Source organism: Fibrella forsythiae (assembly GCF_017353175.1).
GTDB lineage: Bacteria > Bacteroidota > Bacteroidia > Cytophagales > Spirosomataceae > Fibrella > Fibrella forsythiae.
This window is the reverse complement of the sequence record NZ_JAFMYW010000007.1, coordinates 287928-345292: the sequence shown is the minus strand read 5'-3', so window position 1 is coordinate 345292 and position 57365 is coordinate 287928. Positions and strand designations below refer to the sequence as shown.

The 57365-nt window shown below is 51.4% G+C and carries 57 protein-coding genes (1 of these 57 only partly in view); 36 read left to right on the top strand and 21 right to left on the bottom strand.

Annotated features, from left to right (window positions below; all coding sequences use genetic code 11):
* Positions 1 to 135, bottom strand: partial view of an aminotransferase class V-fold PLP-dependent enzyme gene (locus J2I46_RS22510; protein ID WP_207331433.1) — the beginning only. The gene continues 1038 nt to the left of window position 1, outside the view; only the first 135 of its 1173 coding nucleotides appear in the window; the start codon lies at positions 133 to 135; its stop codon lies beyond the left edge, outside the window.
* A gap of 145 nt (positions 136 to 280) precedes the next feature.
* On the opposite strand from J2I46_RS22510, the gene J2I46_RS22505 reads away from it, so the two are divergent.
* Positions 281 to 814 (top strand): DUF8685 domain-containing protein, encoded by a 534-nt coding sequence (locus J2I46_RS22505; protein WP_207331312.1) that lies wholly within the window; start codon positions 281 to 283, stop codon positions 812 to 814.
* Between the two features lie 86 nt (positions 815 to 900).
* On the opposite strand, the gene J2I46_RS22500 is transcribed toward J2I46_RS22505, so the two are convergent.
* Both J2I46_RS22500 and xerD read right to left on the bottom strand, forming a co-directional pair.
* Positions 901 to 2394 (bottom strand): vWA domain-containing protein, encoded by a 1494-nt coding sequence (locus tag J2I46_RS22500; protein ID WP_207331311.1) that lies wholly within the window; start codon positions 2392 to 2394, stop codon positions 901 to 903.
* Between the two features lie 122 nt (positions 2395 to 2516).
* A complete protein-coding gene (gene xerD / locus J2I46_RS22495; RefSeq protein WP_207331432.1) occupies positions 2517 to 3419 on the bottom strand; it encodes a site-specific tyrosine recombinase XerD in 903 nt (300 codons plus the stop codon).
* A 100-nt stretch (positions 3420 to 3519) separates the two neighbouring features.
* Between xerD and aroQ the strand changes: the two genes are divergently transcribed.
* The 6 genes from aroQ to J2I46_RS22465 all read left to right on the top strand — a co-directional run bounded on the left by aroQ (position 3520) and on the right by J2I46_RS22465 (position 8115).
* On the top strand, positions 3520 to 3978 hold the full coding sequence (gene aroQ, locus J2I46_RS22490) for a type II 3-dehydroquinate dehydratase (RefSeq protein ID WP_207331310.1): 459 nt from the start codon (positions 3520 to 3522) through the stop codon (positions 3976 to 3978).
* 46 nt (positions 3979 to 4024) lie between these two features.
* The gene (locus J2I46_RS22485; protein WP_207331309.1) at positions 4025 to 5056 is read left to right on the top strand and encodes an aminotransferase class V-fold PLP-dependent enzyme; all 1032 of its coding nucleotides are present in this window, start codon (positions 4025 to 4027) and stop codon (positions 5054 to 5056) included.
* Between the two features lie 64 nt (positions 5057 to 5120).
* Positions 5121 to 5699: a MarC family protein gene (locus J2I46_RS22480; RefSeq protein ID WP_207331308.1), complete on the top strand. Its 579-nt coding sequence runs from the start codon at positions 5121 to 5123 to the stop codon at positions 5697 to 5699.
* A gap of 38 nt (positions 5700 to 5737) precedes the next feature.
* Positions 5738 to 6205 (top strand): pyrophosphohydrolase domain-containing protein, encoded by a 468-nt coding sequence (locus J2I46_RS22475; RefSeq protein WP_207331307.1) that lies wholly within the window; start codon positions 5738 to 5740, stop codon positions 6203 to 6205.
* 13 nt (positions 6206 to 6218) lie between these two features.
* Positions 6219 to 7475, top strand: coding sequence for a peptidase T (pepT, locus tag J2I46_RS22470; protein WP_207331306.1), 1257 nt, complete (start codon positions 6219 to 6221; stop codon positions 7473 to 7475).
* Positions 7476 to 7500: 25 nt separating this feature from the next.
* On the top strand, positions 7501 to 8115 hold the full coding sequence (locus tag J2I46_RS22465; protein WP_207331305.1) for a trimeric intracellular cation channel family protein: 615 nt from the start codon (positions 7501 to 7503) through the stop codon (positions 8113 to 8115).
* Positions 8116 to 8233: 118 nt separating this feature from the next.
* On the opposite strand, the gene J2I46_RS22460 is transcribed toward J2I46_RS22465, so the two are convergent.
* Entirely contained in the window at positions 8234 to 9598 is a 1365-nt protein-coding gene (locus J2I46_RS22460; RefSeq protein ID WP_207331304.1) for an L-serine ammonia-lyase, read from the bottom strand.
* A gap of 23 nt (positions 9599 to 9621) precedes the next feature.
* Between J2I46_RS22460 and J2I46_RS22455 the strand changes: the two genes are divergently transcribed.
* The 5 genes from J2I46_RS22455 (at position 9622) to J2I46_RS22435 (ending at position 14628) form a co-directional block, all read left to right on the top strand.
* A complete protein-coding gene (locus J2I46_RS22455) occupies positions 9622 to 10692 on the top strand; it encodes a glycoside hydrolase family 113 (RefSeq protein ID WP_207331303.1) in 1071 nt (356 codons plus the stop codon).
* Between the two features lie 134 nt (positions 10693 to 10826).
* Positions 10827 to 12461: a carboxylesterase/lipase family protein gene (locus J2I46_RS22450; protein ID WP_207331302.1), complete on the top strand. Its 1635-nt coding sequence runs from the start codon at positions 10827 to 10829 to the stop codon at positions 12459 to 12461.
* A gap of 211 nt (positions 12462 to 12672) precedes the next feature.
* Positions 12673 to 13170, top strand: coding sequence for a DinB family protein (locus J2I46_RS22445; protein ID WP_207331301.1), 498 nt, complete (start codon positions 12673 to 12675; stop codon positions 13168 to 13170).
* A gap of 140 nt (positions 13171 to 13310) precedes the next feature.
* Positions 13311 to 13466, top strand: coding sequence for a chryseobasin-related MNIO class RiPP peptide (locus J2I46_RS22440; protein ID WP_207331300.1), 156 nt, complete (start codon positions 13311 to 13313; stop codon positions 13464 to 13466).
* A 22-nt stretch (positions 13467 to 13488) separates the two neighbouring features.
* Positions 13489 to 14628, top strand: coding sequence for a multinuclear nonheme iron-dependent oxidase (locus J2I46_RS22435; RefSeq protein WP_207331299.1), 1140 nt, complete (start codon positions 13489 to 13491; stop codon positions 14626 to 14628).
* A gap of 29 nt (positions 14629 to 14657) precedes the next feature.
* Here J2I46_RS22435 and J2I46_RS22430 read toward each other — a convergent pair whose 3' ends face one another.
* Positions 14658 to 15230, bottom strand: coding sequence for a DUF5034 domain-containing protein (locus J2I46_RS22430; protein ID WP_207331298.1), 573 nt, complete (start codon positions 15228 to 15230; stop codon positions 14658 to 14660).
* 80 nt (positions 15231 to 15310) lie between these two features.
* Here J2I46_RS22430 and J2I46_RS22425 point away from each other — a divergent pair, with 80 nt between their 5' ends.
* Positions 15311 to 16009, top strand: a complete 699-nt coding sequence (locus J2I46_RS22425; RefSeq protein WP_207331297.1) for a hypothetical protein — start codon at positions 15311 to 15313, stop codon at positions 16007 to 16009.
* A gap of 146 nt (positions 16010 to 16155) precedes the next feature.
* On the top strand, positions 16156 to 17142 hold the full coding sequence (locus J2I46_RS22420) for a M48 family metallopeptidase (RefSeq protein ID WP_207331296.1): 987 nt from the start codon (positions 16156 to 16158) through the stop codon (positions 17140 to 17142).
* Between the two features lie 245 nt (positions 17143 to 17387).
* Here J2I46_RS22420 and J2I46_RS22415 read toward each other — a convergent pair whose 3' ends face one another.
* The 6 genes from J2I46_RS22415 to guaA form a co-directional block, all read right to left on the bottom strand.
* Positions 17388 to 18299, bottom strand: coding sequence for a sugar phosphate isomerase/epimerase family protein (locus tag J2I46_RS22415; RefSeq protein ID WP_207331295.1), 912 nt, complete (start codon positions 18297 to 18299; stop codon positions 17388 to 17390).
* Positions 18300 to 18393: 94 nt separating this feature from the next.
* Positions 18394 to 19170 (bottom strand): deoxyribose-phosphate aldolase, encoded by a 777-nt coding sequence (gene deoC / locus J2I46_RS22410; RefSeq protein WP_207331294.1) that lies wholly within the window; start codon positions 19168 to 19170, stop codon positions 18394 to 18396.
* A 16-nt stretch (positions 19171 to 19186) separates the two neighbouring features.
* Positions 19187 to 20167 carry a tryptophan--tRNA ligase gene (gene trpS / locus J2I46_RS22405; RefSeq protein ID WP_207331293.1) on the bottom strand — a complete coding sequence of 327 codons (981 nt, stop codon included), beginning with the start codon at positions 20165 to 20167 and terminating at the stop codon, positions 19187 to 19189.
* Positions 20168 to 20360: 193 nt separating this feature from the next.
* Positions 20361 to 22631: an NADP-dependent malic enzyme gene (locus J2I46_RS22400; protein WP_207331292.1), complete on the bottom strand. Its 2271-nt coding sequence runs from the start codon at positions 22629 to 22631 to the stop codon at positions 20361 to 20363.
* Between the two features lie 154 nt (positions 22632 to 22785).
* Complete coding sequence (locus J2I46_RS22395; protein ID WP_207331291.1) at positions 22786 to 23241, bottom strand: nuclear transport factor 2 family protein; 456 nt, start codon at positions 23239 to 23241, stop codon at positions 22786 to 22788.
* Positions 23242 to 23349: 108 nt separating this feature from the next.
* Positions 23350 to 24882, bottom strand: coding sequence for a glutamine-hydrolyzing GMP synthase (gene guaA, locus J2I46_RS22390; RefSeq protein ID WP_207331290.1), 1533 nt, complete (start codon positions 24880 to 24882; stop codon positions 23350 to 23352).
* A gap of 181 nt (positions 24883 to 25063) precedes the next feature.
* On the opposite strand from guaA, the gene J2I46_RS22385 reads away from it, so the two are divergent.
* Entirely contained in the window at positions 25064 to 25495 is a 432-nt protein-coding gene (locus tag J2I46_RS22385) for a LytR/AlgR family response regulator transcription factor (protein ID WP_207331289.1), read from the top strand.
* Between the two features lie 312 nt (positions 25496 to 25807).
* Positions 25808 to 26221 carry a LytR/AlgR family response regulator transcription factor gene (locus tag J2I46_RS22380; protein ID WP_207331288.1) on the top strand — a complete coding sequence of 138 codons (414 nt, stop codon included), beginning with the start codon at positions 25808 to 25810 and terminating at the stop codon, positions 26219 to 26221.
* 74 nt (positions 26222 to 26295) lie between these two features.
* Here the strand turns inward: J2I46_RS22380 and J2I46_RS22375 are convergent, their stop codons facing one another.
* On the bottom strand, positions 26296 to 26967 hold the full coding sequence (locus J2I46_RS22375; RefSeq protein ID WP_207331431.1) for an outer membrane beta-barrel protein: 672 nt from the start codon (positions 26965 to 26967) through the stop codon (positions 26296 to 26298).
* A gap of 265 nt (positions 26968 to 27232) precedes the next feature.
* On the opposite strand from J2I46_RS22375, the gene radA reads away from it, so the two are divergent.
* Entirely contained in the window at positions 27233 to 28609 is a 1377-nt protein-coding gene (gene radA, locus J2I46_RS22370) for a DNA repair protein RadA (RefSeq protein WP_207331287.1), read from the top strand.
* A 258-nt stretch (positions 28610 to 28867) separates the two neighbouring features.
* Positions 28868 to 29362, top strand: coding sequence for an ankyrin repeat domain-containing protein (locus J2I46_RS22365; protein ID WP_207331286.1), 495 nt, complete (start codon positions 28868 to 28870; stop codon positions 29360 to 29362).
* 46 nt (positions 29363 to 29408) lie between these two features.
* Here J2I46_RS22365 and J2I46_RS22360 read toward each other — a convergent pair whose 3' ends face one another.
* On the bottom strand, positions 29409 to 31190 hold the full coding sequence (locus tag J2I46_RS22360) for an ABC transporter ATP-binding protein (protein WP_207331430.1): 1782 nt from the start codon (positions 31188 to 31190) through the stop codon (positions 29409 to 29411).
* 317 nt (positions 31191 to 31507) lie between these two features.
* Here J2I46_RS22360 and nusB point away from each other — a divergent pair, with 317 nt between their 5' ends.
* The 5 genes from nusB to J2I46_RS22335 all read left to right on the top strand — a co-directional run bounded on the left by nusB (position 31508) and on the right by J2I46_RS22335 (position 34705).
* A complete protein-coding gene (gene nusB / locus J2I46_RS22355) occupies positions 31508 to 32716 on the top strand; it encodes a transcription antitermination factor NusB (protein ID WP_207331285.1) in 1209 nt (402 codons plus the stop codon).
* Positions 32717 to 32795: 79 nt separating this feature from the next.
* Positions 32796 to 33098, top strand: a complete 303-nt coding sequence (locus J2I46_RS22350; protein ID WP_207331284.1) for a YtxH domain-containing protein — start codon at positions 32796 to 32798, stop codon at positions 33096 to 33098.
* A 12-nt stretch (positions 33099 to 33110) separates the two neighbouring features.
* Complete coding sequence (locus J2I46_RS22345; protein WP_207331283.1) at positions 33111 to 33584, top strand: DUF1573 domain-containing protein; 474 nt, start codon at positions 33111 to 33113, stop codon at positions 33582 to 33584.
* A gap of 65 nt (positions 33585 to 33649) precedes the next feature.
* Entirely contained in the window at positions 33650 to 33967 is a 318-nt protein-coding gene (gene yajC, locus J2I46_RS22340; RefSeq protein ID WP_207331282.1) for a preprotein translocase subunit YajC, read from the top strand.
* A gap of 15 nt (positions 33968 to 33982) precedes the next feature.
* Positions 33983 to 34705 (top strand): YbbR-like domain-containing protein, encoded by a 723-nt coding sequence (locus tag J2I46_RS22335; protein ID WP_207331281.1) that lies wholly within the window; start codon positions 33983 to 33985, stop codon positions 34703 to 34705.
* Between the two features lie 80 nt (positions 34706 to 34785).
* Here J2I46_RS22335 and J2I46_RS22330 read toward each other — a convergent pair whose 3' ends face one another.
* Positions 34786 to 36291, bottom strand: coding sequence for a capsule assembly Wzi family protein (locus J2I46_RS22330; protein ID WP_207331280.1), 1506 nt, complete (start codon positions 36289 to 36291; stop codon positions 34786 to 34788).
* 551 nt (positions 36292 to 36842) lie between these two features.
* Here J2I46_RS22330 and J2I46_RS22325 point away from each other — a divergent pair.
* The 3 genes from J2I46_RS22325 to corA all read left to right on the top strand — a co-directional run bounded on the left by J2I46_RS22325 (position 36843) and on the right by corA (position 39690).
* Positions 36843 to 37412: a DinB family protein gene (locus J2I46_RS22325; RefSeq protein ID WP_207331279.1), complete on the top strand. Its 570-nt coding sequence runs from the start codon at positions 36843 to 36845 to the stop codon at positions 37410 to 37412.
* 81 nt (positions 37413 to 37493) lie between these two features.
* The gene (locus J2I46_RS22320) at positions 37494 to 38717 is read left to right on the top strand and encodes an MFS transporter (RefSeq protein WP_229379890.1); all 1224 of its coding nucleotides are present in this window, start codon (positions 37494 to 37496) and stop codon (positions 38715 to 38717) included.
* A 22-nt stretch (positions 38718 to 38739) separates the two neighbouring features.
* On the top strand, positions 38740 to 39690 hold the full coding sequence (corA, locus tag J2I46_RS22315) for a magnesium/cobalt transporter CorA (RefSeq protein ID WP_207331278.1): 951 nt from the start codon (positions 38740 to 38742) through the stop codon (positions 39688 to 39690).
* Between the two features lie 53 nt (positions 39691 to 39743).
* On the opposite strand, the gene J2I46_RS22310 is transcribed toward corA, so the two are convergent.
* Positions 39744 to 40499 (bottom strand): hypothetical protein, encoded by a 756-nt coding sequence (locus J2I46_RS22310; RefSeq protein ID WP_207331277.1) that lies wholly within the window; start codon positions 40497 to 40499, stop codon positions 39744 to 39746.
* A gap of 138 nt (positions 40500 to 40637) precedes the next feature.
* Positions 40638 to 41576 (bottom strand): LytTR family DNA-binding domain-containing protein, encoded by a 939-nt coding sequence (locus tag J2I46_RS22305; RefSeq protein WP_207331276.1) that lies wholly within the window; start codon positions 41574 to 41576, stop codon positions 40638 to 40640.
* Positions 41577 to 41766: 190 nt separating this feature from the next.
* Between J2I46_RS22305 and J2I46_RS22300 the strand changes: the two genes are divergently transcribed.
* Positions 41767 to 42675: a carboxypeptidase-like regulatory domain-containing protein gene (locus J2I46_RS22300; RefSeq protein ID WP_207331275.1), complete on the top strand. Its 909-nt coding sequence runs from the start codon at positions 41767 to 41769 to the stop codon at positions 42673 to 42675.
* Between the two features lie 51 nt (positions 42676 to 42726).
* Positions 42727 to 43536 (top strand): CPBP family intramembrane glutamic endopeptidase, encoded by an 810-nt coding sequence (locus tag J2I46_RS22295; RefSeq protein ID WP_207331274.1) that lies wholly within the window; start codon positions 42727 to 42729, stop codon positions 43534 to 43536.
* On the opposite strand, the gene J2I46_RS22290 is transcribed toward J2I46_RS22295, so the two are convergent.
* Positions 43490 to 44014, bottom strand: coding sequence for a DinB family protein (locus J2I46_RS22290; protein ID WP_207331273.1), 525 nt, complete (start codon positions 44012 to 44014; stop codon positions 43490 to 43492). The two genes, J2I46_RS22295 and J2I46_RS22290, sit on opposite strands and share 47 nt — an antisense overlap.
* A gap of 73 nt (positions 44015 to 44087) precedes the next feature.
* Between J2I46_RS22290 and J2I46_RS22285 the strand changes: the two genes are divergently transcribed.
* Both J2I46_RS22285 and J2I46_RS22280 read left to right on the top strand, forming a co-directional pair.
* Complete coding sequence (locus J2I46_RS22285; protein WP_207331272.1) at positions 44088 to 44792, top strand: TetR/AcrR family transcriptional regulator; 705 nt, start codon at positions 44088 to 44090, stop codon at positions 44790 to 44792.
* 99 nt (positions 44793 to 44891) lie between these two features.
* A complete protein-coding gene (locus tag J2I46_RS22280) occupies positions 44892 to 46220 on the top strand; it encodes an ABC1 kinase family protein (protein ID WP_207331271.1) in 1329 nt (442 codons plus the stop codon).
* Between the two features lie 63 nt (positions 46221 to 46283).
* Here J2I46_RS22280 and J2I46_RS22275 read toward each other — a convergent pair whose 3' ends face one another.
* On the bottom strand, positions 46284 to 47870 hold the full coding sequence (locus J2I46_RS22275; protein WP_207331270.1) for a choice-of-anchor Q domain-containing protein: 1587 nt from the start codon (positions 47868 to 47870) through the stop codon (positions 46284 to 46286).
* Positions 47871 to 48123: 253 nt separating this feature from the next.
* Between J2I46_RS22275 and J2I46_RS22270 the strand changes: the two genes are divergently transcribed.
* Genes J2I46_RS22270 through J2I46_RS22260 form a run of 3 tightly spaced genes read left to right on the top strand, consistent with a single transcriptional unit; the run spans position 48124 to position 49901 of the window.
* On the top strand, positions 48124 to 48759 hold the full coding sequence (locus tag J2I46_RS22270) for a 3-keto-disaccharide hydrolase (protein ID WP_207331269.1): 636 nt from the start codon (positions 48124 to 48126) through the stop codon (positions 48757 to 48759).
* Between the two features lie 27 nt (positions 48760 to 48786).
* Positions 48787 to 49308, top strand: a complete 522-nt coding sequence (locus J2I46_RS22265) for a deoxycytidylate deaminase (protein WP_229379889.1) — start codon at positions 48787 to 48789, stop codon at positions 49306 to 49308.
* Positions 49305 to 49901, top strand: coding sequence for an acyl carrier protein phosphodiesterase (locus tag J2I46_RS22260; RefSeq protein WP_207331268.1), 597 nt, complete (start codon positions 49305 to 49307; stop codon positions 49899 to 49901). Before J2I46_RS22265 ends, J2I46_RS22260 begins: the two co-directional genes overlap by 4 nt.
* Here J2I46_RS22260 and J2I46_RS22255 read toward each other — a convergent pair.
* Together J2I46_RS22255 and J2I46_RS22250 are read right to left on the bottom strand one after the other, a co-directional pair.
* A complete protein-coding gene (locus J2I46_RS22255; protein WP_207331267.1) occupies positions 49894 to 50340 on the bottom strand; it encodes an RES family NAD+ phosphorylase in 447 nt (148 codons plus the stop codon). The two genes, J2I46_RS22260 and J2I46_RS22255, sit on opposite strands and share 8 nt — an antisense overlap.
* Positions 50341 to 50353: 13 nt before the next feature.
* Positions 50354 to 50767: an Xre family toxin-antitoxin system antitoxin gene (locus J2I46_RS22250; RefSeq protein ID WP_207331266.1), complete on the bottom strand. Its 414-nt coding sequence runs from the start codon at positions 50765 to 50767 to the stop codon at positions 50354 to 50356.
* A 241-nt stretch (positions 50768 to 51008) separates the two neighbouring features.
* Between J2I46_RS22250 and J2I46_RS22245 the strand changes: the two genes are divergently transcribed.
* Positions 51009 to 52640: a glycoside hydrolase family 28 protein gene (locus J2I46_RS22245; protein ID WP_207331265.1), complete on the top strand. Its 1632-nt coding sequence runs from the start codon at positions 51009 to 51011 to the stop codon at positions 52638 to 52640.
* A gap of 169 nt (positions 52641 to 52809) precedes the next feature.
* On the opposite strand, the gene J2I46_RS22235 is transcribed toward J2I46_RS22245, so the two are convergent.
* Positions 52810 to 53829 carry a LacI family DNA-binding transcriptional regulator gene (locus tag J2I46_RS22235; protein WP_207331264.1) on the bottom strand — a complete coding sequence of 340 codons (1020 nt, stop codon included), beginning with the start codon at positions 53827 to 53829 and terminating at the stop codon, positions 52810 to 52812.
* Between the two features lie 337 nt (positions 53830 to 54166).
* Between J2I46_RS22235 and J2I46_RS22230 the strand changes: the two genes are divergently transcribed.
* A complete protein-coding gene (locus J2I46_RS22230; RefSeq protein WP_207331263.1) occupies positions 54167 to 55696 on the top strand; it encodes a tagaturonate reductase in 1530 nt (509 codons plus the stop codon).
* A complete protein-coding gene (locus tag J2I46_RS22225) occupies positions 55693 to 57348 on the top strand; it encodes a UxaA family hydrolase (RefSeq protein WP_207331262.1) in 1656 nt (551 codons plus the stop codon). The genes J2I46_RS22230 and J2I46_RS22225 overlap by 4 nt, the downstream gene beginning before the upstream one ends.
* Positions 57349 to 57365 lie beyond the last annotated feature (17 nt).

Sequence of the window (57365 nt, the reverse complement as noted above, 5' to 3'; positions counted from 1 at the left end):
GTGAATGGCGTCGAGGCCGGCCTGCGCAACGGCTTTGCTCAAGGGCGCACGCGTGGCGCAATTCAGATAATGGGCGTCGGCTGGGTACGTATACTGGCTGCGCTGACAGTAAAGATCAAGTTGTTGCTGAATCATGGCCTGAATGTACGCATTTGGCATAATTTTAGTCATAGGTGAACAGAAGACGTAAGTCGTTAACTGTGGGTAAATGATCAGGTACGTTCTACTGCAGCGCGACTTACGGCTAACGACTCTTTCTTACGTACGACTCATAACATATATGCAACTCCTCGGCATTGGCTCCCGCATTCGTCACCCTGAGTTTGGACATGGGGTAATTATCAACCTGAAAACCAACGGCTACACCGTCACCTTCATGGACGAAGGAGTGAAACTGCTGGCCTTTACGGCACCGTTCGAGGTGATCGAAGCCATTGAGCCTGATGGTGATCTGGTAAGCCTGCTCGATGTAGAACAGGCACTGTCGCGGGTGCTACAGAAATGGGGCGGCCTAACTGAAATCGTGCCGCTGGGTGACAAATGGAAGGGCGGTAAACTGATCATGAAACCGGGCCGAACCGACCTCGCCAGCAAGGAAATGCCCATCGACGCTTTCTTCCATAAGATCGTCATGGTTCGCGACCGGCTGCGTGTCCTTGAACAACGCGTTAATGCCAGCGGCCTCGACGATGAAGAAAAAGTAAGCATCCAACAATACATTACCCGTATTTATGGGAGCTTGACCTCATTCAACCTCCTGTTCAAAAACACCGAACAATCCTTTGTCGGCGAAAAGGGCGGGGTAGAGGCCTAAATACCACTATGGACATCCGGGGCAGCCCGTTCGAGCTACCCCGGATATCCATAGTGACGGCTGTAGAATCGACAAGCTGTAACGAGTTACTGCAACTGACTGGCTTTGTTCAGCAACTGGAGAAAATCCTTACGGTAGCCGTACGGATCGTAGGTCATCGACGCGGTGGCCCAGGTACGTACTTTGTCGAAGGAGGCGTTGCCTTTGTAGGCCGATTTTCGAAGCAATAGGCCATAGGCTGCTACCGAAGCAGCAAACCGCATATTCTCGCTGGCATAGGAGAAGCCATTATCCAGATCGAAAATTTGTAAACTAAGTGCCTGGCTCGTGGCTGCAGTTGGCGTTTTATACCGGAAGTTAATCGTGAAGGTGGGTATCGATTTACTGTCAATCTGTCCCGGCGTTCCGGTTGTGGCGGCTGGAATCAGTTCGTAAAGGGCTGTGATGGTCTGACCGGCATTAATCTCACCGGCATCTTTTTTATCGTCAACAAAGTCATCGCTTTTCAGAAGCCGGTTTTCGTACCCAATCAACCGATATGCCTTCACCTGATCCGGGTTGAAGGCAATCTGCACCTTGACGTCCTGGGCTACCGTGTAAAACTTACTGAATTCATTGACGAAGACCTTCTGAGCCTGCTTCAGATTGTCGATGTATTCAAAATTTCCATTGCCTTTGTTGGCTACCTGTTCCATCATGCCTTCGTTGAGGTTGCCCGTGCCAACACCCACGGTGGTCAGAAAAATGCCTTTGTCCCGCTTGCTTTCGATCAGGCCAACCAACGCGGTCTGGCTGCTTATGCCGACATTGAAATCGCCGTCTGTCATCAGAATCACCCGGTTGTTGCCCCCCTGAACGTAGTTTTGCTCAGCAATCTCATAGGCTCTGTTAATACCCTGTGCGCCCGCCGTACTACCCCCTGCGCCTAACTGAGCAATGGCTGATTTGATCTTCCCCTTATCGGCCCCACTGGTGGCCTCAAGTGGTACACCGGCCTGCCCGGCGTAGGTTACGATCGACAGCTTATCCTGCGATCGCAGATTGTCGACAAAAGTGGGCAGCGCTTCTTTCAACAGGGGGAGCTTATTGGCGTCGCTCATCGAACCAGACACATCTATCAACAGAACGATGTTGGATGGCGGCAGGTCGGCCATAGCGGTTGATTTCCCCTTCAGCCCAACCCGAATCAGTTTATGGGTGTCGTCCCATGGGCACCCGCTTACCTCCCCGTTCACGGTAATCGGCTCGCCATTGGCCGGGTCAGCATACTGGAAGGGGAAATAATTAACCAGTTCTTCCGTACGGATCGCATCGACGAGAGGCAGTTGACCAGCCGTTAAGAACCGACGCACATTGGCGTATGAGCCACCATCGGCATCAATAGAAAAGGTAGAAATAGCTTCCTTGCTGACGTCTACAAACGGATTCTCAGTAATTGGGTTGTACTGTTCAGTGCTGGTAGTGCCGAAACCACCGTTTGTGCTGAAGCTAGAGGTAAGATAGGGCCCAGCACCCTCATACGATTTTGTGCAGCCACCCATCAGGGTTATCACAGCGGCAAAAAGGAATAGCTTCTTCATGGAGCAGAGTATTTTTTCAGGGAGATATAACGCGTTCGACGCGGGTGAGATTCACCATCCGGCAGAATGGTTGGAACGGGTCACCTGAAAATTACTAAACGTAGGAAGCTGCTAATCAACGTTCATTTTCGGCCTCTGGGGTGGAAATCGGTCAATGTTTGCTTGAGGTAGTCACGATCCAGGTGGGTGTAGATTTCGGTGGTGGTAATTGACTCGTGACCAAGCATTTGCTGAACGGCGCGCAGGTCAGCCCCCCCCTCGATCAGGTGCGTGGCGAACGAATGCCGAAACGTGTGCGGGCTGATCGTTTTCGTAATGCCAGCCGTGGCGGCCAGCGTTTTTATAGTGGTAAACATCGTAATCCGTGAGAGTTTGGTGCCGCGCCGGTTCAGGAACAGTGTGTCTTCATCTCCCTTTTGTATATCGATCTGGCTACGAGTATGGGCTACATACAGCGTCGTGTACTTGATGGCATCGCCACCAATGGGAACCAGCCGGGCTTTGTTGCCTTTGCCCATCACCCGCACGAAGCCCGAATCAAAGTAGCAGTCGGTCAGTTTGAGGTCGAGCAGTTCGGATACCCGCAAGCCCGAGCTGTAGAGTACTTCCAGCGCCGCCCGATCACGGGGGCCAGCGGGTGTCGACAGATCGATGGCCGCCAACATCTGTTCTATTTCGGGAAAACTGAGCGTGTCGGGCAGTTTTCGGCCCAGCTTTGGACCCTCAATCCGGTGGGCGGGGTCGTGCTGAATCAGGTTTTCGAGCAAGAGGTATTTGAAAAAAGCCTTCACGCCCGATAGCATCCGGGCCTGACTATGTGCCACAAGACCCAGTTCGCCAATGTATTGTAAAAAACCGGAAATATGGCCTTCGTGTACCGCCAATGGCCCAATGTCTGGATGTGTGTGTTGAATGTACTCGTGCAGCCGCGCCACATCGTGCAGATAAGCGTCGATGGAGTTTTCTGACAGCGACCGTTCGAGCCGCATGTAATTTTTAAACGCGTTGCTATACCGTTCCCACATGATCCTGTAAAAGTCGGTTTTGCGGCTGAAAACACCGCCTGTTTGTGAATAATCGGTGTTGGCCCCGTTACTTTGCGGTGGCGACAACCGCACGACAACCATGACTACGATTCTGATCATAAACGGCCCAAACCTGAATTTACTTGGCAAACGCGAACCACACATATACGGCAGCCAAACGTTTCTCGACTACCTGAAAACCGTTGAACCGCTGTTTCCGGATGTGCAGCTCCGCTATTTTCAGTCGAACCACGAAGGCGAACTGATCGATAAAATTCATGAACTGGGTTTCACCGTCGATGGAATCGTGATCAATGCGGGGGCATACACACACACATCTATTGCGCTGGCCGATGCGCTCTCGGCCGTTACGGCACCGGCGGTAGAAGTGCACATCAGCAACGTACACGCCCGCGAAACATACCGTCATCACAGCTATTTATCGGCCAAGTGTAAAGGCGTCATTCTGGGCTTAGGGCTTCAGGGTTATGAGTTGGCTATCAGAGCTTTAACAATGAGCAACGAACAGGTGCCAGTTAGCAAGGGCTCTGGCCGATAACGTACCTAAGCAACGCTAGTGATACTTGTTAACTCACGACTGAATCATGATCACCTTCTATCCGGGCCCATCCAAAATTTACCCGCAGGTAGCCGGGTTTGCGGCAGAAGCCTGCCAGTCAGGTATTGTCAGCATGAACCACCGCAGCCCGGAGTTTATGGCCATAACGGAAGGGGCAATTCGCGCCCTGAAGGCGAAACTGAACGTACCTGAGACCTACCACGTGGCGCTGGTGTCGTCGGCAACCGAATGCTGGGAGATTGTGGCGCAGTCGTTGACGAAGCAATCGAGCCTACACCCGTACAGCGGCGCATTCGGTAAAAAGTGGATGGAATATGCCCATAAGCTGAAACCGATGCATCGGCCCGATGAGGCCGACGTGTTGTGCATAGTACAAAACGAAACATCCAATGGTACGCAGGTACGTATGCCCGCACTGGCCGAGTTTCGCCATACCTTTCCGGATGCCCTGATCGCCGTTGATGCTGTTTCATCCATGGCAGGCATTGTGCTCGAGTGGTCGCTGGCCGATGTCTGGTTTGCGTCTGTTCAGAAATGTTTCGGGTTGCCGGCCGGGCTGGCCGTACTGATTTATTCGCCCCGGGCATTACGGCGGGCTGAAGAGATTGGCGAAAATGACCACTACAATAGCCTGCTGTTTCTCCACGAAAATTTCGAGAAATTTCAGACGCCCTACACGCCCAATGGCCTGGGTATCTACCTGTTAAAAGCCATACTGGAACAGGTGCCACCAATCGACGTAATCGATGCGGTGACGAAACAGCGCGCCGAATCCTGGTACACGTTTTTCGAGCAGGAACTGGCCGACTCGCCGTTCCGATTATTGATCAGCGATGCCGCGCAACGGTCTGATACGGTTATTGCCGTTGAAGGGTCAGAAGCCGATATTAGTGCCGTAAAGAAGTTGGCCAAACAGGCCGGGCTTTTGCTTGGGAATGGCTACGGCGACTGGAAGAATACAACGTTCAGAATTGCGAATTTTCCAGCAATTTCGGATGAAGAAATAAACGAATTGAAACGGTTCTTACGCGTATGGCCAACGCTCCAGCTTTGGTAGAAATAAGCGATACTACGTCTACCGAATCTGGAGTTTCGGCCTTACCGATTGATGCCACCACGCTATGCTCGTCTTTAAAGAAATTATCTCCGTTACGCTGATTCTTTTTTCGGTAATCGATATTCTTGGTTCGCTTCCGGTGCTGATTGACCTGCGTAAAAAAGTAGGAAAAATAGAAGCCGAACGCGCTACGTTTGCATCGGGAGTGCTAATGATTGCGTTTCTTTTTCTGGGCGAACGTATCCTGAAATTATTTGGTGTCGATGTAGCATCATTTGCCGTAGCGGGTGCACTGATTATTTTCCTGATCGGTCTGGAAATGATTCTTGGGCGAACAATTTTTAAATCAGAAGTAGAGGCCGACGGTGCTGCACACATCGTTCCCATTGCCTTTCCGCTTATTGCTGGGGCAGGTACGTTAACGACGTTGATTTCTTTGCGGGCTGAATATCAAACGGTTAATATTCTGGTTGGTATAGTGCTGAACCTGCTGCTGGTCTATATCGTACTTAAATCGTCGGAATGGCTCGAAGACCGAATTGGACCGGGTGGGCTGAACGTGCTCCGAAAAATATTTGGTATCATTCTGCTGGCCATCTCCATTAAACTCATTAAAACGAATTTATTACCTGCTAGTTTTTAACGATTCCGGCTTGTTATTCCGCCGTTATTTATTCCACTATGATTTCACCTGATTCACTGAATGCCGTGGCCGAATTCCACCGCACTTTTCACGCGCCTGTTCTCGATTCGCCACAAATTCCGTCTGAAGCGCGTTGCGGCTTACGCATTTCCTTACTGGCCGAAGAACTAGACGAATTACGCGAAGCTATTGCTCAAAAAAACCTGGTTGACATTGCTGATGCGCTCTGCGATCTACAATACGTATTATCGGGTGCTGTATTGGAATTCGGATTAGGTTCTAAATTCAATGAGTTGTTCAACGAAGTACAGCGGTCTAATATGAGTAAGGCCTGCCTGACCATTGAGGAAGCTGAAGCGACAGTGGCTCAGTACACCGCAAAAGGGTTTCCCTGTCACTATGTGGAATCGGACGGTAAATACCTGGTATACCGCGATGCCGACCGGAAGACGCTCAAAAACGTTAATTATTCGCCAGCTAACCTGGCTACAATTCTAGAGGCCTAAATGCAGATCCGTTATGATAAACGCTGAAACACTCACCGACCGATTTATCAGGTACGTTCAGATCGATACCCAGTCAGACCCGCAGTCTTCGGCGAGTCCAACTACGGAAAAACAGAAAGACCTTGGCCGTGTGCTCGTGCAGGAACTGCTCGATCTGGGTATCACAGATGCCGCCCTTGATGACTTTGGCTACATCTACGCCACCATTCCGGCTACTGCGGGGCTACACAACGTACCTGTTATCTGCTTCTGCGCCCACATGGATACCTCGCCCGACGTGACCGGAGCCGGGGTGAAGCCCGTGATTCATTATCAGTGGGATGGTGCCGATATCGTGCTGCCCGATGTGGCTGATGCGGGTGATGCGCCTATCGTCATTCGGCAGAAAGACCACCCCGATTTGTCGGCACAGATCGGCAACGATATCATCACGGCCAGCGGCACCACGTTGCTGGGTGCCGATAACAAATCGGGCGTGGCGGCAATTATGGCGGCTACCGAGTATCTGGTCAGAAACCCTGACGTACCGCACGGCCGCATTCGCCTGCTATTCACACCCGATGAAGAAGTCGGAAAAGGCACGGCCAACATCGACATGACAAAGCTCGACGCAGCCTATGGCTACACGATCGACGGTGAGTCGCTGGGTACGTTGGAGGACGAAACGTTTTCGGCCGATGGCGTGAAAATTGTCATTCAGGGCGTGAGTACGCACCCTGGTTTCGCCAAAGGCAAGCTGGAAAACGCGCTGAAAATCGCGGGCGATATCCTGGCAGGGCTCCCCCAGAAACGACTGTCGCCCGAAACGACCGAGGGCAAAGAAGGCTTCGTGCATCCAACCAATATCGAGGGAAATCAGGATCGGGTGACGATGGGTTTTATCGTGCGCGATTTCACAACGGCGGGGTTGCACGAACACGAAACGTTGCTCCAGAACCTGTTAAACAAGGTGCTGGCCGATTATCCGAATTCAACGGCAACGTTCTCTGTAACAGAGCAGTATAGAAACATGAAGGAGGTGTTGGATCGGCATCCGGCGGTGGTTGGTCATGCCCTGGAGGCCATTCGTCGGGCAGGCCTTACGCCCAACCGGCGGAGCATTCGGGGTGGTACCGACGGTTCACGCCTGTCGTTCATGGGGCTGCCCTGTCCCAATATCTTCGCTGGTGAACACGCCTTTCACTCCCGTCAGGAATGGGTTTCGGTGCAGGACATGCAGAAAGCCGCCGAAGTGGTTGTTCACCTAGCCCAAGTGTGGGCGAGCGCCTGACGATTTTCAGTTAGTTAGCACACATATGACCATCTGGTACATAATCGATTTAGTAGGCACAAGTGTCTTTGCCATTTCAGGCGTGTTGTCAGCGCTGAGGAAAAAAATGTACCATGACATAGTCGCCCTGTTTTTCATCGGTTTTCTAACAGCAGTGGGTGGTGGAACAACTCGCGACGTAATCATGGGTGCTCATCCGATCGCCTGGATACGGGATCCCAACTACCTGATTGTGATTAGTATCAACGTGGTCATTGCTGTGTTGTGTCGCAATTGGTGGCTCGGTGCCCTCCAACGACCGCTACTTATCTTCGATACGATTGGTATTGGGCTTTTTACCATTCTAGGGATGCAAAAAGCGCTACTGGCCGGTGTAAACGACTGGGCATCTATACTGTTAGGGATCATCACCGCTTTGTTTGGCGGAGTGATTCGGGATACACTGGTCAACGATCTGCCGCTGATTTTGGACCGGCAGCTTTATGTAACGCCTTGTCTGGCAGGTGCCTTGCTCTATTTACTTAACAATTCTCTGGGCGTAGACGCTACACTAAACCTCATTTTATCGGCGGGATTAATCACCCTATTCAGGCTGGTGGCTATTCGTCTGGACTTGACATTGCCCAGAATTCAGATCTGACTGATAGCGAGGACATTTGCTTCCCCATTTGTAACGGCTGTATTTTGAATGACCTAGTAGCGTAGCTGCCCAAAATCCTGGCTTTGAGCAGCTACGCTGCTAGGTTGATCCTGGTGCCTTAACACTCAGTGGCACTTAGCGCCAGACCGGCTTCGGAGGTTTCTTTGTATTTCGTCGACATGTCGCGGCCAGTGGCTTTCATGACTTTGATGACGGCGTCGAGCGATATCTTCTGCATGCCGGGTGAGCCTGACGAGGCCAGCAGAAACGCGTTATACGCTTTTACGGCTCCCATTGCGTTCCGCTCGATACACGGGATTTGAACGTACCCGCCAATGGGGTCGCAGGTCATGCCAAGGTGATGTTCGATGCCGATTTCGGCGGCCGATTCGATGGCGTCGATGCCGTGGCCGGCGCAATGTGTCAGGAAGGCGGCACCCATCGCCGAGGCCGTTCCGATCTCGCCCATGCAGCCCATTTCGGCACCCGATATACTGGCGTTGTGCTTTACCAGAAACCCGATTGCCGCCGCCGCCAGCATACCCTCGCGCAGGGTGGACTTACTGTAGTGAAAATGATTTTTGGCCAGGTACGTTAGTCCGGGGATTACGCCCGAAGCCCCCGATGTTGGCGCAGTGACCACAATACCCCCCGCCGCGTTCTCTTCCGATGCTGCCAGACAGTACGCATTCAGGAAAATCAGAAAACTATCTGCACTTTGCGAAAGCGAACGGGCCTGCTGAAACAAAACGGGAGCTTTTCGGCGCAATTTGATGGTGCCGGGCAACGTACCCCGGTGCCGAAGGCCGCGCCGAACCGCCTTGTGCATGGCCTCGATGAGCTGGTCGAGGCGAAGGTTCACCTCCCGGAGCGATTTGCCCGAAACGGCCATTTCGTTAGCAAGCAGCACATCGGCCAGGGGGAGGCCAGATTTGCTGAGGTGCGCTTTCAGTTCGTTCATGGTGCTGTATGGATACGGCACCGTGCGTTGCTGGCTGGCGTCGGTTGTGTCACCTTTTCGGATGATGAAGCCGCCGCCAATGGAATAATATTCTTCGCTGGTCAGTAAGTCGCCGTTGCCAGTCAGTTTCAGTACCATTGTGTTGGCATAGGGCGAATCGTACCGAACCCGTTCGAAGTGAAACGAAGCCGGGCCAACGGGAATAATCTTCGTGCCAACCTGAACCGGGTACGTCATGTCTGCATCGCGTAGGAGGAGGTTCAGGGCGTCGGGGTCGGTGGTTTCGGGTTGCCAGCCCAGTAACCCGGCCACAATGGCCCGGTCGGTGCCGTGCCCTTTGCCCGTTGCGCTAAGCGATCCATACAGGTGAATATGGATTGCATCGGCGCGGGTCAGTTGGTCGGGAGAAAGCCGGGTCAGTCGCTGCACAAAATCGAAGGCGGCCTTCATGGGGCCGATGGTGTGCGAACTCGACGGACCGGGACCAATTTTAAATAAATCGAAAACGGAAGTAGTAATCATAGCTGTTGATGAACCTGTACACGATGTCTGCAATCTACCCAAATCCTATAAGCCAACTCATATGTCTGGCCTGTTTGTTCGTCTGTTTGGTGGCTTCGTGCCAAAGCAGGCCACCCTACAACCACCTGGGCGAACGGATCAAAGGGGCGAACCTGGTTGCGCCACCCCGAAAACCTGCCGATACAACCCTGCACGCCCTCAAAGCCGATGGCGGAACCTGGGTAGCGGTTGTGCCGTATGGCTTCTGCCGGAAAGACGATCCCCACTTTTTCTGGTCGGGCAATCGACCACCGGGTGAGCGGCGGGGCGGTGGCCAGTGGTGGGGTGAATCGCCCGAAGGCGTGGCCGAAACGGTGCAGATGGCTCGAGCCGAGGGCCTGAAAGTTATGCTGAAACCGCACGTCTGGATGATGGGGGGGTCACACCTTGACCTGGCTTTTGAGAAAGAAACCGACTGGCAATCGTTTGAAGCTGATTACCGTGGGTACGTGCTGGCCCATGCCCGTCTGGCCGATTCGCTAAAGATCGACCTGTTCTGTATCACCACCGAGCTTGATAAATTTGCTCTGGCTCGCCCCGATTTCTGGAAGCAGTTGATAGTTGACGTGCGAAAGATTTACAAAGGGAAACTCACCTACGCCGCCAATTGGGATCGGTACGATAAACTGCCGTTCTGGGATCTGCTCGATTACATTGGCGTCGATGCCTATTTTCCGCTTTCTGCTGACAGAACTCCATCGGTAAAAGCAATGGTACGCGGCTGGAAGAAGCCAATAAACGAACTGGCAACGCTGAGTGCAGCGTATCAGAAACCAGTCCTGTTCACTGAATTTGGATACCGTTCGTGCAACCGCACCGCCGAAAAACCCTGGGAGTCGGAGACGGACTGTGAACCGAATATGGAGGCACAATCCAATGCCTACGCGGCTCTTTATGAAGCGCTTGGGGCCCAGCCCTGGTTTGCCGGAGGGTTCGTCTGGAAGTGGTTTATGCTGGAACGTGACAGACCCGGGGGTAATCACCGCGAACGTGATATGTACAGTCCGCAAGGCAAACCCGCCGAAGCCGTATTGCAACGTATCTGGAAAAAGTAGAGAAACTGGTTTCTTATGAGAGCAGTTGGGCTATTCATCGCCAGCTTTTTCAAGACCTTACCGTAAAAAATACAGTAAGAAAAGCGCCGTGATTCTCTTTCTCAGGAATTGTATCAATCATCTTCGACTACCTGATGAAATTTCAGCTGATTTTACTGCTGGCGTATGTTGGCCTGACCAATATAGCGCCTGCCCAAACGCCCAAAACTACTGCGCCGCCACGCGTACAAACCGCCAACGGAACTCTTGAAGGCGTACTGGAAACGGGGGGGCTGCGTACGTTCAAAGGTGTTCCGTTTGCCCAGCCGCCTGTGGGTGAGCTGCGCTGGCGTGAGCCGATGCCGCCAAAAAACTGGTCGGGTGTGCGAAAAGCCGATCACTTTGGGCCTCGCGCCATGCAGCGGGCTATTTTCGGTGATATGAACTTCCGGTCTGATGGCGTAAAAGAAGACTGCCTTTATCTGAATGTCTGGACGCCCGCTAAATCGGGCAACGACAAACTGCCTGTGCTGGTGTACTTCTACGGCGGCGGCTACATGGCTGGCGACGGTTCAGAGCCACGTTATGATGGTGAAAGTATGGCCCGGCAGGGCATCGTAACCATTACGGTAAACTATCGGCTGGGTGTATTCGGGTTTATGGCCCATCCTGAACTGACGAAAGAATCGCCCCATAAAGCGTCGGGCAACTACGGGCTGCTCGACCAGCAGGCGGCGCTGGTTTGGGTGCAAAAAAACATTGCAGCGTTTGGCGGTGATCCTAAGCGGGTTACCATTGCCGGTGAATCGGCCGGGTCAACGTCGGTGAGTGCGCAGATGGCTTCGCCCTTGTCGAAAAACCTGATTGCCGGTGCCATCGGCGAAAGCGGTTCGCTGCTGGGTACGTTAACCCCCATGAGCCTGACCGAAGCTGAAGCACTGGGTACCAAATTTGGCAGTAGCATTGGGGCTAATTCATTAGCCGAGTTGCGCGCGTTGCCAGCCGAACAAATCCTGGAAGCCACGGCCAAACCGGGCACGCCCCGATTCAGTACCTGCGTTGATGGTTATTTCTTTCCTAAACCGGTAGCGGCCATCTTCGGAACGGGCGAACAGGCTCACGTGCCTTTGTTGGCGGGCTGGAACTCGGAAGAGTCGGGTTATAAGGCCGTGATGGGTAATGAGGCCTTAACGGTTGCCAACTTTGCCAAAGCTGTTGAAAAACTATATGGTGAAAAAGCCGCCGAGGTACTGAAGCATTATACGCCCACGTCTGATGCCGATGTAGAGCAGGTGGCTACTGATCTGGCTGGTGATCGGTTTATTGGCTTCAGCACCTGGAAATGGACTGATCTGCAAAGCCAAACGGGTGGTAAGCCTGTATACCGGTATTTCTATACGCGCCCACGGCCGGCTATGGTACCCGAAATGGGTAATGCAACGGCTGGTTTGGCCGGCGGTGTGGTTAGAAACGCCGATGCGTCAGCGCCTCGTCAGGCTCCTCCAAAAGGTGCTGTTCACTCAGCCGAGATCGAATACGCGATGGGCAATCTGGCGGGTAATAAAGTATATGCCTGGACGGCCGATGACGAGAAAGTGTCGAAAACGATGCAGACCTATTTCGCTAATTTCATCAAAACAGGCAACCCCAATGGGGGAGGGCTGCCAGCCTGGAGTGCGGTAAAAGCAGGCCAGCCGGCACCCGTCATGCGAATCGACGTGAACACGCAGCCACAGGTGGAAGCACACCGTGACCGGTATCTTTTTCTGGATCAGTTTTTCGTGAAATAAATGTAATACAAGAGTGACTATCATCAGCGACTGGCTCGGGAAACCGGGCTGGTCGCTTTCGTTTACAGGGGTTCCATCAGGTCAGCCAAGCACAGACAGTAAAAGGCTACTTACTGTCTGTTGAAACGATAACCAATACTGCCGAAAGCCTACTGACATAGGGCTGTCAGTAGTGGCGCCGATCTTTGGTGCTCAATCAAACCAAATCGCTATGTCAATCATCGAAATGCTGCTAAAAGAAATGGACATGGAGGCCCAGACCACCCGCAAGATGCTGAGCCGGATTCCCGACGATACGTACGACTGGAAACCTCACCCTAAAAGTATGCCGATGCGTAGCCTGGCTGTTCACATCGCCGAGCTGCCTTCGTGGGTGGCCATGACGCTCCAAACCGATGGGCTGGATTTTGCCACAATGGATTTTACGCCAACGACCGTTTCCAGTACAGCCGAAGTGCTTGCCATTTTCGAGAAATCACTGGCAGACGGCAAAGCGGCCCTCAGCAACGCAACCGAAGCCGACCTGGAGCCAACCTGGACCATGCGGAACGGCGACGTCGTCATCAGTACAGATACGAAGGGTGAGGTTATCCGTATGTCGTTCTCGCAGACAGTGCATCACCGCGCTCAGTTGGGCGTTTACCTTCGATTGCTGGATATTCCGATTCCCGGTAGTTACGGCCCAAGCGCCGACGAACCCATGTTTTAGCAACGTACCTGTACTTGTATAAGCGGTGTCTGGGTCAGCCGGAACAGCAACTGAAAAAAAATGAGTACGCTACCAACCAATCGGCGTTGAATGGGGTCACGGGGAAAACGAACATAATACTGATTTAACCTGCTACCCCGATGAAAGTCTCAAAAATGGTGTTGAAAGCGATGGCCCTGGCCGTAACAGTTTCGACCGTCACGGCCTGTATTAACGATAAGGTCATTAAACCTAAAAGTGGCGAACCAGAAGTGAAAAAGGTGCCATACGATTGCCCTGGCTGCGGTATGGGGTAAGATGGAACGTACCTGACCAGCCATGATTCGCTCAACGATTGCCTGCAACCTGGAAACGAACCTCATTCTGGCGTCGCTACCCCTCTTCGAAGCCGAGCGGGTAGAGGCGCTGGAATGGTCGTTTGATACACTTTACGCCCACCAGCAACTGCCCGACTGGTTCGTTGACCTGTTAACGACTTATAGTGAGGCCGGTCGGCTAATCGGGCATGGCGTCTTTTTTTCGCTTTTGTCTGGTCGCTGGACCCACGATCAGCAAAACTGGCTGGCGCGACTGCATGCGCTGAGCCGCGACTATCAATTCGATCACGTTACCGAACATTTCGGATTTATGACGGGCGAGGATTTCCATAAGGGCGCCCCCATCAACATTCCGTGTACGCCCGTCACGCTAGCGTTGGGGCAGGATCGTCTCAAACGCATTCAGGATGCCTGTGGCTGCCCTGTAGGCCTGGAAAACCTGGCCTTTGCCTACACGCTCGACGATGTGAAACGGCAGGGTGATTTTTTAAGGCAGCTAATTCAACCGGTTAATGGATTCATTATACTTGATCTGCATAATTTATACTGCCAAAGCCATAATTTTAGTATCATGCACGACGATCTGATGGCGTTGTATCCGCTGGATCGGGTTCGTGAAATTCATATTTCCGGAGGGAGCTGGAGTGGTTCAGAAACACAGCCCGGTTTACTGATCAGACGCGATACCCATGATGATGCCGTGCCTGACGATGTATTCAACTGGCTTAGTACAACAATTGACCAGTGCCCTAATCTTAAGTACGTGGTACTTGAACAACTAGGGAACGGACTGACAACCGAGGGGCAGCAACAGGCATTTCGGGCCGATTTTCATCGAATGGATACAATTGTTCAAGAGAAAAACAAACCCGCAACTACGACCACGATGAACTCATTCCTACCTCAACTGCCGCTGATCATAAACGCGATGCCCCTCGAAAATCACCGATTGCACAATCAGCAGGTAGAGCTATCGGCTATCCTGGAATCATCAACAGATGTGAGTCAGGCTCAGACACGTCTGGCGCAGTCGTCGCTGGCAAACTCAGAGTGGGAGGTAGAACGTTGGGAACCCAGTATGCTCGAAACGGCTGTTTCCATTGCCCGCAAATGGAAAGATGGATTCGTTAGCAAAAAGTAGCTTGCTGGTTGGTGCTGCTGTGCGGCCTGCTAAGGCTTTATAACAACGGCCATTGTGGTATCGGCAAATGTTTTGCCATTTCGTAGGTCAACCTGAACAGTGAAACGGTGTTTAGCCAGTGTTGCGGGGGCTTTCAGAATCGTAAATACGTAATTCTGGGCAGGTACGTTGGGCTGACTAAAATAGTCAACCGCGGCCCTGACACCATATTCTACGGTTAGAACAGACGTGAGATTCGTTCCCGCCGGTAAATCAGTGCTAAATGGCTGATCGCTCACGATCGACAGGCGTTTAATGACATCGAACGGAATAATGGCCGGATCGCAGGCAAATAAGTTGCTGCCACCGCCGCTGAGTAAGGCTGCGAACACTTCTTCCCCAAACAGCCGGATTTGCAAATTTCGAGCCAGTACGGTATCGCCGGGAGCCACGTTACCAATCTGAGTTGGAAAGGACGGATTTACCCCCGCTTTCTGTAACGAAAGGTAGTATCCGCCAACCGTAAAACGAGTTGGACCTGTATTACAAACCTCACAGCCAACCAAGCCCGTAATAAGTACCGGGCCAATGAAAATGAGCAGGAGTAGGATAGTCCGTTTCATAACGCGTTGATCTTAGTAATGTAAACTGCCAACCATTGCGGGTGAAAATGGGTCAGTATATTAAATCAACAACGTTATTTATGAAATCGAATTCGTTTTTTGCTACCGCAATTGCAGGTATTTTGTTAGTCACGTCTTCCTGCGAGCAGGATACAGTTGAAGCGCAACCAGTTCTTTATCAGTCAAATTTCGAGCAAAGTGCCGACGGCTGGGTTGCTAATCTGGTTGACTATAGTGAGCAAACCGGGGATATTCAATTCACTTATTCCCGAACAGGTTTGCCCCAGCCGCTGAACGGTAATCGACAGTCGCTGATGGTGTCGAGCATGAACCGGAGTGATGACGTGTTCATGTATTTGACCAAAAAGTTGACCGGCCTACAGCCTAATCGGACGTACCAGTTGGTTTTCGACGTAGAACTGGCTTCTACCTATGGTACCGATTCATTTGGGATCGGTGGCTCGCCCGGAAGTAGTGTGTATATAAAAGCCGGGGCAACTGCTTTTGAGCCGAAGAGAGTGTTGACCGAAGGGTTTTATGCACTCAATATCGATAAAGGGAATCAATCGATGGGCGGGCGTGACGCCGTAGTGCTGGGTACAATTGGTGTTGGCGAAGGCGTGACAAACTACACCCTCATTACGCGCAGTAACGAACAGGCGCCCTTCACCGCCCACACTAACGAACAAGGCGAACTTTGGCTTGTTGTCGGCACGGATTCTGGATATGAAGGGGAAACAAAACTCTATTACAGCAGCATTAGGGTGAGCGCGAAATAGAACCCATCTACGATGACCGGTGGCTTTGCGAATGTGGGCAAAGAAGCATGAATTGCGAAAGCTTTAGCGAATGGTTACAACGGGTTATTAGTGACTACTTACATTTATAGAGTAAATAGACTATTGTCCGACTAACCAATCAACGTATGCTTCGTGATGATCTGGTGGCCCTTCCTGAACTGGCTGCTTCCGAATTCCAACACCCCCTCGACCGTGACGCCACCGGTCTGTTGAAAGGTATCGACAAGTTTCGCTCCATAATTGGCACGCTCAACTCGTGCGTAGAGCACTCGATGCACTACTACAACAGTTCGTCGTGCATTCAGGTGAGCGAAACACAGTACCCAACGCTTTACAAAGCGTACCTGCGCACTGCCGCCGCCCTCGATGTTAAAAAAATCCCGGATCTGTATATTGAAACCATCGACGAAATCAATGCATTTGCCAGCGGCATAGATCGCTACACGATCAAAATCAACTCGGGGCTGCTCGACATCCTCACTGAGCGCGAAACGATGGCGATCATAGGCCATGAGCTGGGCCACGTGAAGTGCGACCATATGTTTTACAACACCTTCACGTACTTCATCCGTTATTTCGGTGGGTCGGTGACGGGTATAATTCCGCCGCCGTTCAATTCGGCCCTCGACATCAGCGTGCAACTCGCCCTGCTGGAATGGAGCCGCCGCGCCGAATTTTCTGCCGACCGTGCTGCCCTGCTTGCTACGCAGGATATTTCGGCGGTGACGGAAGCATTGGGCAAAATTGCCGGTTATTCCAAAACGCTTAGCGACCCGATTAATGTGGAAGCTATTGTCAGTCAGGCGAATACGTTCCAGGAATATGTAGATGACAGCTGGATGGCGAAATTTATCAAGGTGCAGTCGATGCTGAAGCAAACGCACCCTTATACGGTGTTGCGAGTGAAAGAAATCATAACCTGGTCGGAGTCGGATCATTACCGGAAAATCCTGAGCGGCGATTATCAGAAACAGGGCATACTACCCGATGCCGTTCTTGATCCTTCGGCTCCAATAGAACCCAACGCGGCGCAGAAAGCCGCTTCGGCCATCGGTAGTTCGTTGACGTCCGGGCTGAAATCGTTCGGCGGTTTTGGTAAGAAATCGGACTAATCTTCTATCCACGTTCAGCGGATATTTTCGCTGGTGAACGTGCCAATGCCCCTTCACCAGCGTTGCGCTAATAATTTACAGTAAATGGCTGATAAACAGGTTGTTTGCGTTAGGCGTAATCGTATCCAGACCCTGCTGATGTAGCCAGTTGAGGAACGGGCGTCCAATCGAGGGCAACGCGTATTTCTTTCAAAAAAAACGGCTGAGTTAGTAAAAGATAAACTTCATAAACTGGCAAAATCAAGTCACGCCAGAAACTGCCGTACATAGTTTCGGGCGGTCAGGATTGCGGCTTGCACGTCTTCGGGTGACCCCTCATAGGCTTTGTCTTCCACTTCAATGCAGATAGGGCCTCGATAGCGGACGTCGGTCAGTGCCGCGAAGAAAGTGTTCCAGCGCACATCGCCGAGGCCGGGGAGTTTAGGCGAATGGTACTCCAGCGGATTGGCCATGATGCCGACCCGGTCGAGCCGATCGCGATAGAGTTTAACGTCTTTCAGGTGAATGTGGTGCAGCCGGTCACGGTAGTCGTAGATCGGCCGAACTTCATCCATCATCTGCCAAACCAGATGGCTGGGGTCATAATTTAGGCCGAGAATTCGGGAAGGGATGATCTCAAAAATCCGGTCCCAGATGGCGGGCGTCGTGGCTATGTTTTTACCGCCCGGCCATTCGTCATAGCTGAACCACATCGGGCAATTCTCGATCCCGATCTTCACGTTGTTTTCCTCTGCAACCTTCACTAGTTCAGGCCAGTGCTGTGCCACCAGTTTCAGGTTGTCAGGTACGTTAAGAGCGGTGTTGCGGCCAATAAACGTATTCACGACGGGCACATTGAGCTTTGCCGCCGCCCGGATGATCTTCTTGAGGTGTTCGCGATGAAACTCGGCCTGTTCAGCATTGGCATCCAGCGGATTCGGGTAATAGCCCAGGCCGGAGACATACACGCCATACTGCTGACAAAGCGTCTGCACATACGCCACATCCAGGTGGTCGACGTCGATATGCGTTACGCCTGCATAGCGCCGCGAGTCGGCATTGCCAGCGGGCCAGCACATCAATTCAACGCACTTGAATCCATGAGTTGACGCGAATTTTAGCGTCGAATTCAGATCGTAATCGGCCAGGATCGCCGAAACAAAACCGAGGTGTAACATTGAAGGAAATGGGTTTAATCAAGATTGATTAAGTGGTTTGTCATTCGTATGTAGCTAGCCCGTAACCAATAAATGATCGTGAATGACACCGAACTTAGTAGCCGTTTACTTCACCACCACCGGTTGCAGGCACGGGGCTGGTTTCACCATCGCCGAAGCGGCGATAGGCTTCTTCCATAATGACGGCCGTAGCCGACGCACCAAGCCGGGAAACGCCCATTGCTTTCACCTGAAGGAGGCCCTCAAGGGTTCGCACGCCCCCGGCCGCTTTCACGCGAACATTTGGCCCTACGTGGTCGAGCATTACCTGAAGATGAGGAATGGTGGCTCCTTCATAGCTGTACTTGCCGTCGGCGCCTTTGACGAATCCGTACCCAGTCGACGTTTTGACGAACTCGGCGCCTACTTCCGTACAAATCTCACAGAGCCTGATAATATATGAATCATCAGGCAGGTAATCGTTCTCGAAGATCACTTTCAGAATAGCTCCGTGTGCCTGGCAGGTTTCGTGAATGGCTTTTATCTCATCACGAACGTACCCATAGTCGCCGCCCAGGACCTTGCCAATATTCACTACCATGTCGATCTCAACCGCGCCGTCGCGGCAAGCCTGCAACGTTTCTGCTACTTTCACCGCCGTGGTCGAGTTACCCGCCGGAAAGCCGATGACCGTACCCACCAGCACATCAGAACCAGCCAATAACTCTGCGGCGAGTGGAACTGCGTAAGGCTTTACGCACACCGAGGCCACCCCATAATGCAGGGCAATGGCGCATCCATCGCGTAACTCTGCATCGGTGAGGGTTGGGTGCAGCAGCGAATGATCGATCATTTTCGCAAGCTCGCGAATCAGGGTTGGGTTAGGCGTCATTGTTAGTCGTAATGGGTTAATTGAATCCCATCACCCGGCGAACGCGGGAAATGGTTGCAGAAGCCACAGCACGCGCTTTTTCTTCGCCGGCGCGCAGTTCATTTTCCAGTTCAGGGTTCCCCTCTACCATCAATTCGGCAAAGCGCTCGCGTTCAGTGGCGAACCGCTCAACGATCAGTTCATACAATTCTTTTTTGGCGTGGCCATAGCCGTACCCGCCCGACTCATATTTCTGCCGCATCGTAGCTATCTGTTCATCACTCGCCAGCAATGCGTAGAGTTGGAACGTGATGTCAGTATCCGGATTTTTGGGTTCTTCCAGCGGGGTCGAATCAGACAGGATCTTTTTGACGACCTTATACAATTCGTTGGCTGGCAAAAACATGTCGATGTAGTTATTATACGACTTGCTCATCTTGGCCCCGTCGATGCCCGGAATGGTCATGATTTTTGAATCAATGCGAGCTTCGGGCATGACAAACACCTCATCATTGTAGTACCGGTTTACAGCCCCGGCAATATCGCGGGCCATTTCCAGATGCTGGCGCTGATCTTTTCCAACGGGCACCAGTTCCGCATCGTACAGCAGGATATCTGCCGTTTGCAACACAGGGTATGTAAACAGCCCGGCGTTGGCTGCCGACGGCATTTTCTCCAGTTTATCTTTATATGAGGTGGCGTTTTCCAGCATCGCCATGGGGGTAAAGCAGTTCAGATACCAGGCCAATTCGGTATGCTCCGGCACCCGCGACTGCCGCCACAGGGTATTCTTAACAGTGTCGTAGCCAAAGGCCAGCCAGGTAGCTGCAATGGCCCGCACAAATTCACGGCGGGTATTACCATCCCTCAGCGTGGTGAGCGAATGAAGGTCTGCAATGAACAGAAAAGATTCATTACCAACTTGTTGAGATAGATTAACTGCGGGCAAAATAGCCCCGAGTATATTGCCCAGGTGCGGACGCCCGCTACTCTGGATTCCAGTTAAGATTCGAGACATGATGTTGACTAATGGTACGCGGCTTTATGAGATTTAAAACGATTGACGCTGATCATTGGATTTAAATGGATCTGCTCCGCCTCACTTTGACTATCTGTTTGAATCCATATAATCTAAATGGGGCGTAGGGTCTGCCACCGCAGTGCCATTACCTGCATGAATCGGTTTAAATTCCTTAAATCCGCGTACCAACTTATTTTTTTCCTTGTGCTTCAACAACAGCGATGGCGACCATGTTTACGATCTCGCGTTCTGACGAGCCTAGTTGAAGTACGTGAACTGGTTTGTGTAAGCCTAACAAAATCGGGCCAATGGCATCGGCACCGCCTACTTCCGACATTAGGTTATACGCAATGTTACTGGCCGACAGGTTCGGGAAGATTAACGTATTCGCTCCCTCATCGATCAATTTGCTGAACGGATGATTCTGCTTCAGCAAGTCGGTATCGAAGGCAAGGTGCGCCTGAATTTCACCGTCGACGATCATGTCCGGATATTTGGCTTGCAACAGCGAAACGGCTTTGCTCATTTTCAGCGCGTCGTCACCTTCTGCTGAGCCGAAGTTCGAGTAGGTAACCAGTCCAATGCGCGGTTTAATGTTGAATTGCTCTACGGCGCGGGCGGTTAATTCCGTGATTTCCACAATCTCTTCAGCCGTAGGGTTGAAGTTGACCGTCGTATCGGAGAAAAACAGCGGGCCACGTTTGGTCATCAGGATGTACATGCCGGCTACCTTTTTCACGCCGTCCTGCTTTCCGATAATTTGCAGCGCAGGCCGGATCGTGTCGGGGTAATTGCGGGTCAGGCCAGAGATAAGCGCGTCGGCTTCACCTGTTTCGACCATCATTGCCCCGAAATAGTTGCGGTAGTACATCAGTTTCCGGGCCTCACGTGGGTTAAGGCCTTTCCGCTGCCGTTTCTGGAAGAACACATCAGCGAAGCGACTGATCAGCGCCTCCTGTTCCGGTGATCGTGGATCGAAAATCGGCGTGTCGCCCAGGTCAAGGCTGTTCTGCTCGATCATCTGCCGGATCATGGCCGTTTCGCCCAGTAGAATTGGGTGTGCTATGCCCTCGTCACGTACCTGCTGGGCGGCTTTCAGTACTTTCAGGTTCTCGGCGTCGGCAAACACCACTCGCTTAGGGTTGCTCTTGGCCTTGTTCAGAATTACCCGTGAAATACTGTTATCCTGGCCCAGACGGTGGGCTAACTGATGTTGGTAGGCCTCCCAGTCGGTGATTGGGTGCTTGGCTACACCCGAATCCATCGCTGCCCTGGCTACGGCAGGGGCTACAGTTACCAGCAAGCGTGGATCAACCGGTTTCGGGATAATATAGGTACGGCTGAACATCAGGTTATCGGTGCTGTAGGCCATATTCACCAGATCGGGCACGGGTTTCTTGGCCAGTTCGGCCAGGGCCAGCGTGGCGGCCAGCTTCATGGCTTCGTTGATCTCGGTAGCCCGGACATCGAGCGCTCCCCGGAAAATGTAGGGGAAACCCAGCACGTTGTTCACCTGGTTTGGGTAATCAGACCGGCCCGTTGCCATGATCAGGTCAGGGCGGGCGGCCATCGCCTCTTCGTAGCTGATCTCCGGCGTTGGGTTCGCCATCGCAAACACGATCGGGTTATCGGCCATGCTTTGCACCATGGCCTGGCTAACGACATTCCCTTTCGACAAACCCACAAACACGTCGGCCCCAACAAACGCAGCGTCGAGCGTTGTGAGGTCGCGACTGGTGGCAAACATGGCTTTCCGGACGTCGAGGTCACTCCGGTCAGTGCGGATAGGGCCTTTCGAATCGCACATTACGATATTGTCGATGTTGGCGCCCAGGGCCACGTAATGTTTCGTGCATGAAATGGCTGAGGCTCCCGCGCCATTAACCACGATTTTCACGTCACCGATTGATTTACCAACGAGTTCAAGTGCGTTGAGCAGCGCCGCGCCGGAGATGATCGCGGTGCCATGCTGATCGTCGTGCATGATCGGAATATTCAGTTCTTTCCGCAGCCGTTCTTCAATTTCAAAGCACTCGGGAGCCTTGATGTCTTCGAGGTTGACCCCGCCAAAGGTGGGCTCCAGAATCTTTACGGTACGCACAAACTCGTCGACATCATTGGTATTCAACTCCAGATCGAATACGTCGATGTCGGCGTAAATTTTAAACAGTAGGCCTTTCCCTTCCATGACAGGCTTGCCTGCTTCGGGGCCGATATCGCCTAAACCAAGTACGGCGGTACCGTTCGAGATCACCGCGACCAGATTGCCTTTCGCGGTGTATTTATACACGTCTTCCACGTTGTCGGCAATGGCCAGACAAGGTTCGGCAACGCCCGGCGAATAGGCCAGCGTTAAGTCGCGTTGGGTACTATACGGTTTGGTGGGAATGACTTCCAGTTTACCGGGCCGGCCGTTGGCGTGGTAGTCAAGGGCGTCTTCGCGCCTGATTTTCTGTTGCATATGGATTTTGACAGCCGGAATCCACTGGATTGTCCGGCTTAAATGGGGCCGCTAAGCTACAAAACTGCGGTTGGCTTGCCTACAGGAATACTAAGCAACTTCCAACGTAAAATTGATCGATGTGAGCTGTTTTTTCGCTCAACCTGTCTGTTCACTACGTGGTAGGTAGCCGGGCGGCTGCCCATGAAACAAGTTGCCATTTGGCTATAGTGCGCCTTCTTTTGGGCTTTGCTGTGTTGTGCCAGACGTCGGTATACATCATAGTAACTGGCGTTGGTTTATCGGCTATCAGCAACGTTACCCGGGCGCGACCAGTAAGAATGGCCACCGGCCCGTAGAACCGAACGGTCACGCTATCGGTATCGATCGACTGGTAATTCCAGCGACCAACGGCAATACTGTGGATGAATTCCCGCTTTGTTTCTACTGCTCCGCTTGAGTGCGTATAGAGGAGATCGTTCGCCAGCAGTTGGCCCAGGGCGAGGGTGTCTTTTTGAACCAGGGCATCAAAACGCTGGCGGTCGAGCGATCTGAGCAGCTTGTGCTGAGGCGATTGGGCCAGGCAAAAAGTCGTTGTCAGCAGGCAGAATACGAGTAGCAGACGATACATAGAATAGGGCTGAAATGGTTAAGGTCCAAAGCCTGAAACTGATTACTCTTACCGATTCAGGGTAAGTCAGTTATAGACATTGGACCTTAACAACTCAGTTGAGATTCGTTATTCCCACTCGATCGTAGCGGGTGGCTTCGAGGAAATATCGTACACGACGCGGTTTACGCCTTTTACTTTGTTGATGATCTCGTTGGAAATATCGGCCAGGAACGAGTAGGGGAGATGCGCCCAGTCGGCTGTCATGCCATCAACGCTGGTTACAGCACGAAGCGCCACAACGCGCTCGTAGGTACGTTCATCGCCCATCACGCCCACGCTCTGGATGGGCAGGAGCATCGCACCGGCCTGCCACACCTGGTCATACAGCCCTTCACGCTTCAGGCCGTTGATAAACAGGGCATCTACTTCCTGTAGGATCGCTACTTTTTCGGGGGTGATATCACCCAGGATACGGATGGCCAGACCAGGTCCGGGGAACGGGTGACGGCCCAGAATAAACTCGGGTAAGCCCATCGACCGCCCTACGGCACGTACCTCGTCTTTGAACAGCGTATTCAGTGGCTCCACTACCTTCAGCTTCATAAAGTCGGGCAGTCCGCCTACGTTGTGGTGCGACTTGATCGTTGCCGACGGACCCTTCACGGACACGGACTCGATCACGTCGGGGTAAATCGTGCCCTGCCCCAGCCAGCTCACATCTTCGATCCGGTGTGATTCCTGATCGAAAACGTCGATAAACGTTTTGCCAATGGCTTTACGTTTGGCTTCGGGGTCGGTCAGGCCTGTGAGTGCACTGTAGAACTGCTCCTGTGCGTCAACACCTTTTACATTGAGGCCCAAGGTTTTATAACTATCCAGTACGCTCTGGAATTCATCTTTACGCAGTAGTCCATTATCAACGAAGATGCAGTAGAGGTTTGGCCCGATTGCCCGGTGAATGAGCATGGCTGCTACCGACGAATCAACGCCGCCCGACAGGCCGAGCACCACCTTGTCGTCGCCAAGTTTGGCTTTCAGATCCGCCACAGTCGTATCGACGAACGAGTCGGCAGTCCAGTTTTGCGAACAGCCACAGATGTCGACAACGAAGTTGTGAAGCAGCTGTTTTCCCTGAAGCGAGTGCGTTACTTCGGGGTGGAACTGGATACCGTAGGTTTGCTCACCACGTACCTGGAAAGCCGCAACGCGGACCGTTTCCGTGGAGGCGATCACGTCAAAGTGATCCGGTATCTGGGTGATCGTGTCTCCATGCGACATCCACACCTGTGAATGCTGATCAAATCCTTTCATCAGTTCGCTGGCTGTATCGACGGTGCCCAGGCGGGCCCGGCCATACTCCCGAATAGAGGAAGGCTGTACCTCGCCACCGCTGCTTTGGGCCAGCAGCTGGGCACCATAGCAGACGCCAAGCAGGGGTAGCTTATGCCGGAACGCCGCCAGGTGAACATTGGGTGCGTCGCTGTCGCGAACAGAGCAGGGACTCCCCGACAGGATCACTCCTTTAACGTCGGGCGAGATAGAGGGAAGGTTGTTGTACGGATGAATTTCGCAGTACACATTCAGTTCACGTACCCGTCGGGCAATCAGTTGAGTGAACTGTGAACCAAAATCGATAATCAGAATCTGTTCGGTGGCCATCGTTAGTTTCTAAAGCACAAAGCTACACCAAATTGCCCCTCTAGCCGAAACAGGCCTGATTATTGACTCTTAGATAGACGTAGGGCAACTCATTTTCCACGCTTTGCTACCGAAAATGAGCTGCCTAATCACCTGATTACCAGTATCAGGACCCTTAGTCTAACGTTTCACTCAAACCATTATGAAAATCATGACGTCTGAATCTTTCTTTGATGCCCTGTCGATGCCATTCCCCAAAAGTGTGGAAAAAAATACCCCATCGAACAACAACCAAAAATTGCTAATCCCTTTCTTCGACCGTAAGCGTACTGTATCTGTCGATGAAATTGTTCGGCTTGAAGGTTCAGGCAACTACACGAATTTCTACCTGAAAGATGGCACTAAAATGCTGGTTTCACGGACATTGAAAGAGTATGAAACGTTACTTGACGGACAGGCGTTCGTGCGCGTTCATAAGTCGTGCATCGTGAACCTGAGCTTCGTACGTAAATTCTTCGTTAAAAAAGAAGGCGAACTTGAACTGGCCGACGGTCAGCAAGTAAAAATCTCTCGTCGCCGTGCACAAATGTTCATCGATCGTATCCGCGACTTTAGCCCTTCGTTAGTGAATTAATTGCCACCTACACTTCCCAACGACTTTACTCTACAGCCGGGTCAACGTAGTTTAAACTACATTGACCCGGTTTTTTGCGTAATGACAATCGTACTACCGTTAGATAAAGAGTACGTAGAAATACGTGATTGGCAGAGGGGATACACGCAATAAAACGCGCACATATTTAATTAAGTATTTGATAGTCAATAATTTAGGTTAATTCAACGTGCATCTGATTCTGGGGAGCTTTTTAGGAAGCGGTAGGCTACCTGTAGTTTTGAATAGTCAAACAAGCTATCTCCCAATTCCTTCTAAAACACCCAGACACTTATGGAAGCCAAATTCATTACCCCGCCAACGCCAGCAGTAACGCCTCATTATCCTGCTTCGTACACCCGCAACGCGAATCGAATTGCGCTTCCGTACCTGAATCGAACCGTAATGGTATCGGTGGATGATATCGTTTGCCTGGAAGGAGAAGGTAACTATACGTTTATACATACCCGTGACCGGCGCAAATACCTGGTGTCGAAAACGTTGAAAGAGTTTGAGAAAACACTCGATAGTTCGATCTTCATTCGTATTCATAAATCAAATATTATCAATCTGGCCTACGTGCAACATGGTGTATTTGCCCGCGACCGGATCATCCGGATGGCTGACAACCGGGAGGTAACTATTTCGCGCCGCCGCATGCGGGAAATCACCCAGATCATGAACCAGTACCAGGAGTACCTTAATTAAAGCTACGCTTTGTTCAATGAAAAAGCCCGCTCTCGGTTGTCGAGAGCGGGCTTTTTTGCAACCGGATGTTTATGCTAGAAGATTTTGTAGGCGAGCGTTATCTGCCATGACTTTGCGCGTTGGCTGAAGCTGCCACCGCTTGTATTTACCTGAGCCACATCAGATAAATTTCCCTGATAGCGAACATCCAGACCAAGGCTACCCAAATCAATACCACCACCAATCTGGTAACTGTAATACGCTTTCGACCAGGCGTCGTTCAATGAGCTCGACGTATACTGTTTCAGGGCATCGCTTAATCCGGCGTTGTTATCAATCCGGAACGAGGCCATTGGGCCAACCATAAACCGCAGTGGGCCTCCTTTCAAGCCTAAGAGTACAGGCACGTCGAAGCTGGTGTTTTTGATCGTCACGTTTTCGGTAACGCCATTACGCACCACATCGAACTGACCTTCCAGGGTGGTGTACATCAGCTCTGGCTGAATAAACAGGTTTTTTCCGAAGCGGGTGTAAACACCAAAAGACGTACCAGTCTTGCTTTGGAAGCTATCTGAAATGCTATTGCGCAGCGTCTGACCATTGACGTCGACGTTAGGTGAGCCATTTGAGTTAGTACCGGCGTTAACAAACGGACCAAAGGTTAGTTTTGAGAGGTTTACTCCTCCTTTAATGCCGATCTGAAAACCCTGGGCATAGGTGAGCGAGGGTAAAACGGCGATGGCTAGGCCAAACAGAATGTTCTTCATGGAAGCGATAGTGTTCATCATTGGATATAGGGGATTAACGAGAAAACAGCTCGGAAGTAGTCAAAAACCAACTATTTCTGAGCCAACGGCGTTCTTTTTATAGCAAAAGCATAGGTATCAATGATCGTTCCAGGGGTGTTCATGAACCACCATTAGGCCGATGATTGCGTGTTGTTACACCTTTGATTAACGACTGGCCTGACCGTTTAATGTACCTGCTAAAAATTGTTAATTTGTTTTCGAATCCTGTTCACTTAACACCCCCGTGGCGAAAATAAAAACCTCGTATTTCTGTCAAGCGTGTGGTCATCAGTCGCCAAAGTGGTTAGGCCGTTGTCCATCCTGTGGCGAATGGAATACCATTGTTGAAGAAGTTGTCCAGAAAGACGAACCTGATAAAGGAAGCTGGCGCGTCACATCGGGGCCAGCCAAGATTGCAGCGAAACCGAAAGCCATTCACGCCATCAATTACGAAGAGCAACCCCGTACGCTGACCGCCGATGGTGAGTTGAACCGGGTACTGGGCGGCGGTATTGTTCCGGGTTCGCTGGTCCTGATTGGTGGCGAACCGGGCATTGGCAAATCGACGCTGTTGCTACAGATTGCCCTTGGCCTGACCGATATGCGCGTGCTCTATGTCTCGGGCGAGGAAAGTGAGCAGCAGATTAAGATGCGGGCCGAACGGCTGGAGCCCCCTACCAGCGACTGCCATATCATGACCGAAACCTCAACCCAGAACATATTTCGGGTGGTTGAGCATTTTGAGCCGGAGGTACTGATCGTCGATTCGATTCAGACCATGCATTCGTCGCTGGTAGAAGCAGGGGCGGGGAGTGTATCGCAGGTACGTGAGTGCACCGCCGAGTTCATGAAATACGCTAAGGAGTCGGGCGTACCGGTATTCATGATCGGCCACATTACCAAAGAGGGGTCGCTGGCCGGACCCAAAGTACTGGAACATATGGTTGATACCGTGCTGACCTTTGAGGGTGATCGACACACAACATACCGGATATTGCGTACTACTAAGAACCGGTTTGGGAGCACGTCTGAACTGGGTATCTACGAAATGCAGGGAACGGGTCTCCGGCAGGTATCGAACCCATCGGAAATCCTGATTTCGCAGCGCGATGAAGCGCTGAGCGGTGTGGCTATCGGCTCCATGATGGAAGGTAATCGCCCATTGATGATTGAAATTCAGGCGCTGGTTGGCGTAAGTACCTACGGCACGCCTCAGCGAAGCAGCACCGGTTACGATAGTAAGCGATTGCAGATGCTGCTGGCTGTACTGGAAAAACGGGGTGGGTTTCGGCTTGGCCAGCAGGATGTTTTTCTGAATGTAGCGGGTGGTCTGCGCGTAGAGGATCCCGCTATTGATCTGGCTGTCTGTGCTGCCATCGTGTCGAGCTACGAGGACATCTCAATTCCAACGACGGTAGCATTCGCGGCAGAGGTTGGCCTGGGTGGTGAGGTACGGGCCGTGGGGCGGATAGAAGCCCGTATTGCTGAAGCGCAGCGGCTAGGTTTCAAACAGATTTACGTGTCGAAATATAATCTGAAGGGCCTCGATGCCAGTCAGTTCAGCATTGGTATTCGGGCCGTCGCCAAATTAGACGAAGTATTTCAGGGAGTGTTGACCTAGATGCAGTAGAGGTAGTTATTCTGGTTGTATCGTGTTGATAATCAATTGTTTTGGTGAGTATGGTGCCGCGTAAATGAACTGACGCAGGCTGACTGAAACTCTGGAAAGATCGCTGCACAAGTACCAATTTAGTCGGCAATCCAGTGATTGGCCGGTGTTCAAAACAATACGTACCTATTCCTTGTCATCTATCGACGAATGCAACTGGTCTGCTAGCTGCCGATCAACACATTCAGACGACTTTTTAACTTTATAGATATGAGTTTTTCCGCAAACCGCCCTGAAGACCTTCTGTTCGATGCCGCCCGCCGTGGCGATATACCTTATTTAACGGAACTGATCGGCGAGGGTATCGATGTCAATACACAAAATGGCAAGGGCTTTACACCGTTAATTATTGCCACCTACGATGGACAGCAGGAAGCGGCAAACGTGTTGCTGGCTGCCAACGCTGATGTGAACGTGCAGGATGTTACGGGCAACACGGCCCTAATGGGCGTTAGTTTTAAAGGCTACCCTGATATTGCCCGAATGTTGATTGAACACGGCGCTGATCTGAATATCCAGAATGGCAACGGTGGTACGGCTCTGATGTTTGCCACGTTGTTTGGTCGCAATAGCCTGGTGCAGCTTCTTCTGGAAGCTGGTGCCGATACGACCATTCGGGATAGTCGCGGGCTTACGGCCTACGACCTGGCCATTCAGCAAGGTAATCAGGAAGCCCTGGCTTTGCTTGACGAAATGGGAGCATAGCCTCTCTTGCCAGCATAGCCCACTACCTTGAAGCGTGCTATGCTGGTTAGGCCTCCTCTGTCTGTAACTGTTTGTCGTACAGCTCACGGTAAATGCCGCCGAGCGCCATCAGGTGTTCGTGGGTGCCCTGCTCTTTAATTTCACCATCGTCGAGCACAATGATTTTGTCGGCCAGTTTGGCTGACGATACCCGGTGCGAAATGATCACCGATGTTCGGTCGGCCATGATGCGGCGCAGGTTATTCAGGATAATGTTTTCCGTGTTAGTATCTACGGCCGAAAGACAGTCGTCGAGGATCAATATTTTAGGGTCGCGGGCAATGGCGCGGGCAATACTGAGTCGTTGCTTCTGTCCGCCGGAAAGGGTGATACCCCGTTCGCCGATCCGCGTTTTGAAGCCTTCCGGAAACGCCGTTATGTTGTCTGTTAGATCGGCATCGGCTACAGCCCGGAGCACTCGTTCCTGCGGCATGTCTGGTTTACCAAACCGAACGTTGTTACTAATTGTATCTGAGAACAGGAACACGTCCTGCGGAACGTACCCCATCTGCCCCCGCAAATGACCAAGATCATAGTCGCGGATGGGTACGTTGTCGATACGGATTTCGCCCGAAGAGGCATCGTACATCCGCATCATCAGGTTAGCCAGCGTACTTTTTCCCGATCCTGTCGTGCCCAGAATAGCCACCGATTCGCCCGCCTGCACGTCCATCGAAAAGTCTTTCAACGCCACAATACCGGTATCGGGGTACACGAAGCGGACACGGTCGAAGGTAAGCCGGCCGGTTATTTCACGCGCCATATTCTTCGTCGAAACCAGTGTCGTTTTAATGGCCATGAACTCGTTGATCCGTTGTTGCGAAGCTGCTGCCCGCTGCGTCTGGCTGGTTGTCCAGCCAAGAGCCATAACCGGCCACGTGAGCATGTTGACGTATAGAATGAACTCAGTGATGTTGCCGGCCGTTAGGCGCCCGGCCAGTACTTCCTGCCCGCCCACATACACGACGAGTACGTTACTAAGCCCGATAAGCAGCACAGACATGGGTTGCCAGAGCGCATCGACCAGCGTAAGCCGGAGCGATTTTTCCTGGTATTTGTTGGCTTCTCCTTCAAAATTTTTCACCGAGTTATTTTCCTGAACAAAGGCTTTTAGTACCCGAATGCCCGAAAACGCTTCCTGCACGTAGGTACTCATCTGCGACAGCGCCCGCTGAATCTCCTCCGACCGTTTGATCACGATACTTTCAACCAGATAAATACCAATTGACAGAATGGGCAGCGGCAGCAAGACATAGATGGTCAGGCGAACATTGATACTGACCATGTAGCCGATTACGAGCACGAAGAGCACCAGCAGGTTCATACCGTACATGATGCTGGGACCAACGTACATCCGTACCTTACCAACGTCTTCGGAAATACGCGCCATCAGGTCGCCGGTATTGTGCTGTCGGTAGAAAGCGAGGGGCAGGGTTTGGTACTGATCGTAAATGTCGTTTTTCAGATCATACTCAATATGGCGCGACATTACGATCAGCGTTTGTCGAACCAGGAACAGGAAAAAACCTTTCAGTAAGGCCAGCGCCAGAATCAAAAGGCCATAGAGCGTGATCGTAAATGCGAAAATATCGTAGAGTTCGGGCTGGAGAGACGTACCGGCGTAGAGGTAATAGATGTCGAGCGTTTCACGAACCAGATCCAGCGCATACCGGACCAACTGTGCGGGAAAGATGCCAAACAGGTTCGAGATAAACGTAAAAACGATACCCCAAATCAGGTACCACTTATAACGGGCAAGGTATTTATTGAGATGCGCAAGGGCACGAATGGTCTCCACAACTGATTCAGGTACGTTCTGTTTTCCAACGCACAAACTGCCCCTATGGGTTCGGAGCAGGGTCGGTAATGAAAAAGGTTTTCTGGCTGGATTTACAGAATTTTCGTTCTGCCTATGCAATACCGATGAGCCTGATGATCCTGTCGGGAAGTCTTTTCGTCAGGATCTGTCTTGAGCAAACACCTTGATTTCTGGCTAAAAAGCTGTACTTTTGCACCCGATTTCACGACAGTTCTTTTTCATCCCGGTAGTTTCAGAAGGATTTAGGCGGCTCTATGTTAAGCAGGCGATTACTCCGTATTAAGGTCATGCAGACGCTATATGCGCTCCGGCAGGCCATTCAGTCCAATAAGCAACTCGCCCTCGACGGCATCAGCGACCAATTTCAACCCGACCTGAATTCAATGAAGCCGCAGAACAGGCGGCAACTTGAAGGCTACCGGAAACTGGCAGCACTTCTTTTCGAAGATGCGCTGAAAGCAGGTCAGTCCGCTCAGGACGATGATGCACCCAAATCCGTTCTCGATGCCGCCAATTCGGCCCTGGTGTATTACCAGAACCGTTACCGGAAAGACCAGCAGTTTCTGGCGGGCCGTTTGCTCGAAGCGGTAAAAGATATCTACAGCGATTACCTCCGCATTCTGCAACTACTGGTCGAGTATGGCCATATGTCTCGCCTTGACAGCGAACGCATGTTTCCTGACCCGGACGCTACGCCGTTCATCTACGAATCGGATCTAAGCCAGAATGTGGTAATTCGGGCATTGGCTAGCCATCAACCGCTGCAGACCGAACTGGTGCGCCGGGGCATTACCTGGGCCGACGATCTGGCGTTTGTCCGGAAAACGTACCGGGAGGTATTGAAAACCGACGACATCGTTATTGCGTACTGTCTCAAGCACGATCACACGCCCGATGAAGACCAGCAACTGGTTCAGCATTTACTTCGGCAACTGGTATTCGCCAGAGATCCCAAATTTGATCCGAACGCGGAACGTACCCCGCAGCAGCAGGCTGAACTTGATGCCGCTACGAAACGATTGGTGATTCGGGATTATCTGTCGGAGATTGATCTGGCCTGGGCCGAAAACAGCGAAGTTGTTCGGGGTATGGCCATCCGTACTCTGAAATCAACGCAGGCAATGTCTGGCCTGACCCTGGAAAAACTGACCGACGATTGGGAAGCTGATGAGCAGTTTTTGAACGAACTCTTCACCAACGCCATGACGAATGATGGACAGTATGAACAACTCCTTGGCGACCAGTTAAAAAACTGGGAGGTTGATCGGGTGGCTATACTGGATCTTATTATCATGAAACTGGCTGTCTGCGAAATGCTTACCTTTCCGGGTATTCCCGTTAAAGTAACAATTAACGAATACATCGACATGGCAAAGGCATACAGCACACCCAAAAGCGGTACCTTTGTCAACGGAATTTTAGATAACTTGTCGGCCAAATTAACCGCCGATGGCACACTTCGTAAGAGTGGCCGTGGTTTGATCGATAACAAATAAGAAAGGTAGTGCAGCCGCAGAAAACCGTTCATTCGGCCAACGTACCTGCGCTACGTACTGACAACCAACGACTAACGTAATGAGCAGATCAGGACGTGATTTGGCGTTTTTCCTGACAGGAATTGCCACAGGAACCATTCTGGGTCTTTTATATGCCCCCGAAAAAGGAGAAGTTACCCGCGACCGGCTGTCATACCGGCTATCGAAATACCGGGAGCAGTTGGAGCAATTGCTAAACGAGTTGATGCATTCAGCAGAGTTGCCCGAGAACTTCCAGAAATCGGAAGGACAGCGTGTGGTGAACGACGCCCGCGAGAAAGCGGAGCGTCTTCTGGAAGATGTTGACCGGTTAATGGCTCAAATCAAACAGCAGGGCGCGTAAGCGGCAAAAACCATGACACATTCATTCAGTTGGATTGGCCTGCTGGCAGCAGTACTGATTGGCCTGCTGGGGCAGAGTAGCTGCAGTAATCGGCGCGATGGTAATGGGCAGCCGGTTGGCGAACAGAACGCCATTTCGGGTAAAGCAGCCAGGATCGAATTTCTTGAGAAAGGGATTCATGATTTCGGGCAACTGACCGAGGGCGACACCGTTGAATACCTGTATAAGTTTGTTAACAAAGGGGAGTTGCCACTGGTAATCAATAACATCACGGCTTCCTGTGGGTGCACAACCCCCGAATGGCCCCGTGAGCCGGTTGCACCGGGAGAAGAATCGGGCGTTAAGGTCCGGTTCAACAGCCGGGGCAAACAGGGTGAGCAGCATAAAACGGTAACAGTTTATGCCAACACTGAGCCTTCTACAACGGATATCGAATTCAAGGTCATGGTAAACCCCAAACCTGAATCGGCCAAAACAGCTAATTAAGCGTATCATTCCACCGGCCCGTTGCCGCCCATCCGGGTAGTAACGGGTTTTTCTTCCCTAAAACAATGCACACAGTATTGGCACAAGCCACCAGCCAGCTTCCTCAGAGTATATTCACGTTTGCTCTGTGGGGTGGCGTTCTGGCAGTCATGTATTTCTTCATGATTCGGCCGCAGCAGAAAAAAGCGAAAGACCAGAAAAACTTCGTCAGTAGCATGAAGAAAGGCGATTCGGTTGTAACGATTGGCGGCCTGCATGGCAAAATTGCGTCGGTCGATGCAACGACCGTCACGCTTGAGGTCGACCGAGGCACGAAGCTCACCTTCGAGAAATCGGCTATCTCTCGCGAAGCAACCGTGAAGCCGGAAACAGAAAAGGCCTAAGCTACCTGTTCGTTTATGAACACTGAGGCAAACGTACCCAAACAACCGTTTCATCCGGGGAAATGGTTGTTCTGCTTTATCGGAGCAGGCTTATTCTGGATCATGAACGCCCTGAACAAAGAGGGCTATTCATTGAACGTGGAATATCCGGTTCACTTTCAATTTAATGAGTCGGAGTTTATTCCAACAACGGCTTTACCAAGAACCGTTCGGGTGAATGTGTCGGGCGATGGTTGGGACCTGCTTCGGCTATCGTGGTTACCGTTTCGCACTGAGCCAGTCAACTATGAAGTCAATAACCCGCTGAGGGCTTCGATTATCAACACCTCGGCCATGACAGCCGCCCTCTCTGATCAGGTGAAGAGCCTGAAAGTGAACTATGTGGTAGCCGACACGCTGGAGATGAGCTTCGATCACCGGATCACAAAAACGATCCGCCTGATTCCCGACAGCACCCACATCGATATGCTACCTCCCTTTGTAGTGTCGAGCGTAATTAACCTTACACCTTCTACGATTACGGTTCAGGGACCCGCCCGGTTATTGAAAGGGTTCAGTGACACCATGCTCGTCAAAATTCCGGGCCGGCGGATTGCGGCAAATTACGACGAAGAACTGCCGCTCAACGCTTACAAACACCCGCTGGTGCAACGAAGTGCCGAGAAGGTATTTGTCAGTTTTGAAGTAGGCGAACTGCTGTCACCGCTTCCAGCAGCTACTAAATCAGGAAATCGTTGATGGCTGAAATGACCGCTTACGTAAAAAGTCGCCTCCGGCACCGGAGGCGACTTTTTACGTTTAAAAGCAACGTACCTGAGCTATCGGGTAAACCTCGACCTGATGAGGCCTTGCTTTTTCAGGCTAACATATAGGCCAAGATTCTCGGGATACAGATCACCTTTATCGTACGCGACTGTTGTGCTGAGCAACGTTCCACCCAGCCAGTTGAGTTGAGACACGAGCCCGACAAAACCAGAGAATTGTGTGGCTGTGAAGGGCACATCATACGTACCTGCATTCTGGCTGTACGAAAACTTGCCAATAAACCCTACGCGTGGGGCGAGCGTCCCGGCCAGGCCAATATGATACATGTGTATACGGTTATTGTTGGTGAAGAACGCCGCGGGAAATCGGGCGGCCAGATCCGTTGACGGGGCAATGAAGGGAGTGCCAATGGTACGACCAAATGATGACCAGCCATCGCGGTACTGTCCGTGGTTGAAATAATTATCGCGGCCACGTTTACTGCCCTCTTCATTTTCAAAGGTATCGCCACCCTGACTAAACGTATTCAGGAATTCAAACACCACTTTGTTGAGCCGTAGTCTGCGGTGAGTCGGGCGTTTATTCTGGATGCGGAGTCCATTTAAACCATCTTCAATGTTGCTCAGGTAGAACAACGACCCGTCTTCGTAAATACTCTGGCGGTAGAGCAGCACATCAAACGCACGGGTACGAATCGTCATGCCCAGATCAACGGTGCCCAGGTGGTTGCCAATACGATTTCCCGAATCAAACGGGCTGTACTTGGTTGAATCCAGGGTACGGTTGCCAAGACTATTGCCCAGTACAACATCTATGTAGTCATGAAAGCTGGCCGGGAGCTGACTGTTTCTGATAAACTGGCCGGGCAACGTCTCGTTATTACCGCCCCATTGCACCTGGTGATTCATGCCGCCGTAGAGCCAGACTTTCCACGAAGGCTTACCCAACCGCAGGTAAAGTGCTTTCTGGTGGAGCATAGACCCTTTGATAAACCGTTCATACTCAAACCAGCCCTGGGCAAAAAAAGCATTTATCGAAAGAAAGCTGCCGAGTGGTCGCCAGCCGTTGGTGCCTAGCTGGATTTTTAGGGGCGGTAGGGCATTACCCGACCAGATATACGAGCCAGATGAGACCGTTGAATCAACCAGACCAACGATCTCACGGCGTCGGCCAGCATACAACTCCACCCCGCGATAGGCCACCTTTGCGTATGCCTCAGGAAAAATAATCGCTACGTCCCGATTCATATTCGCGCTGTTCAGGACCGCGTCAACGCCCCACCCCCAGTCGACCCGCCGCCGAACAGCCCGGAGACTATCCAGCTTGGTGATGGGTTTGCCGTAATAATCGACCCGGATACCGCCGCGCAGGGTCGTAATCGGATCGAACTGGTTGCCGTTACTTCTGGGCACGATGCCATATTGATTGGCCCGTTGCCAGAAAGGAATCTCTCCCTGAACGGGTAAATAACTGCCCAGTTCAAGCTGATAACCAACAGGTTTGCGGGTTTGGCCTGCTACTGTGAGGCTACAGAAAGCAAGCAGGATCAGAAGCCGCATGAATACGTTTGTTTGCAAGAGAATGTGATGGTATATGATCAATGACCAGGAAACTGAATGTCGATTTATTGATCAGTATACGGTTGTAGCGTGCCAGTTTTCAGAGTTGACTAAACGTACCTGCTTCATGGCCGGGTGCTCATCAAAATAGAATGTCGTCACAAAAGTTAGGCCAGAAGTTCCGTAAAACAGACTAGTGAGCTACTGGTAGTGATCAACGTGCTAATCCGTTCACGAAATGGCAAGGCCTGGCCCATTACCTTTCAATAAACGGAGTTGAGACGAAGTCCCAAAAAGTATGTACCGGCCCTCAAATTGTCGGAACACCATCAATATTGCCCTACCTTTGCAGACATAACAGATCGTCAGTCTGACGCTGTCTATCACCCGGAGGGCTATACCCGCTCCGGATGAAAGAAGGCATCTGCAACACACACAAAGTGGCCGATAACCGCCAGTGTGGGGATAAAAGTGGAGAAATAACCGCATGGTCGACTGATAAAAATCTGATAAATAGATAGTTAGTACTAAAAAAGTAACGTTCTGCACAAATGGAACAACCCAATAACGACGAGCTCCTGCGAATCATTGATTTGCTGAATACAACGTATGAAGGCGAAGAAGCCTGGCATGGTCCTTCTGTGGCCGAGGTCATGCGCGACGTGACGCCCGAAATGGCTAGCCTGCGGATCTCGCCCAACACACACTCAATTGCCGAACTGTTATTTCACATGACTAGCTGGCGCATCTTCTGCGTGAAAAAAATGCAGGGTGATGGGGAGTTCGATATTCTGACGCCCGAAAAGAACTTTGGTCAACTTCCCGAGAAGATCGACGATTTTGAGTGGGAAGCCCTTCAGATGGAATTAAGCCTCAGTCAGGAAGAATTGATCAATGAACTCGATAAACGCGATGAAGACGATTTCCTGGAAGAAATTGTTCCAGGGCGCGATTATACCTACTATGACCTGCTGCATGGGATCATCAATCACGATATCTATCACGCAGGCCAGGTAATGATTCTCAAAAAAGCCCTCACCTTTAAAGCGGCAGGAGTTACCCGTTTCCGTGATTCTGACGATGACTTCGGCTCATCCTACGACCGCGAAGATTACTACTAGAATGTTGGGCGCCAGAAGATTAGCTATCGAACAGGCTACAATCCGGTATCTAACCTCTGGCATCCATAAACTCAATACAGCTTGCCAACTCAACTGCACCGAACTGATTCTGCTTCGCTTGCCGCTCCATCACTGTATACGCTGCCATTCTGGCTGCTCTGTTTGAGCAACTTCCTCTTCTCGGCCAGCTTTTCGATGATGATTCCCGAACTGCCCGAGTACCTCACTACCCTGGGCGGACGCGAATACATCGGTCTGATCATTGCCCTGTTCACCCTGACAGCTGGCATTTCACGTCCGTTTAGCGGTAAGATAACGGATACTGTCGGCCGGGTTCCGGTAATGGCGTTCGGGTCAATTGTCTGTTTCCTTTGCGGATTGCTTTACCCATTCTTGATTACCGTTGCCGGCTTCTTAACCCTCCGCCTGGTTCACGGCTTTTCAACCGGCACTAAACCAACGGCAACATCGGCCTACGTGGCCGACGTCGTACCGGCCGACCGCCGGGGCGAGGCCATGGGAGCACTGGGTTTATTTACCGCAACGGGTATGTCGCTCGGGCCGGTGATTGGCAGTTTTCTGGTGAATAATGCCAGCATGAACGTTATGTTCTATACTTCGTCGGGCTTCGCCCTGATGTCGATCGGTATTCTGCTCCGGTTGCCCGAAACATTGGAGAATCGCCAGCCTTTTCGATTGAGTCTGTTTAAGTTACGCTCAGACGAATGGTTTGATATGGGGGTTTTACCACCTTTTTTCGTGCAGCTACTCAATTCGTTTGCGTCGGGCGTTGTTATCATTCTGGCCCCGGCGCTAAGCCAGTCAGTAGGTGTAGCCAATAAAGGCTGGTTCTTTGCTGTCTATACGCTGGCGTCGTTGGTGGTTCGGCTGTTGTTTTCTAAATCGTCGGACCGCTACGGTCGAATCCCGGTGATGATTGTAGCCACGGTAGTACTGGCCGTTTCACTGGTGATGCTGGCCGTGACTAATTCTGTTGCCTTATTCTACAGCTCGGCCATTGTATACGGCATGGCATGGGGAATGAATTCACCCACCTTGCAGGCCTGGGCGGTTGATCTGAGCGACGAGGCCACTCGAGGCCGGGCCATGGCTACCCTGTACATTGCGCTTGAACTGGGCATCGGACTGGGCGCATTGGCGGCAGGCTGGTTCTTTACCAACATGGCTGCTCAGGCCCTCGTTGCAGCGTTTGGTATTGCTGCTGGCCTTGCAGTAGTAGGGGTGGGGTACCTATTGATCGTAAGAAATCGTTTAAAGCCCGCCCGAACCTCTGATTTGGTATAACGGCCGACGCTCGCTCTGGTATATGATTCGTATTTTTCAGCAGGATGAAACGGCCGTTCGTAAAATTCGGGACATCGACTCGTTTCAGGATACCGAACGTACCCTGTGGGTGGATCTCCAGAATCCTACGCCCGATGAAATCAGGAGTGTAGAAGACAAATTCGACGTTAGTTTTCAGTCGCAACAGGAACAGTCTGAGATCGAGAGTAGCTCGCGCTACATTGAGGAAGATGACCTGCTGGTAGCCAACTCAAACTTCCTGATTCCTGCCCGCGATCAGGAATACAGGACGGTGCCGGTCAACTTCCTGCTGAAAGACGATGTCTTGTTCACCTACCGCTTCGCCGATCTGAAAACCTTTGCCGATATGGTGAAGAAAATCAAGTCGAAGCGAACGACGTTTAAAGACGGTGGCCAGATCATGATCGCCATCTTTGAATCGCGCATTGATTACGACGCCGATCTGGTCGAATCGCTGTCGTCGCGGGTGAAAGCCATTAACAAGCAACTTGATCTGGATGCGAAACTGGATCGGGAAATGTTGCTGCAAATCAATGATTACCAGGAGTTGACTATGTCTATTCGTGAGAACGTGGTTGATAAACAGCGTGTTATATCGGCCATGATTCGGTCTGACGGCTGGTTTACGTCGGAAGAGCAGGCCCGGTTACGCATCGTCATCAAGGATATCAACTCGCTGATCGATCACACGAATTTCATTTTCGAACGGCTCGAATTCCTGCAGAACACCTTTCTTGGTCTGGTGAATCTGGAGCAGAATAACATCATCAAGATCTTCACCGTATTGTCGCTGGTGCTGCTGCCGCCAACACTTATTGCCAGTATCTACGGGATGAACTTCGCCGACATGCCCGAACTGAGTTGGCGCTTCGGCTACCTGTTTGCGCTGGGGCTGATGGCGGTTTCGTCGGGTCTTACCTACTATTTCTTCAAGAAGAAAAACTGGTTGTAGACGCCAACACGATCGGTGTTCCCTTTACCCGAACGGCATCGTATACAGGCGCGTCAGTTATGAATAGTCGCTCTGTACTCATTTACGTGCATAAAATAGTGCCATGTGTTTGCTTCCGGGCGAACACCATCGATGATATAATTTGAGAATCGGGTCAGGACGTAATCGGTTGGCGTTATATTGTTTGTCTGAATTACCTGTACCGGCAGGTGGTCTTTTGTGCGTATATAAAGACTGTAAATGATTGATCGTTGGGTAGTCAGGCTGGTCAGACTACCCAGGTTGCCAATCGTCTTACTGGGCAAGGTGAAGCGGACTAACTGACAGGGATCAGAACCGACCAGCGTGTCACGCAGGGTTTTAGCCACTGTCTCATCCGCTATAATCGCCGCCAGCGCTGTCCTGAGCGAGACGGGCGAGTTGACAAAGAACGAAAAGGAGGCAAAGTCGTTGCGCTTCGGCTGTTTCTGTACATCCATGGTCTTTTCCTTTTTGTTCAGCATAAAATAGACAGCCCCATCATACACCTGCTTATAGGTATCACTATCGAGCTGAAAGCCAAAACCCAGCTCATTTTTGGGAGCCTGGAAGTCAATGAACGTGGTCCCCGACAGCTCATTTCTATAGCTTTCTGAAACGTAATTCACATCCCGATAATAGGTGTAACTGACGTGCCGGATTGCCTGTAGTCTGGTCAGCACAAGGCGTAGTACATCTGTTGCTTTCTGAGAAGTACCAGCCTGTCCGTAGGCGAAGTGGCCGCTGATAGTTAACAGGCTGATCAGGCAGAATGAGATAATCTTTTTCATGAGTGACGAGAAGCGAACAAGCGTTGAAGGCACACTAAAGACGTACCGTTTCCTGCTATTGATGCATTCCTGGCTGTTATTTCTCCATTTTTTTACAGTAGCTCCGACCGTAGGAACGTCCATCGGTAAACCTCCCGATTAATGCGCAGGCTCACTGCCAATTCGCTCTTTCAGTTCCTTAAGGCGAGTGCGCTGGATCACAAACTCTGTTTTGTTGTCGGTGAGGCGAAGGATGTATTTATCGTTTTCCCAGAATGAGAAGTTCTTTAGGTACGCCAGATTAAGCAGCACCGACCGGTTGATCCGAAAAAACTGTGCCGGGTTCAGTTCGGCTTCCAGTTCGCTCAACGTTTTCCGAAGTTGATAGGTACGTCCGGTGGTGTAGGCCATGTAGCTTTTGTTTTCAACCTCAACATACCAGATACCGGCCACTGGTATCCGTGTTTCGCCCTCCGCATCGCTGGCATCGATATGAGTAGGGTAGGCGGGGGTAACCAGGCCTGTCAACGTACCTGTAGGCGATTGGTTGCGCAGCCGGTTGAGTTGCTGTTGCTGATACGCATTGTAGTCGAGGAAAAGGTTGATGTTGACGAATCCATACCCCACAATCAGAAAGGGAAGCAGGTAATTGGCGTACATGCGCCCGGTGAAAAAATACTCCGGGAAATAGGCTGTCCACTCATAATTAGGGTAAAACAGAACCAGGTAGCGGAGCGTGTTGGTAATGGGTCCGAACACAAGGATACTTACCAGAAACAACGGTAAAAAGAGGAGCTCATACCGTACAACTGCGCCCAATGAGGGTTCCAGGTTATGAAGTTTTAGCACGTCGACATACCAGAGTGTCAGCCTGACGAAGATCAGGACGGATACCAGTTCAAACAGGTAGTAGTAGCCGAACAGCATCTTCAGGTAATGCCACACGTTGCCCTGTCGGAGCGGTTCAAAATCGCTGCCTTCGGTACGCTGCAGGGTCATCAGCTGATACAACAGGATACCAACCAGTGTGAGCAGCAGAAAAGGCTTCCATTGCAGTCGGGTACGGAAGTTGAGCGGGATGGAGGGCACATCGGTCATTGATCAAAGGTAAAAACCGGGCCGTATTTCAGGCAAGAATTAAGGCATTTCGCGCCAATTGAGCGATCTGTCAGCCTTATCTGGGCCGATAAAGCCCGTATCTGACTCCAGAGCAGTTGCCAGCTCAAGGTCCGCAGACGAGGTTTGCATCGTTGGTCACAGACAGACCGACCCTGAAAACAGTAACGCCATGACGCTCCTGAAATTCACACTCCTCGCGCTTCTAGCCTATTGCCTCACTATTTTTTTAGCTCACGCCCAGACAATACCCGCCGTTAGTCGTGCCCGTTTGTCAGGGCGTGTGCAACGTAGCGATGGAACACCACTCGCCTTCGTCAACATCGGTATTCCGGGTACCGCAGTAGGTACCGTTTCGGACGAGCAGGGCCGCTACTCGCTGGTGCTGAAACCAGAAACCAACCCAGCCGACTCGGTCCGGTTCAGTATGCTGGGCTACGGGTCGGGTACGTACACCGTAGCCGTACTTCAAAGCGAAATAGCCAACAACGTACCGGTGGTGCTGACCGAAATGGCACAGCAACTGGCCGAGGTGCGGGTACTGGCCTCGGCCGGCAAGGCCGTCGGATCGAGCAAGATCGACACCAGGATGAAGAACAATATGCTGATCGGGTCAGAGCCTGATCAGAACCTTGGGTCAGAAGTTGGCCGCCGGTTCAATCTGCCCGGCAAACCTGCGGTACTGACCGAGTATCGGGCCTACGTAAAAAGCAATTTCAAGTCGGTAACGCTACGGGTAAATATCTATGAAGCCAATAACATGCGACCACTGCTGACCCGCAACGTATATGTAACGCTACCTGAAAAGCATAACGACTGGATCACCGTTGACCTGGCTCCGTATAACATCGTTGCCAGCGGCGATGTGGTGGCCAGTTTGCAATGGGTGAGGAGCGAGGGGAAGGGAACGTACCTGGCTTTACCTCTGCAAATGCCCGTCTTCGCCACACACCTGTACAAATATGGTAGTCAGAATAACTGGAAGAAATTCCGGGGAATGACCACACCCATGACGCTGGCCTACTCGACCGTTGGTGCTGATCAGCTGCCACAGCCGGAGTCTGTCACGCTAAGCCGGTAAACCCGACGCATCATCCTGAAGCGTCCCCGAATCTTAATCAACGTACATCGTATGAAAAAGCCATTGCTCATCACACTTACCATTCTGGGCGTAACCCTGTTTGGTTACCTCAGTCGAAATGCCATTATGAAAGCGCTCGGTTTCGGCTCGCCCGGTACGTTTTCGCTGCTTGGGTTAACGGCTTACCGGTTTGTCTGGAACATACTCATTCCTGCCCTTACCATTGCGGCACTTCACAAACCACGCCGGGTGCTGGCTGAGTTGGGTTGGCAGGCTAATCCGCTGAAAGGGCTGATGATCGGGCTGCTTTTTACAATGCCCATGTTAATCGGTTTTTCCCTTTTCCTTACCCCTGTTGATGCTCCGGCGGAAAAAATGCTTCTCGATGTCTACAAAAATTCGTTCTGGGCCGCACTAGCCGAAGAAACAGTTTTTCGGGCGTTTCTTTTCGGGCAGTTATTCCGGCACGGGCGCTGGCCATTCTGGGTAGCTGTAGGAGCACAGGCTATACTGTTTGGCGTCGGTCATCTGTATCAGGCGCATAATGGCGTACAGGCCGCTGGCGTATTTGCGGTCACTTTTGCCGGGGCACTCTGGTTTGCCTGGCTATGGCTGACCTGGCAAAGCCTTTGGGTGCCAATCGCCGTTCATATGCTGATGAACGCCTGGTGGGGGCTATTCGCCGTAGCTGACTCGACCCTGGGCGGGTGGATGGCTAATGCGTGCCGGGTGGCCACTATCGCACTGTCGATCTGGTTCACCCTGCGCATGCTGAAACGGGAAGGCCGGACAGCCAGGGTGTGGAATCAGGAGGTTAAACAGACGGCGGGCTTACCTGCAACGTCAGCACTCGCGCTGTAACGAGTAGTTGCCCCACATGCCGCATTGAATGTTCAGCCGCGTGAAACAACAGGCCGCCCACCGTAGAGGGCAGGCCAGCCCGGCCCACCGGCCGGAAATCAGGTAACGTACCTGGGTCAACCTGACTCAGGTACGTTACCGAACGATCTGTCTGCCTTCGTAGCTGATCTAATAGTTCGTCAACCGATGGCTGGCCGCTGACTGGATTGCCTTCCTGCTGTAGAAAAGCAAACTGCGCTTCGGTCAACGGTAGGTGCTGTGCGTAAGTCAGCATTCGGTCCTGAACACCCGCTATATGCTGAAGATGAAACCCCACCGAGGCCAGCCCGGCGGGACTTTCCCAGAGCAACGTACCTGGAAAATCGATCAGGGCCGTTTCGGCGTCAAGGCAGGCTTGCATGAGCGCATGTGCGGCAGGTTGCAGCAAGGCAGGTATGTTCGGTAGAGGCCCTCGGAGCCAGATTTCAGGTTGCTTCATCGTGACTGGATAATGTTTAACGTTTGCGCACAAACGTTAAACTTTTACCGTATACAAGCCGTTTCCTAAGTATATGGAAACGCTAGAAAAAATCCGTAAGGCGTACACTGAGTTCGTCCTTGAAAACGGCAAACAACCCACCTCCGTCTTCCAGTTCGCCAAGAAGCTAAAACTATCTGAAGCTGAATTCTACGACTACTACGCCTCTTTCGACGCGATTGAAGCCGATGTCTGGCTGACTTTCTTCACCGACGCTAAACGGGCAATAGAAGCCGACGCAACCTACCAGGCGTATTCGGTCAGGGAGAAACTGCTGGCCTTCTACTATACCTGGGTCGAGATGTTGAAAGCTCAGCGCAGTTTTGCGGTGTACAGCTTCAGCAGGCTCAACCCGGCTGGTCGGCGGGGCGTGGCCGATGACATGGCCAGTATGTCGCCGATTGGAAAGGCAGGCATGTTGGGTCGCCGTACTAACGGCAACTCGCAGGTGCTGATGCCGTTTAAAGAAGCATTCTACGATTTTGCCCGCGATCTGCTGGCCGAAGGCCGCGAAAGTCGCGAGGTGGAACCCCGCCCATTTCTGACAGATCGCTACCCGAATGCCTTATGGACACAAACGTTATTTATCCTCGATTTCTGGGTACGTGATGTCAGTAAATCGTTTGAAAAAACGGATACAGCCATCGAAAAATCAGTCAATACGGCATTCGACCTCATTGGCCGATCACCGCTGGATACGCTATTTGATTTTGCCAAGTTCGCGTATCAGAATAGATAAAGCGTGAAAACATGACTGAGTGAACGCGCACTTGTGCCAGGTAACGTACCTGATCGTTAGTCACTCATTCGGCCTTTCACCCATTCCGTTTTTCACTTTATGAAAACCCAAAATTCAGTTCCGACCAGTAAAGTTGCCCGTGCCAGCCAGTTTGTGAAAGCTGGCGTAAAAGTGGGCGGCAACTACATTAAGCACTATTCTAAGCGGCTTGTCGACCCGACAATGACGAAAGACGAACTGCATAGTGATAATGCCGCCGATATCTACGATGCACTCAGCGAACTGAAAGGCTCGGCGCTTAAAATGGCGCAGATGCTGAGTATGGACCGGGGTATACTGCCCACGGCCTACAGCGACAAGTTTGCTATGTCGCAGTACTCGGCTCCGCCGCTGTCTGGGCCGTTGGTTGTGAAAACGTTTCGGACACTGTTTGGTAAATCACCGAATGAACTGTACGATAAATTCGATATCAACTCGGTCAACGCCGCCAGTATCGGACAGGTGCACTCGGCCTGGAAATGGGGGAATAAGCTGGCCGTCAAGGTGCAGTATCCCGGTGTAGCCGACAGCGTAACGTCAGACCTGCGCATTGCCAAACCATTGGCCGTTCGGTTGCTGAATCTCGATGAACGCCAGATCGATCGGTTCATGGGTGAAGTGGAAAGCAAACTGCTGGAAGAAACAGATTATGATCTGGAGTTGCGGCGGTCGGTTGAAATATCAGAAGCCTGCTCGCACATCGACGGGCTTGTGTTTCCGAAATACTACCCCGAACTGTCGAGCAAGCGCGTGTTGACGATGGACTGGCTCGATGGGCTGCACCTGAAAGAATTCCTGGCGACCAACCCGACGCAGGAAGCGCGTAACCGGATTGGGCAACTGCTGTGGGATTTCTACGACCACCAGATTCACAACCTCCGTCAGGTTCACGCCGACCCGCACCCCGGTAATTTTCTGATGCGCCCGGACGGCACGATGGGCGTCATCGATTTCGGTTGCGTAAAGGTGATTCCCGACTATTACTACGACAACTACTTCCAGTTGATCAACCCCGACACGCTGAAAGACGAGGTCCTGACGCAGCAGATTTTTGAAAACCTGGAATTTCTGGTGCCCCAGGACTCGAAAAGCGACCGGAAGTTTTTCTCCGAGCTGTTCATGCAGATGATCGACATGCTGGGCGAGCCCTTCGCCGTCGACTCCTTTGATTTTGGCAATGACGAGTACTTCACCAAGGTCTACGATTTTGCTGATAAGTTATCTAAAATGGAAGAGCTCCGCTCGTCGAAAGTAGTACGCGGCTCGCAGGATGGGTTGTACGTCAACCGTACCTATTATGGCCTGTACGCCATGCTGAATGAACTAAAAGCCGTGGTGGTTACCAATAAGCCTGAGTGGTTGAAACCGAAGGAAGTAGCTACCCTCTAGCAAACGATATGGCTGATAAAAGCGCCGCTGATTCACGAATCAGCGGCGTTCTGTATTTAAGGACTATCTGATACGCTGTACCAAAACGGGCTGGCATGCTGTGGGTACGCAGCCAAACTCGTAAGCCCCCATATCAACTCGCCCGTTTTGAATACGTATCTGACCCGCCAAATCGAAGGTAGGTAGACCAACTGTACTCGGATCGCCAGTGTTAATCGCTGGGCTGTTTGGTTGTAGCTGGAAATTACCGTCAACAGTATTGACGAAAAGAGGGTCAGTGTCAATGTTGTTACTTCCTGTAAACAATTGTTTGTTAATCGATTGAATAACTGAATTTGTCACTGTCGGATAATTTGCGCGTATAGAGCTATCTGGTAAGCTTTGACCGTCGTTGTAATTAGATGCGTAAAGATCCTGTTTGAACACAAGAGAGTCTGGGGAGAAGTTCTTCCATAATATACAATTCTTTAAAACTAATTTATTTTTAAAAGGAACATTATAATATAATTGTGATAGTGTATTAAAAAAGGCGCTTCCAGAAAATAATGCTGAATTCTCGGAAAATGTACAGTTAATAAAGGCTTGATCTGTAAGACTATTTGCAGAAGTGCTATAAACAGCTCCTCCTCTAGCAGATTTATTCTTTGCAAAAATACAATTTATGAAAGTTGAAAAACTGCCAGACCCATCAATTGCTCCTCCAGATTCTGATGCACTATTATTTTCAAATACACAATCACTTACAATACATGTATTGCCTGAATAAATAGCTCCTGCGGTATAAAGTGAAGAATTATTATAAAACTTACATTTTTGTATTAATACATTATCTCCTCTACCCCCAACTGCTCCGTTAAAGAATGCACCAGCTCGAGCAAAACATCTGTTTGAGTTAAATACACAATTATCTACTATAAAGACGTTGTTGGGGTTAACTTCCGATACAAATCTGTAAATAGCTCCACCATTTGCAGAACTATTTTCCACGAAAGTGCAACTTGTAATACTAAGTTTACAATGGCCATTATAATAAGCTCTTAAGCCAATTGCCCCTCCATCTCCTATACCTGAATCATTTATATTACTAATAAATTTACAATTTGCGACTTTTAGAATTAGATTAGATAACGTAACATTTATACTTATTCCGGAACCCATAATTCCAGATATTCCACCTGGTTGTGTATAATCAGTTTCGCCGACACCTATGTAGCCATTTCTGATAACTATATCGCTAATTAGCACTTCTTGCTGTGCATCACCTATTCTGATTATTCTTTGGGTATTATCTTTTATATATCCTTCAATTCCAATATCACCTGAGAGTATAGTTTCAGCGTTTCCTGCCAATCGCTCTTTCAGTGTGTGTTCTGTGCCTAAAAAACCACCATACACCGACACCCCCGACGCAATGCTGAACGAAGCCGTTCTGTCTGTTGTAGTAGTCGGTTTATACGTACCGGCGGCTACCCAGAATTGGGTGCCGGGGGAAGCGGTGGCAACTCTTCCCGCCAGCAACGTACCTGACAAGGCGTTCGTCCACGATGTGCCTGATGCATTGCCTGCTCCTTTCTGAGTAACATAAACGATTGGTTGAGCCAGGGCAGGTAGGGTGAAAAAGAAAAATAGAAGTCGTAACAAGTTTGGCATGGTAGAAAATTACGGGGTAATCAGGCTCATTTTATGTCACAAAATTTGTACCGTCCGTTACTTTACTCCATGCTTTGCGGTATGTTTACCCGCTTGGGATGCCTGTATGCGGCTCATCTGTATCTTTACGAAGCATAGCATTGCCCAACTAACTAACTTTTCTGTTCCTGTTATTTCCAGGGCATGTCCGAAATACGCGTAAATACGTAGATTGAACCTCTTTGCGTTACCCTTTAACCATAAACTCCCCGATATGAGACATTCGGCTGCCTTGACTATTGCCCTACTGCTGACCATGGTCAGCGCTACTTTTGCCCAAAAAGCCCCCAAAGGCTGGGTAAGCCTGTTCGATGGCAAAACACTTAATGGCTGGAAAGCGGCTGAAAATCCAGGTACGTTCAGTGTAGAGGACGGTGCAATTGTCGTGGCTGGACCAAGAGCACACCTCTTTTATGAAGGGCCTGTAAATGATCATAACTTCAAGAACTTTGAGTGGAAAGCACAGGTGAAAACAATGCCCGGTTCAAACTCAGGTATGTTCATTCACACGGCCTATCAGGAGACGGGCTGGCCCAGCAAAGGCTACGAGATTCAGGTGAACCAGACGCATACTGATTGGCGCAAAACAGGTAGCGTCTACGGCAAGCAGGATGTAAAGGAAACCTTCGTTAAAGACGATGAATGGTATACCGAGCAGATCATCGTGAAAGGCAATCAGGTAACTATCCTGATCAACGATAAGGTGATCAACTCCTACACCGAACCCGAGAGCATCAGCCAGGGAACGGGCACGCAGAAGTTAAGCAGCGGCACGATTGCGTTGCAGGGCCACGACCCCAAAAGCAAAGTCTATTTCAAAGACATTCAGGTACGTGTTTTGCCCGATTAATCCGTACTGCCCACTACCCACCAACCTATGAAACCCCGTTTCGACGATATTTTTATGGAACTGGCCGTTAATCTGGCCAAGCGGTCACACTGCATTAAAGCGCAGGTCGGGGCCGTGCTGACCAAGGAAACGCGCATTATTTCCATCGGCTATAACGGCCCGCCCGCCGGTACGCACAACTGCGACGAAGAGTTTCCTGAAGTTGGCTGTCCCCGCGACTCAAAGGGGTCGTGTTCGCTGGCCCTTCATGCCGAACAGAACGCCATTTTGTATGCGGCAAAAAACGGGTCGGCCATTGAAGGAGCAACGATATACGTCACGCTGTCGCCCTGTATTGCCTGCGCCCGAATCATCTTTAGCATGAAGATCAGTCGGGTCGTTTATCTGCACTCGTATGCCGAGTACAAAGGCATCGGCTCTGATGAGGGCGTCGACTTTCTGACCAAGTTTGGCGTCGATGTGGAGCGGTATATTCCTACGGCGGGCTTCCTGCTACAGGAACAATCGCAGCCCATTCAAACGCCGCTTGTCGGCGAGCGGGTAGCATGAATTTACTTGCTCACGCCTGGCTGTCGGGCCGAAACGACGATTACCTGATCGGGAATTTCATTGGTGACTTCATAAAAGGCGACCCGACTCATCCACGGCATGGGCTGTTGCCGGGTGAGGTGGGTGGCATTCGTATTCACCGGGCCATAGACGCATTTACCGATGCACATGCCGAAGTGCTGGCGGTATGCAACATACTGCATCCGCGTTGCCATAAGTACGCCGGCGTGGCTGTTGATGTGTTTTTTGACCATTTCCTGGCTACGCAGTTCAAGGAACTCACCGGCGATAACCTGGACGAATTTGTTGGGTACGTGTATCAATCGTTGCGCGAACGCGCTGACCGTCTGCCACCCCGCGCCGCTCGAATGGCGCATTACATGATGGAGCAAGACTGGCTACGGCATTACCAGACTACGGCAGGCATCGACCGAGCTCTGTCAGGATTGGCGCGACGTACCCAGTTTCCGTCTGGCCTCGACACTGCCGTTGACGATCTGGTGCTTCATTACGATGCCATTAACCTGCATTTCCTGCGATTTTGGCCTCAGTTGGCCGCACATATCCGGCAAACGATTGCTAGCCTTACTTGATGCGGCTGTCGAATCGAAAAGGTTCGATACGGTCGATCCTGATTTGGGTGAAATCCGAGTGCTGGGGATTTAATAAGAAGTTGAACTCGGCCGGTACTATGGCCGATGGCACGCGCAAAATGGCCGATTGGCGCGCATTCAGCCAGGTATCGCCCAGTTGCTGACATCGGCCATACTGTTCATAATCGTCCCAGTTTTTGGGTAGTGAGTCAAGCTCGATTGTTACGATGGGAAGTGTATCAGGTACGTTGATGCAGATGGTTCGGAAATCGGCCTGAAGGCCGCGTCCGGTTCGGTGAACAACGTTTTCGAGGCAGGCTAATGCCCGGGATGATGCCGTGTAGATCATGAAACGATCGGCTGAATTCCAGCGGGCGGCCCGTCCCGACGCTACTAAACTGTCGGCCCATTTCGCCAGGGTGATTCGGTAAATCTCCATCTACACCAATACCCTAAGCTAACGCCCCGAATTCAATCCGGGCGAGTTCATCGTCGATGAGATCAATACCGCCCGACGTTTGCATTAAGTCGAAAGGTCGCTGATTACCAAGGCCATAGGCCGGCACGTCGAGCCAGCTTCTAAACTCGGCAATACTTCCGAAAATGGATTCGCCATGTTGGAACAGCGCCATCATTTTCAAGGCCAGTTCGCCCGCTACCGGACTCAGCTTGCGGTTGGTTTCCTTGTACCGAAGCAGCGTTTTGAGCGAGGTATCGAATAAAGAAGCCATCTCTTCACGCTTGTAGCCAGTCAACTCGGCCAGATCAAAAAACAGGACCGAATCGACGCCGCGCCGCGACGACAATACAATCGTGATCTTATCCCGAATGAGCGACTCATAGCGCCCGAATGCTGACTTTCTCATCGCTGACCTAGTTGCTATTCATTGACAACGCGAATCTACGGAAGTTTGTCTCAAAAAAAGAGACAAAATACACTGCTCTTGCCGGTGGTATCGTTCCCGGCAACGATTGCGTAAAAAAAAGGCAACCGTTTCTTGAATAAGTGATGATTGAAGGGTCAATTTATCAATCAGTTTGTGGCGTGTGTGCAACTGGCCTCCCGTTGAGTGGGCAATCGAATAGCCTTTACTTCCCAACAATACCATGAAAAAACGCGTAGCAATTGCGCTAGTAGTCATAGCGTCGGCCTTTCGGCTGGCGCCAGAGAGCCGCCCTGAATTACCGAAGGTAGCGACTACTAAATTCAGGAGAGATACCTTGCCGATCAGCCGGTTTGGCGCAGTTGCTGACGGGCTTACGCCGAACACAACTGCCTTAATCAGGGCAATTGATCAGTGTAGTAAAGCCGGAGGGGGTGTTGTTCTGGTGCCGCGTGGTCTCTGGCTGACCGGCCCAATCACGTTGAAGAATAACGTCAATCTACATTTGGCCAAAGGCGCGTTGCTACAATTCACAAGCCAGCGCGACGCCTATCCGCTGGTGGCAACAACCTGGGAAGGGGAAGAGGCCATTCGGAACCAGGCACCTATTTCGGGCGTCGACCTGGAAAATATTGCCATCACGGGTGAGGGTATTCTGGATGGAGCCGGCGATGCCTGGCGGATGGTCAAGAAAAGTAAACTCACATCTGACCAGTGGAAAAAACTGGTTGCCTCGGGTGGGGTTGTCAATGATAAACAGGATACCTGGTATCCGTCGGCGCAGTCGTTGAAAGGGGCATCCATGAGTATCAAAGGCGGTCAGGATAAAGCCTATTACGAGGCTATCAAGGACTTTCTACGGCCGAATATGTTCAGCCTGACGCGCTGCAAACGTATTTTGCTCGAGGGTGTAACGTTCCAGAATTCGCCAGCCTGGTGTCTGCACCCGTTGCTTTGCCAGGATATTACGTTACGCAACGTAACGGTAAAAAATCCTTGGTATGCCCAGAATGGCGATGGCCTTGACCTGGAGTCGTGTAAAAACGGACTGGTCGAAAATTGTCTGTTCGACGTGGGCGATGATGGCATCTGTATCAAATCAGGCCGGGACGAGCAAGGGCGGAAGCGGGGTGTGCCAACCGAAAACATCATTGTCAGAAATTGCAAGGTCTACCATGCCCATGGTGGCTTTGTTATCGGCAGCGAAATGTCGGGCGGGGTTAAGAACCTGTTCGTTTCCAACTGCACCTTCATGGGCACCGACGTTGGGCTACGGTTTAAAACGGCACGGGGGCGAGGCGGTGTTGTGGAGAACATCTTTATCGACGGCATCGACATGACTGATATTGCCGGCGAAGCTATTCTGTTCGATATGTACTACGCTGCTAAAGATCCGGTGCCGCAGCATGGCGAATCAAATGAACTGCCTGAAATTCCAGCCCAGCCGTTGTCAGCGGGAACGCCTCAGTTCCGCTCGTTCGAGATTCGGAACGTGACCTGCAAAGGCGCCGAAACGGGCATCATGATTCGTGGGCTTCCCGAAATGGCCGTGCGCGATATTTTGATCGAAAACGCCGTACTACAGAGCCGGAAAGGGTTAATTTGTATCGAAGCCGAACGAATCAAACTGAAAAACGTCGCGCTGATTACGCCTGCTAAAACGGTGATGCAGATTCAGAACAGCCGCAACCTGACGTTCGATACTATCCGCTACAACGATGGCGCTGATCTGCTGATGCATATTTCCGGCGACCGATCAAACACTATTAAACTATTGAATACAGACAAGGCTAAGGCGAAAAAGGTAGTAGAAACCACCGCCGGTGTGCCCACGAACGCGCTGACGATTGGTTAGTTGGTTAATTGGTTGGTTGGTTGACTGGTTGGTTGGTTGACTGGTTAATTGGTTAGTTGGTTGACTGGTTGTAAGCTAATCGCGCGTTGGTGATGAACCAATCAACCAATCAACCAATTAACCAACCAACCAACCAGTCAACCAATCAACCAGTCAACCAACCAACCAGTCAACCAACCAAACTCCGCTGCGATGATTCGCGGATGACCATGCGGGTGGGTATGCGGATGATGCCTGGCTGCGGAATCTTCTGTTTCCCTTCGATCATATTGAACAACTGTTCGGCGGCTAACTGGCCAATTTCCAGGGCCGGTTGTTCAACCGTACTCATCGACGGCGACAACAGATTGGCAACGGTGATGTTGGTGAAACCAATCAACGAAACGGTTTCGGGAATGGCAATATTGCGTTTTTTGAGCGCTTCCAGACAACCCAGCGCCAGCCGGTCACTGGCGGCGAAAAACGCGTCGGGCGATTGCCGGAGCAGATCATCGACTATCGGCTCTACTTCATCCTGACCAAAACCAGCGTATCTGACCAGCGATTCATCGTAGGGAATACCGTATTTGTCAAGAGCCGCCCGGTATCCTGCCAGGCGTTCCTGGGTGATCGAAATGTAGGGGGGGATGGTCAGGTGGGCAATGCGCCGACGACCCGTTTGAATCAGGTGTTCCGTAGCTGCAAACGCGCCACCGAAATTATCGGCCGTGACACTGGGAGAATCCAATTCATTGGAGACCCGGTCGAAAAGAACGATGGGCAGTTTCTTCTCCTGTAGCTGGCAGAGGTGCGTCACGTCGGAGGTACTGCTGGAGAGGGAGATCAACAGCCCATCCGCCTTTCGGGCCACAGCCTGTTGCACTGTCAGAATCTCTCGCTCGAATGATTCGTGGGTCTGAAAAATAATAACGTGATAGCCTCGGCTATAGGCCACCGCTTCGATGCCATTGATGGTTTGAGAAAAGAAATTATTGGCAATTTGGGGCACAATCACACCGATTACGCGGCTGCGGTTTTCTTTTAAACTGAGCGCAATCGGGTTGGGGCGGTAGTTCAGCCGCTCCGCATACTCAATCACCAGCCGCTTGGTTTCAGCATTGATTTCGTAGCTATCCCGTAAGGCGCGTGAGACGGTCGACGTTGAGAGATTCAGCGCACGGGCAATATCTTTTATGGTAATAGTATCCAAGGGGGCGTATTGGTAAAGTACAAAAAAATGCTTGCTGACGAAGATAGGCCTAAATAAGGATTGGTAACAGACCAACTACTCAAATGTACCTTGTTTTCGGGCATGTCGCCAATCCGGTAACGTTCCCGATAACGTTTGCATGAATAAATTTCTCAATTAATTTCTATCTAAACTATTAACTGTCTAATCTTATTGAGTTGCCCGGGTACTTGTCGCTTTTAGTTTTACAAGCTATTTCTCCAAAAAAGACAATTTTTTGTGCATCTATCGGCTCCCTTTCCACGAAGAATGATAACAGCCGATTTCCCAAGCCAGGATAAAAATCTATCGAAGTAATATGAATCTTCTATCTAAAAACTCACTCCTGACCAGCTCATCACGACCAGACATCAGCATGCCTGATGAGTCGTTGATGACTTTGCCCGAGCGGGTACTGCAATTTGGAACAGGAGTACTGCTGCGGGGGTTGCCCGATTTCCTGATCGATAAGGCAAACCGGCAGGGTATTTTCAATGGCCGGATTGTGGTCGTAAAATCCACGGATGGGGGCGACATGTCGGCCTTTGCTCAGCAGGATAATCTGTATACACTCTGCATCCGGGGGGTTGAGAACCAAAAGCTGGTTGAAGAAAACGTGGTGTGTGCGGCCATCAGCCGGGTATTGTCGGCGAAAAAACAATGGAGTGACATTCTGAAAGTGGCCGTAAGCGCTGATCTTCAGGTTGTTATTTCAAATACCACTGAGGTCGGTATTCAATTGGTTCACGACGACATAAACCAGTTCCCGCCTGTATCTTTTCCCGGCAAGCTGCTGGCCGTACTACACGCCCGTTACGAGGCGTTCAACGGTGACCCAACTAAAGGCCTGGTTATTGTACCCACAGAGCTTATCTCAGAAAACGGGACCAAACTTAACGATATTCTGTTGGAACTGGCCCATCTGAATGGGCTCGACGGTGCCTTCATCGACTGGCTCGAAACGGCAAATACTTGCTGTAATTCGCTGGTCGACCGGATTGTCCCGGGGCGCCCTGACCCGGCTACACACCATGCGCTGACCGAAATGCTCGGGTATGAAGATGATTTGCTGACCATCTCTGAATCGTACAGGCTGTGGGCAATCGAGGGCGACGAGCAGGTGAAGAACGTACTCTCGTTTCACAAGGCCGACGAAGGCGTTGTCATCCGTCCCAATATTGACCAGTTTCGCGAACTGAAACTCCGACTGCTGAACGGAACGCATACGCTGAGCTGCGGACTGGCGTTTCTGAGCGGACTAGACACCGTTCGGGAGGCCATGGAAGATGAGGTGCTCTCGGCTTTCATGCAGAGCGTCATGCTGGCCGAGCTGATTCCGGGAATACCTTATTCGGTAGATGAAAAGGTGGCACAACGATTTGGTTTTCAAGTGCTGGATCGCTTTCGTAACCCATACATAGAACATCGCTGGCTGGCAATTACGATGCAGTATACGGCGAAGATGCAGATGAGGAACGTACCTACGCTGATCCATTACTACCGGCAATGGCAGGTCACGCCCCGTTACATGGCCATTGGGTTTGCGGCTTATCTCCTGTTTATGCGCGCTACGCATCAGCAGGAAGATACCTGGTGCGGTGAACGAAACGGCGAAACATACAACATCTACGATGATCAGGCCGGGTATTTTGCCGATCTGTGGGCCCGTCTCACGCCGGAAGAACTGACAACAACGGTGCTTCAGAATACAACGCTCTGGGGCCATGATTTATCGCAAGTACCTGGCTTTGCCTCTTCTGTGGCCAGTCACTTAACGCAGCTGATCAATAGCGGGGTTCGGGAAACCTTATCGGGCTATTTCTCGGCAGTAGAAGCTGTAACTGTATGAAAACGAATGTATTGAAGATTCACCCAGATGACTCCGTGCTGGTAGCCCTTTCCGACCTCGAACCGGGGGAACAGGTGCTGAATAACGGAACGTACCTACCCGTTACAGAGGCTATTCCGGCTAAACACAAACTGACGATCAATGAATTAGCGCCCGGCGATCCAATCACCATGTATGGCGTACTGGTTGGGAAGGCAAAGCAGCCCATTCAGGCTGGAGGTCGGCTGACAACGTTCAATGTGCAGCACGCTACCAATAGTTACGATCTTGGCTCAGAAACCTCGACCTGGAAAGCGCCAGCCATTGACAAATGGCAGAATCAGACGTTCATGGGTTATCACCGGTCTGATGGGCGTGTTGGCACAGCCAACTACTGGCTGGTGATTCCACTCGTGTTTTGTGAGAATCGCAATATTCAGGTGCTGAAAGAGGCGCTGGTCACGGATCTTGGTTATGGCCAGCAACGTACCTGGCAAAAGCAGACCCACGAACTGATGGCGCTGGTGCAGGCTGGCCGCACGGTTGAAGAGGTGCTTCAGGCCGACCTGCAGGGCGCCGATCAGTTGGCAGGAGGGAAGCAGCGCCTTTTTCCAAATGTAGACGGTGTAAAGTTTCTGTCGCACGAAGGCGGTTGCGGGGGGACTCGTCAGGATGCGCAGGCCCTATGCGGGCTACTGGCGGGCTACATTACCCACCCAAACGTAGCGGGTGCAACCGTACTGAGCCTGGGTTGCCAGAATGCGCAGGCCGCTATGTTACAGGAAGAAATTCAGAAGCGAAGCCCGAATTTTGATAAGCCGTTATTTATGCTCGAGCAGCAGGCAATCGGTACTGAAGAAGCATTACTCGGTCAGGCCTTGCGCCAAACCTTCGCTGGATTGATGCAGGCCAACACGCAGGTTCGCCAGCCAGCGCCCCTGAGCAAACTGGTTATCGGGCTGGAATGCGGTGGGTCTGATGGCTTCTCGGGCATTTCGGCCAACCCGGCTGTTGGCCATGCGTCTGATCTGGTTGTGGCACTGGGTGGCACTGTGATTCTGTCGGAGTTTCCCGAGCTATGCGGCGTGGAGCAGGAACTTTGCGATCGGTGCGTGGATACTGAAACGGCCAGCCGATTCCGCGAACTGATGAGTACCTATGCCCTTCGGGCTAAAGAGGCCGGTTCAGGATTCGACATGAACCCGTCGCCGGGTAACATCCGCGATGGGCTGATTACCGACGCCATGAAGTCGGCGGGGGCGGCGAAGAAAGGTGGAACCGCGCCAATCGTTGACGTACTGGACTACCCGGAGCTGGTGACCAAACCGGGACTGAACCTACTTTGTACGCCTGGTAACGACGTGGAATCGACCACGGCAGAAGTGGCCTCCGGGGCAACTGTAGTGCTGTTTACAACAGGCCTGGGCACGCCAACCGGTAACCCGATTGCTCCTGTAATAAAAATCAGTAGCAATACCGCCCTGGCTCGCCGGATGCCCGACATCATCGACATCAACACGGGTTCAGTGATTGATGGCGACGAAACGATTCAGCAGGCGGGCGAACGTATGTTGGAACAGATCATCAGTGTGGCAAGTGGCCAGGTAGAAGTAGCAGCCGTTCGCCACGGTCAGGACGATTTCATTCCCTGGAAACGGGGCGTTTCTTTGTAAAATAGCATTCATGGTTA

Bases quoted from the DNA above. Each gene is read 5' to 3' on its own strand.
- J2I46_RS22325 (WP_207331279.1), top strand. From the start codon at position 36,843: ATGGAACAACCCAATAACGACGAGCTCCTGCGAATCATTGATTTGCTG.
- J2I46_RS22365 (WP_207331286.1), top strand. From the start codon at position 28,868: ATGAGTTTTTCCGCAAACCGCCCTGAAGACCTTCTGTTCGATGCCGCC.
- J2I46_RS22480 (WP_207331308.1), top strand. From the start codon at position 5,121: ATGCTCGTCTTTAAAGAAATTATCTCCGTTACGCTGATTCTTTTTTCG.
- J2I46_RS22375 (WP_207331431.1), bottom strand. From the start codon at position 26,967: ATGAAGAACATTCTGTTTGGCCTAGCCATCGCCGTTTTACCCTCGCTC.
- J2I46_RS22245 (WP_207331265.1), top strand. From the start codon at position 51,009: ATGAAAAAACGCGTAGCAATTGCGCTAGTAGTCATAGCGTCGGCCTTT.
- J2I46_RS22425 (WP_207331297.1), top strand. From the start codon at position 15,311: ATGAAATCGAATTCGTTTTTTGCTACCGCAATTGCAGGTATTTTGTTA.
- J2I46_RS22350 (WP_207331284.1), top strand. From the start codon at position 32,796: ATGAGCAGATCAGGACGTGATTTGGCGTTTTTCCTGACAGGAATTGCC.
- J2I46_RS22430 (WP_207331298.1), bottom strand. From the start codon at position 15,230: ATGAAACGGACTATCCTACTCCTGCTCATTTTCATTGGCCCGGTACTT.
- nusB (WP_207331285.1), top strand. From the start codon at position 31,508: ATGCAGACGCTATATGCGCTCCGGCAGGCCATTCAGTCCAATAAGCAA.
- J2I46_RS22485 (WP_207331309.1), top strand. From the start codon at position 4,025: ATGATCACCTTCTATCCGGGCCCATCCAAAATTTACCCGCAGGTAGCC.
- J2I46_RS22500 (WP_207331311.1), bottom strand. From the start codon at position 2,394: ATGAAGAAGCTATTCCTTTTTGCCGCTGTGATAACCCTGATGGGTGGC.
- J2I46_RS22300 (WP_207331275.1), top strand. From the start codon at position 41,767: ATGACGCTCCTGAAATTCACACTCCTCGCGCTTCTAGCCTATTGCCTC.
- J2I46_RS22435 (WP_207331299.1), top strand. From the start codon at position 13,489: ATGATTCGCTCAACGATTGCCTGCAACCTGGAAACGAACCTCATTCTG.
- aroQ (WP_207331310.1), top strand. From the start codon at position 3,520: ATGACTACGATTCTGATCATAAACGGCCCAAACCTGAATTTACTTGGC.
- J2I46_RS22385 (WP_207331289.1), top strand. From the start codon at position 25,064: ATGAAAATCATGACGTCTGAATCTTTCTTTGATGCCCTGTCGATGCCA.
- J2I46_RS22305 (WP_207331276.1), bottom strand. From the start codon at position 41,576: ATGACCGATGTGCCCTCCATCCCGCTCAACTTCCGTACCCGACTGCAA.
- trpS (WP_207331293.1), bottom strand. From the start codon at position 20,167: ATGTCTCGAATCTTAACTGGAATCCAGAGTAGCGGGCGTCCGCACCTG.
- J2I46_RS22465 (WP_207331305.1), top strand. From the start codon at position 7,501: ATGACCATCTGGTACATAATCGATTTAGTAGGCACAAGTGTCTTTGCC.
- J2I46_RS22380 (WP_207331288.1), top strand. From the start codon at position 25,808: ATGGAAGCCAAATTCATTACCCCGCCAACGCCAGCAGTAACGCCTCAT.
- J2I46_RS22400 (WP_207331292.1), bottom strand. From the start codon at position 22,631: ATGCAACAGAAAATCAGGCGCGAAGACGCCCTTGACTACCACGCCAAC.
- J2I46_RS22440 (WP_207331300.1), top strand. From the start codon at position 13,311: ATGAAAGTCTCAAAAATGGTGTTGAAAGCGATGGCCCTGGCCGTAACA.
- corA (WP_207331278.1), top strand. From the start codon at position 38,740: ATGATTCGTATTTTTCAGCAGGATGAAACGGCCGTTCGTAAAATTCGG.
- J2I46_RS22330 (WP_207331280.1), bottom strand. From the start codon at position 36,291: ATGCGGCTTCTGATCCTGCTTGCTTTCTGTAGCCTCACAGTAGCAGGC.
- J2I46_RS22460 (WP_207331304.1), bottom strand. From the start codon at position 9,598: ATGATTACTACTTCCGTTTTCGATTTATTTAAAATTGGTCCCGGTCCG.
- J2I46_RS22225 (WP_207331262.1), top strand. From the start codon at position 55,693: ATGAAAACGAATGTATTGAAGATTCACCCAGATGACTCCGTGCTGGTA.
- J2I46_RS22275 (WP_207331270.1), bottom strand. From the start codon at position 47,870: ATGCCAAACTTGTTACGACTTCTATTTTTCTTTTTCACCCTACCTGCC.
- J2I46_RS22450 (WP_207331302.1), top strand. From the start codon at position 10,827: ATGAAATTTCAGCTGATTTTACTGCTGGCGTATGTTGGCCTGACCAAT.
- J2I46_RS22295 (WP_207331274.1), top strand. From the start codon at position 42,727: ATGAAAAAGCCATTGCTCATCACACTTACCATTCTGGGCGTAACCCTG.
- J2I46_RS22230 (WP_207331263.1), top strand. From the start codon at position 54,167: ATGAATCTTCTATCTAAAAACTCACTCCTGACCAGCTCATCACGACCA.
- J2I46_RS22280 (WP_207331271.1), top strand. From the start codon at position 44,892: ATGAAAACCCAAAATTCAGTTCCGACCAGTAAAGTTGCCCGTGCCAGC.
- J2I46_RS22415 (WP_207331295.1), bottom strand. From the start codon at position 18,299: ATGTTACACCTCGGTTTTGTTTCGGCGATCCTGGCCGATTACGATCTG.
- J2I46_RS22335 (WP_207331281.1), top strand. From the start codon at position 33,983: ATGAACACTGAGGCAAACGTACCCAAACAACCGTTTCATCCGGGGAAA.
- J2I46_RS22420 (WP_207331296.1), top strand. From the start codon at position 16,156: ATGCTTCGTGATGATCTGGTGGCCCTTCCTGAACTGGCTGCTTCCGAA.
- J2I46_RS22285 (WP_207331272.1), top strand. From the start codon at position 44,088: ATGGAAACGCTAGAAAAAATCCGTAAGGCGTACACTGAGTTCGTCCTT.
- J2I46_RS22310 (WP_207331277.1), bottom strand. From the start codon at position 40,499: ATGAAAAAGATTATCTCATTCTGCCTGATCAGCCTGTTAACTATCAGC.
- J2I46_RS22265 (WP_229379889.1), top strand. From the start codon at position 48,787: ATGAAACCCCGTTTCGACGATATTTTTATGGAACTGGCCGTTAATCTG.
- J2I46_RS22505 (WP_207331312.1), top strand. From the start codon at position 281: ATGCAACTCCTCGGCATTGGCTCCCGCATTCGTCACCCTGAGTTTGGA.
- J2I46_RS22260 (WP_207331268.1), top strand. From the start codon at position 49,305: ATGAATTTACTTGCTCACGCCTGGCTGTCGGGCCGAAACGACGATTAC.
- J2I46_RS22455 (WP_207331303.1), top strand. From the start codon at position 9,622: ATGTCTGCAATCTACCCAAATCCTATAAGCCAACTCATATGTCTGGCC.
- J2I46_RS22250 (WP_207331266.1), bottom strand. From the start codon at position 50,767: ATGAGAAAGTCAGCATTCGGGCGCTATGAGTCGCTCATTCGGGATAAG.
- yajC (WP_207331282.1), top strand. From the start codon at position 33,650: ATGCACACAGTATTGGCACAAGCCACCAGCCAGCTTCCTCAGAGTATA.
- J2I46_RS22270 (WP_207331269.1), top strand. From the start codon at position 48,124: ATGAGACATTCGGCTGCCTTGACTATTGCCCTACTGCTGACCATGGTC.
- deoC (WP_207331294.1), bottom strand. From the start codon at position 19,170: ATGACGCCTAACCCAACCCTGATTCGCGAGCTTGCGAAAATGATCGAT.
- pepT (WP_207331306.1), top strand. From the start codon at position 6,219: ATGATAAACGCTGAAACACTCACCGACCGATTTATCAGGTACGTTCAG.
- guaA (WP_207331290.1), bottom strand. From the start codon at position 24,882: ATGGCCACCGAACAGATTCTGATTATCGATTTTGGTTCACAGTTCACT.
- J2I46_RS22475 (WP_207331307.1), top strand. From the start codon at position 5,738: ATGATTTCACCTGATTCACTGAATGCCGTGGCCGAATTCCACCGCACT.
- J2I46_RS22290 (WP_207331273.1), bottom strand. From the start codon at position 44,014: ATGAAGCAACCTGAAATCTGGCTCCGAGGGCCTCTACCGAACATACCT.
- J2I46_RS22255 (WP_207331267.1), bottom strand. From the start codon at position 50,340: ATGGAGATTTACCGAATCACCCTGGCGAAATGGGCCGACAGTTTAGTA.
- xerD (WP_207331432.1), bottom strand. From the start codon at position 3,419: ATGTGGGAACGGTATAGCAACGCGTTTAAAAATTACATGCGGCTCGAA.
- J2I46_RS22395 (WP_207331291.1), bottom strand. From the start codon at position 23,241: ATGTATCGTCTGCTACTCGTATTCTGCCTGCTGACAACGACTTTTTGC.
- J2I46_RS22445 (WP_207331301.1), top strand. From the start codon at position 12,673: ATGTCAATCATCGAAATGCTGCTAAAAGAAATGGACATGGAGGCCCAG.
- J2I46_RS22345 (WP_207331283.1), top strand. From the start codon at position 33,111: ATGACACATTCATTCAGTTGGATTGGCCTGCTGGCAGCAGTACTGATT.